Source organism: Donghicola sp., assembly GCF_025210255.1.
In the GTDB taxonomy this organism is placed as follows: domain Bacteria; phylum Pseudomonadota; class Alphaproteobacteria; order Rhodobacterales; family Rhodobacteraceae; genus Donghicola; species Donghicola eburneus.
Window position 1 is genome coordinate 165,271 of sequence record NZ_JAOARZ010000042.1, and the last position, 57,173, is coordinate 222,443.

The window sequence follows — 57,173 nt, forward strand, 5'->3', positions numbered from 1 at the left end:
TCCAACTCTGCCCGCTCCATCGCTTCGACGATTTCCTCGCGGTTGCCGACGCGCAAGGACACCTGCACATCCGGCATCTCCCGCTGCAAGAGCGCCACGATTCGAGGGGCGAAATACTTCCCCGTACTTACAACCCCCAGAACAACGCGCCCCGACAGACCCTGACCCAGCGCACCAATTTGTCGCACTGCCCGATCGAGCGATGTTTCGATCTCTGCCGCAGCCCGCAACAAAGCACGTCCTTGGGCAGTTGGCGTGTTGCGTTCTGCACCTGCACGGGACAGCAGCGGCGAGCCCACAATCGCCTCTAGGGTTTTCAATTGGTTATGCACCGCTGGACCGGTCAAATTCAGCCGTTCTGCAGCTGCGAGAATGGTGCTTTCTTCGACCACGGCGGTCAGGGCGCGAAGTTGCTTGAGGGTGATCTGGTCCAGACGCGGCATTCAATTTTCCTGACACTTCATACAGAAATTTGAAATTTTATTATCATTCAACCTGAGGATTATCAATCTCAGCTTCGGTTCAGGGAGGGGAGGCCCTAAACGTGATGCAAGAGATACGAATTCCCAGAGGGGGCGTTCCCGCCCCGCTTTGGCAGGTCATGAATGCTTTGTGCGATGTGGCGGTCGGTTTGTCGGACGCTGTGGGGCGCGGACCGCTGGCGGGACAACTGGCAGCGAACATCGGCCACAACACCGATGGCGATCAGCAAAAGGCGCTGGATGTGCTGGCCGACGACGCATTCGCCCATGCCATGCAAGGCACCGGCGTCCGCTGGTATGCCTCGGAAGAGCGCGAGACGGTCAACGAGATCGACGTAAATGGTGCCTTGGCGCTAGCGATTGATCCGCTTGACGGCTCGTCAAACATCAACTGCAATGTGTCGATCGGGACCATCTTTTCGATCCAGCCGGCGCTGGACGACGGTACCGAAACGTTCCTGCGGGACGGCAGTCATCTGCTGGCTTCGGGGTACTTTATCTACGGGCCTCATACCGCTTTGGTTGTGACATTTGGCGATGGTGTGCGTCAGTACATTCTGGATCGGGTTGAGGGCGCCTTTGTCGAGACCGAGACCACGATGATCCCGCCAGAGGCCAGCGAGTTCGCGATCAACGCGTCGAACTATCGCCACTGGGCCAAGCCGGTGCGGGCCTACATCGACGATTGTCTGGCTGGGTCCGAAGGGCCGCGGGGCAAGAATTTCAACATGCGTTGGGTGGCGTCCTTGGTGGCCGAAACCCACCGGATCATGTGCCGTGGGGGGATTTTTCTGTACCCCGGCGACGAGCGCAAAGGCTACGAGAATGGCCGCCTGCGTCTGGTCTATGAATGCGCGCCGATCGCCTTCTTGGTCGAACAAGCGGGCGGCAAGGCGACCACCGGCACCGCTCGTGTCCTGAGCCAGATCCCGACCAGCCTGCATGCCCGAACGCCTATGGTTTTTGGCACCGCAGACAAGGTCGACCGCGTCAGCACCTATCACGATCTGCCCGAGACCGAAGTCTCTGCCCTGTTCGGCAACCGCGGCCTGTTCCGCGCCTGACACTGACTGGAAAATACTATGTCCAAAAAGCATCCGATTATTTCGGTGACCGGCTCCTCTGGTGCTGGAACCACCACTGTCAAAAGTACCTTTGACCAGATTTTCCGGCGCGAGGGGGTCAGCACCGTCTCGATCGAGGGCGACGCATTCCACCGCTATGACCGCGCCGCGATGAAGGCCGAGTTGGAGCGCCGGACGGCCGAAGGAGATCAGGGGTTCAGCCACTTTTCCTATGACGCGAACGAACTGGCGAAACTGGAAAGCGTGTTCCGCAGCTATGGCGAAACCGGCACCGGTGAGACCCGCCATTACGTCCACGACGACGATGAGGCGGCACGGTATGGCAGCGCGCCTGGCACGTTCACAGACTGGGCCCCGTTCGAGGATGGCAGCGACCTGCTGTTTTACGAAGGGCTGCATGGCGCCGTGGTGAATGACGAGGTGAACCTTGCGGCTCTGGCGGATCTGAAGGTCGGCGTGGTGCCCGTGATTAACCTTGAGTGGATCCAGAAGATCCACCGCGACAGCTCCAAGCGCGGCTACACCACCGAGGCCGTGACCGACACCATCCTGCGCCGGATGCACGCCTATGTGCACTGCATCTGCCCGCAGTTCTCCGAGACTGACATCAACTTCCAGCGGGTGCCAGTGGTCGACACCTCGAACCCGTTCATCGCGCGCTGGATTCCCACGGCGGACGAGAGCCTTGTGGTGATCCGATTCAAGAACCCGCGCGGCATCGATTTCCCCTACCTGATGTCGATGATCCACGACAGCTGGATGACCCGTGCGAATTCGCTCGTGATCCCGGGGGGCAAGATGGATCTGGCGATGCAGCTGATCTTCACCCCGATGATCCTGCGCCTTGTCCAAGAATCCAAGCGGAGCTGAGGAGGCTGCCATGACTGTGCAAACACCTGTAAATGTGGACGAAACCACCATGGCCAACGCCATCCGCGCCCTGACCATGGACGCGGTGCAAGCAGCAAACTCGGGCCACCCCGGCGCGCCTATGGGCTTGGCCGATGTGGCGACGGTTCTGTTCAACCGCTTTGTCAAAGTGGACCCCGCCGATCACAAATGGCCCGACCGTGACCGCTTTGTCATGAGCGCGGGGCATGGCTCGATGCTGGTCTATGCGATCAACCATCTGCTGGGCTATGCGGACATGGACGCTGACCAGTTGCGGAACTTCCGCCAAATGGGCTCGCGCACCGCAGGTCATCCCGAATACGGCCACGCCATGGGGATCGAGACCACCACCGGCCCGCTGGGGCAGGGGATTTCGACCGGCGTCGGCATGGCCTTGGCCGAGCGTATGCATAATGCCCGTTTCGGCGACGAGCTGGTCGATCACTTCACCTATGTGCTGGCCGGTGATGGCTGCCTGATGGAGGGGATCAGCCACGAGGCCATCGATTTGGCTGGCCATCTGGGCTTGGGGCGTCTGGTCGTTTTCTGGGACGACAACCGCATCACCATCGACGGGCCGACCGACCTGTCCACCAGCATGGACCAACGCGCTCGGTTCGAGGCCGCAGGCTGGCACGTGCAGGCCGTGGACGGTCACAACCCCGAGGCCATCGCTCGCGTCATCGAGAACGCCCGCAAAGACCTGCGCCCGTCGCTGATCGCCTGCCGGACCACCATTGGCAAAGGCGCGCCCAACATGCAGGGCAGCCACAAGGTGCACGGCTCGCCATTGGGCGCTGACGAGATCGCCGCAACCCGCGATGCGTTGAACTGGCCCCATGAGCCCTTCGTGGTGCCGACCGAAGTCAAAACCGCGTGGGAAGCCATCGCCACCCGCGGCGCCAACGCCCGCGCCAACTGGACCACCCGCAAAGAGGCCAGTCCGAAGGCCGCGGACTTTGACCGTTCGCTGGCCGCTCCGGACGCGCAGGGTCTGAACGCCGCGATCACCGCCTACAAACGCCGCCTCTCCAAGGACCAGCCCAAGGTCGCTACGCGCAAAGCCTCGGAAATGGCGCTGGAGGTGGTGAATGCCACGCTGCCCAATTCTGTGGGTGGGTCCGCTGATCTGACCGGTTCGAACAACACCCGCACCAGCGCGATGAAGCCGGTGAGCCGCAACGACTACAGCGGCGACTACATCCACTATGGCATCCGCGAGCACGGCATGGCCGCCGCGATGAACGGGATCGCGCTGCACGGGGGCTTTTTTACCTATGGCGGGACGTTCCTGGCCTTTGCCGACTATTGCCGCCCGTCGATCCGCCTGTCTGCGCTGATGGGGGTTCCGGTCGCCTATGTGATGACCCACGACTCAATTGGTCTGGGAGAGGACGGCCCCACCCACCAGCCGGTGGAAACCATCGCATCCCTGCGGGCCATGCCGAACCTGACCGTGTTCCGCCCCGCCGACGCGGTGGAAACCGCCGAAGCGTGGGAGCTGTGCGCCACGTCCGAGGCCACGCCCACCCTGCTGTGCCTGTCGCGTCAGAACCTGCCGACCCTGCGCACCACGCACACCGATGCCAACCTGACCGCCCGCGGGGCCTATGTGCTGCGGGAGACAGCGGGGGCTCGGGATGTGACGCTGATCGCGACCGGTTCCGAGGTCGAGATCGCCCTGGAGGCCGCCGACCTGCTGGCCGCCGAAGGCATTCGTGCCGCCGTGGTCTCCGCCCCCAGCTTCGAGCTGTTCGCGGCCCAACCTGCCGCCTACCGCGTGCTGGTCCGTGGCACCGCCCCGCGCGTCGGGGTCGAAGCTGCGATCCGGCAGGGATGGGAGCTGTTCCTGGAGCGCAGCGACGGCTTTGTCGGGATGACCGGCTTTGGCGCCAGCGCGCCTGCGGACGAGCTGTACCGCCACTTTCACATCACTGCCGAGGCCATCGCAGCTTCGGCCAAGAAGCAAATCAACAAGGGATAACAGTGTCATGACAACCAAGGTTGCCATCAACGGCTTCGGCCGTATCGGGAGAAATGTGCTTCGCGCGATCGCAGAGTCGGGCCGCAATGACATCGAAGTGGTCGCGATCAACGATCTGGGCCCGGTGGAGATGAACGCCCATTTGCTGCAATTCGACAGCGTGCATGGCCGTTATCCCGGTGAAGTCAAAACCGCTGGAAACGCTATCGATATCGGCCGCGGCCCCATCGAAGTCACTGCGATCCGTGATCCCAAAGACCTGCCTTGGGGCGGGGTGGACGTGGCGTTGGAGTGCACCGGCATCTTTACCGACCGCGACAAGGCCGCCCTGCATCTGGAGAACGGCTCGAAGCGCGTGCTGGTCTCGGCCCCTGCGAACGGTGTGGACCGGACTGTCGTGTTCGGCGTGAACCACCGAGATCTGACCGGCAGCGATATCATTGTCTCGAACGCCTCGTGCACCACGAACTGTCTCTCCCCTGTGGCGAAAGTGCTGCACGAAGCGGTCGGGATCGAAAAGGGCTTCATGACCACCATCCACAGCTATACGGGCGACCAGCCCACGCTGGATACGATGCACAAGGACATGTACCGTGCCCGTGCGGCCGCCCTGTCTATGATCCCGACATCCACCGGCGCGGCCAAGGCAGTGGGTCTGGTTCTGCCCGAGCTGAACGGCAAGCTAGACGGTGTGGCGATCCGCGTGCCGACTCCGAATGTGTCGGTCGTCGACCTGACCTTTATGGCCAGCCGCGACACCACAGTAGACGAGGTGAACGCCGCCATCCGTGCCGCCGCTGACAGCGATCTGAAGGGGATACTCGGCTATACCGACACCGCCAACGTCTCGATGGATTTCAACCACGATCCGCATTCGTCGATCTTCCACATGGACCAGACCAAAGTCATGGACGGCCGCATGGTCCGCATCCTGAGCTGGTACGACAACGAATGGGGCTTCTCGAACCGGATGGCGGATACCGCCTGCGCCATGGGGAGGCTGATCTGATGCTTCCTTCGATCATGGATGTGGATGTGCGCGGTAAACGGGTGCTGGTCCGCGCTGACCTGAATGTGCCGGTGGACGAAGGCGTCGTGACCGATGCCACCCGCATCAACCGTTTTGCGGCGGGGATAAAGCCTCTGCTGGAGCGCGGCGCGCGGTTGGTGATCCTGACCCACTTTGGCCGTCCCAAGGTGAACGAGATGAACCCGGCCTATTCGGTGGACAAGCTGCGTCCCGCTTTGGCGCAGGCGCTGGGGACGTCGGTCGTGTTTTCGGATGTCTGCGGCGAAGACTCTGCCGTGATCCTGAGCAAGCGCCTGAAGGATGGTGAAGCCCTGCTCTGCGAGAACCTGCGCTACAACCCGGGCGAGACGGCGAATGACCCTGCGTTCGCTGCGGCGCTGGCGCAGCTGGGGGATGTCTATGTGAATGACGCCTTTAGCTGCGCGCACCGCAGCCATGCCTCGACCGAGGCGTTGGCCAGGATGTTGCCCGCTTATGCAGGTCCGCTGCTGATCGAAGAGATGGAGGCGCTGACATCCGCGTTGGAAACGCCGCAACAGCCTGCTGTGGCCATCGTCGGCGGCGCCAAAGTGTCCAGCAAGATCGCTGTGTTGAAGAACCTGGTGATGAAGCTGGATCACGTGATCATCGGCGGGGGCATGGCGAACACCTTCCTCTATGCGGATGGGGCGCCGATGGGGCGGTCCCTGCACGAGGCAGATCAGGTCGAGACCGTGCAGGAAATCCGCAAGCTGGCCGAGAAATCCGGCTGCCAAATCCACCTGCCCGAGGACGTGGTTATCGCGACCGAGTTCAAGGCGGGCGCCGAGAACCGTGTGGTCGGAGCGCACGAATGTACGGCCGGTGCGATGATCCTGGATGCGGGGCCGCGCGCCTTGTCGAACTTCCAACGGGTTCTGAGCGAATGCCGCACGATCCTGTGGAACGGGCCTTTGGGCGCGTTCGAAATCCCGCCCTTTGACCACGCCACGAACCAACTGGCCCGCACTGCTGCCGCTCTGACGCGGCAGGGCCGCGCGATCAGCGTGGCGGGCGGGGGCGATACAGTGGCCGCCCTGAACGGCGCCGCTGTGACCCAAGACTTTACCTATGTGTCCACCGCCGGTGGCGCATTTCTGGAATGGCTGGAGGGCAAGGCCCTTCCCGGTATCGCGGCCCTGCAAGGGGCAGCCAAGGCAGCCTGAGGGGGAGGAGACCAACATGGCATTGATTACCTTGAGACAACTACTGGATCACGCGGCCGAGCATGGCTACGGCGTTCCCGCCTTTAACATCAACAACATGGAGCAGGGTCTGGCGATCATGGAGGCCGCCAAGGCGACCGGTTCGCCGGTGATCCTTCAGGCCAGCCGCGGGGCGCGATCCTATGCCGGTGACATCATGCTGCGCCACATGGTCGTGGCCCTGTCCGAGATGTACCCCGACAACCACATCGTGCTGCATCAGGACCACGGCAACAACGACGCCACCTGTCTGTCTGCGATCCGTCACGGCTTTACCTCGGTGATGATGGACGGCTCACTGCACGAGGACATGAAGACCCCCGCAGACTTCGACTACAACGTCGAGATCACCGCACGCGTCACCAAAGCCGCCCATGCGGTCGGTGCCTCGGTCGAGGGGGAGCTAGGTGTTCTGGGCTCGCTGGAAACCGGCGAAGCGGGCGAAGAAGATGGCTCGGGCGCAGTTGGTAAACTGTCTCATGACCAGCTGCTGACCGATCCCGATCAGGCGGTCGAGTTCGTGATGGCCACCCGCTGCGACGCGCTGGCGATTGCGTGCGGGACTTCGCACGGGGCCTACAAGTTCAGCCGCAAGCCCGACGGTGACATCCTGTCGATGGAGACCATCCGCCGGATCAACGAAAAGCTGCCCAACACCCATCTGGTCATGCACGGGTCTAGCTCGGTGCCGCAGCAGCTTCAGGACCTGATCAACGCCAATGGCGGCGAGATGCCCCAGACTTATGGCGTGCCGGTCGAAGAGATCGAGCGCGGCATCAAGATGGGCGTGCGCAAGGTCAATATCGACACCGACTGCCGCATGGCGATGACCGGCCAGTTCCGCAAGATCGCGACGGACAAGCCCGCCGAATTCGACCCGCGCAAGTTCCTGATCCCCGCGATGAAAGAGCTCGAGGATCTGTGCCGCGACCGCTTCGAACGCTTTGGCACCGCCGGTCAGGCAGACCGCATCAAACCCATTTCCATGGATGACATGGCTCGTCGCTACGAGAGCGGCGCGCTTGATCCCCAAATCGCAGCTGCGCGTGCAGCGTGAACCCGTCACGGCAGGAGGAGGCCACGACATGAACGACATGAGCAATCCCACCGAAATCAAGGACAAGAAAAAGCGCTATGCCGCAGGGGTCCTGAAATACGCGCAGATGGGTTACTGGGACGGTGACTACCAGCCCAAAGACACCGATGTGCTGGCCCTGTTCCGCATCACCCCGCAGGAGGGTGTGGACCCTATCGAGGCCGCGGCCGCTGTGGCGGGGGAATCCTCTACCGCCACGTGGACCGTGGTCTGGACCGACCGTTTGACCGCTGCGGACCAGTACCGCGCCAAGGCCTACCGCGTTGACCCCGTGCCCGGTCAGCCCGGCCAGTACTTTGCCTACGTGGCCTATGACCTGATCCTGTTCGAAGAGGGATCAATCGCGAACCTGACCGCATCCATCATCGGCAACGTGTTCAGCTTTAAACCCCTGATGGCGGCGCGTCTGGAGGATATGCGCTTCCCCGTGGCTTACGTCAAAACCTTTAAAGGGCCGCCCACCGGTCTGGTTGTGGAACGCGAGCGTCTGGACAAGTTCGGCAAGCCCCTGCTGGGCGCGACCACCAAGCCAAAGCTGGGTCTGTCGGGCAAGAACTATGGCCGCGTGGTTTACGAAGGTCTGAAGGGTGGCCTCGACTTCATGAAGGATGACGAGAACATCAACTCGCAGCCCTTCATGCACTGGCGTGACCGTTTCCTCTACTGCATGGAGGCGGTGAACAAGGCGACCGCCGAAACCGGTGAAGTCAAAGGCCACTACCTGAACATCACTGCTGGCACGATGGGAGAGATGTATGCCCGCGCCGAGTTCGCCAAACAGCTGGGGTCGGTCATCGTCATGGTCGACCTGATTGTGGGTTGGACTGCGATCCAGTCGATCAGCGAATGGTGCCGTGCAAACGATATGATCCTGCACATGCACCGCGCAGGTCACGGCACCTATACCCGCCAGAAGAACCACGGCATCAGCTTCCGTGTGATCGCCAAGTGGCTGCGTTTGGCTGGCGTAGACCACCTGCACTGCGGCACCGCGGTGGGCAAGCTCGAGGGCGATCCCATGACCGTTCAGGGCTACTACAATGTTTGTCGCGAGACCCACAACGAGGTCGATCTGCAGCGCGGGATCTTCTTTGAGCAGGACTGGGGCGACATCAAGAAGGTGATGCCGGTGGCCTCGGGCGGTATTCACGCGGGCCAAATGCACCAGCTGATCGATCTGTTCGGCGACGATGTGGTGCTGCAGTTCGGCGGCGGCACCATTGGTCATCCGATGGGCATTCAGGCGGGCGCAACCGCGAACCGTGTGGCGCTGGAAGCCATGATCCTGGCCCGCAACGAAGGCCGCGAGATCGCGGTCGAAGGCCCCGAAATCCTGCGTGAAGCGGCCAAGTGGTGCAAACCGCTGGAAGCGGCGCTGGATACTTGGGGGAACATCACCTTCAACTACACCTCGACGGATACCTCGGACTTTGTGCCGACGGCTGTGCCCGCGATGTAAGCCATTCGGCCGCGCGCCGGATGCGTGCGCGGCCCCCGACATTCAGGAGATTTTACCATGCGTATCACACAGGGCTGCTTCAGCTTTCTTCCCGATCTGAATGATGAGCAGATCAACAAACAGGTCGAATACATTCTGGGCAAAGAGTGGGCGGTCAGTCTGGAATACACAGACGATCCGCACCCCCGGAATACTTATTGGGAGATGTGGGGCCACCCCATGTTCGATCTGCGCGACGCCAAGGGCGTGATGATGGAGCTGGACGAGTGCCGCAAGGCGAACCCCAACACCTACATCCGCATTCAGGCGTTCGACAACACCCGCGGCTTCGAGACCGTGATGATGAGCTTTATCGTCAATCGTCCCGAGGTCGAGCCGACATTCCATATGCAGCGCACCGACGTGGACGGACGGTCTCAGCGCTATGCGTGGGATGCGCGGCGCTGAATTGGCCGGCCTTCGGGCTGGTTTGAGAAGGCCGGGGGCGCTGCCCCCGGACCCCCGGAGTATTTTGGCAAAGAAGAAAGAAGCAGGGTGATGGTTGAGGGCACTGTACAGACTGTCGATCTGGCGGCGGAATATGAAGCCTCTGGCGTGCGGGAGGTTCTGGAGGAACTGGATCGTGAGCTCATCGGCTTGGCGCCGGTGAAGCAGCGCATTCGCGAGACGGCGGCTTTGTTGCTTGTCGATAAGGCGCGGCGCGAGATGGGGCTGTCGAACGAGACGCCGACCCTGCACATGTCGTTCACGGGCAATCCGGGGACGGGCAAGACCACTGTGGCGCGGATGATGGCGGGGCTGCTGCACCGCTTGGGCTATGTGCGCAAGGGGCATTTGGTGTCGGTGACGCGGGATGATCTGGTGGGCCAGTACATCGGCCACACGGCGCCTAAGACCAAAGAGGTTCTGAAGCGGGCCATGGGCGGAGTTCTGTTCATCGACGAGGCCTACTATCTGTATAAGCCTGATAACGAGCGGGATTACGGCCAAGAGGCGATCGAGATCCTGCTGCAGGTGATGGAGAACAATCGTGACGATCTGGTGGTGATCATGGCGGGGTATGCGGACCGGATGGACCGGTTTTTCACAGCCAACCCGGGTTTCCGTTCGCGCATCGCCCACCACATCGATTTCCCCGATTATTCGGACGATGAACTGCTGCGGATTTCCCAATCCATGCTGGAAGGGCAGAGCTATGTCTTTGACCCTGAGGCCGAGGCGGCGATGGCCGAGTATATTTCGATGCGCCGGATGCAGCCCCATTTCGCCAATGCGCGGTCGATCCGGAATGCTTTGGACCGTGCGCGGCTGCGGCAGGCGAACCGGCTGTTTTCAGAGAGTAAGGGTCCGCTGGATGCGGCGGCGTTATCGACCATCACTGCGGCGGATGTGCGGGCCAGCCGCGTGTTTCAGGGCGGTCTGGATGTGGACCGGATGCGGGAGGCTGCGGAATGAGTTTTGATCGGTCGGTGAAGATTGCTCCGTCCATCTTGTCGGCGGATTTTGCGAATTTCGGTCAGGAGATTCAGGCGATTGAAGCGCAGGGTGCGGATTGGGTTCATGTGGACGTGATGGACGGGCATTTCGTGCCAAACCTGACCTTTGGGCCGCCTGCGGTGAAGGCGTTCCGGCCTCATGTGAAAACCGTCATGGACGTGCATTTGATGATCGCGCCAGTGGACTCGTATATCGAGGCCTATGCCGATGCGGGGGCCGATGTTCTGACCGCCCATATTGAGGCGGGGCCGCATAGTCACCGGACGCTTCAGGCCATTCGCGGGGCGGGGATGAAGGCGGGGATTGCGCTAAACCCCGGCACGCCTGCCGAAGCGGTCGCGCATCTGCTGGATTTGACGGACTTGGTCTGTGTGATGACGGTGAACCCCGGCTTCGGTGGGCAGAAGTTCATCGACATGACGGCCAAGGTGCGCAAGCTGCGCGAGATGATCGGCGACCGCCCCATCCATATCGAGATTGACGGCGGGGTGGACCCGACCACGGCGCCTTTGGTCGCGGCGGCGGGGGCCGATGTGCTGGTTGCCGGAAGTGCGGTGTTTCGCGGCGGGTCGGTGGGCAACCCAGAGGTTTATGGCGCTAATATCGCGGCGATCCGCAACGCCTGTTCCTGAAGGAGACCAGCTATGCCCGTCACACCCCCCGTTTGCGATTTCGGTTGGAAAGCACCTGATTTTACATTGCCAAGCACAGATGGTCGTCAGGTCAGCTTTGGCGATGTGGCGGGGACCAAGGGCACTCTGGTCATGTTTATCTGCAACCATTGCCCCTATGTGCTGGCGGTTCTGGACCGTATCATCCGTGATGCCTCCGAGTTAATGGAAATGGGGATCGGCGTGGTCGCGATCAGCGCCAATGACGCCGAGGCTTATCCCAAGGACAGCTTTGACAACATGCGCCTGATGGCCGAGGCGCGGGGCTTTCCATTCCCCTATCTGTATGACGAAACCCAAGCGGTGGCGCGGGCCTATGATGCGGCCTGCACGCCGGATTTCTATGGCTTCGACGCGGACGGAGGACTGCAATATCGCGGGCGGCTTGATGCCTCGACCAAGGCTGCGGGGCCTGCGGACCTGCGCCGTGATCTGTTCGAGGCGATGAAGCAGGTGGCCGAAACGGGGCAGGGACCCAAAGACCAGATCCCTTCGATGGGGTGTTCGATCAAGTGGAAGACAGGATAATGGCGCGGATTGTTTTTGATCTGGACGGGACGCTGATCGACAGCGCACCCGACATTCACGGAATTGCCAACGCGGTGCTGGCGGGCGAAGGGGCAGATCCTATCACCTTGGCCCAAGCCCGCGAGTTCATCGGGAACGGAGCCGGTGTCTTTGTCGCGAAAATGCGCGCGGCGCGGGGCATCGCGGATAATGAGCAAGAGCGTTTGCTGGCTGACTTCACGGGCCGCTATCTGACAGCCACCGATCTGACGCATCCTTATCCGGCGGTTGAAGAGGTGCTGGGGCAGTTGAAGGCAGCGGGTCACAGTTTGGGTGTGTGCACGAACAAACCCTTTGCGGCCACACAAGCCGCGTTGCGCGCGACCGGACTGGATGGATACTTTGACGTCGTCATCGGCGGGGACAGCCTACCGGTGCACAAGCCGGACCCACGCCCCTTGGACAAGGCCTTTGCCGATCTGGGGCGTGGTCCAGAGATATACGTGGGCGATAGCGAGGTTGATGCCGAAACGGCGCAGCGCGCCTTGGTCCCATTTGTTCTGTTCACCGAGGGCTACCGGAAAACAGCCAGCGCGTTGATCCCCCATGCAGCCCAATTCAGCCATTTCGACGATCTCGGCGCGATCATTGATGCGCTGTTGGCCGAGGCTGCGATGTCATCCTAGCAGCAGGGACGCGGCAATCGCCCACATGGTGCAGCCGACGACGATTTCTAGCACGACCCACGCTTTGGGATTTTCAAACAGGCCAGACAACAGGCGCGCGCCGAACCCCAAGGCCACGAAAAAGGACAGCGAGCCAAGAATTGCACCGACGGCAAAGCTCCAGTGATCGGGCGCGTATTGGCTGCCGATTGATCCGAGCAGCAGCACTGTGTCCAAGTAGACGTGGGGGTTTGCCCATGTCAGGGTCAGACAGATCAGCAGGACCTTGATCAGCGGGACAGAGGGTTTGTTCGCGGGCAGCAATGCTTCGCCGCCTTGGAGTGCCGCGCGAAACCGGAGCGCGCCGTAGACCAGCAGAAATGCAGCACCGAACCAGCGCATCACAGGCCCCAGCCACGGGATCGAGGCGATTAGCGTGCCCATTCCCGCGATGCCCGCCGTGATCAGTATCGCATCCGACAGTGCGCAGACCGCGACCACAGCGGCGACGTGTTCGCGCCGCAACCCTTGGCGCAGGACAAAGGCATTTTGCGAGCCGATGGCGGCAATCAGACTAAGGGACACAAGGTATCCGTGGATCAGGGCGGTCATGTGCTCTCCTTTGGTTCGCCCATTGCTTATGGATTGCTGGGGTATTAGTCTAATTCAAATAATTTTATCTTGATTAGAGTTTCTAATGATAGATCCACTGCACCTTCAGGCGCTTGCGGCGGTCCATCGGCGCGGTTCCTTTGGTGGAGCGGCGGCGGAACTGCATCTGACCCAATCGGCGGTGTCCCAGCGGATCAAGGCGCTTGAGGACCAGATCGGCAGCGTTTTGCTCGTGCGCGGGACGCCTTGTGTTGCCACGCAGGCGGGGCAAACCTTGATCGGGCATTTCGATCGGCTGATGTTGATGGAGACAGCCGTGCGGCGGGATTTGGGGCAGGGGGCACAGGGGCCAAGCACCCTTCGGATTGCAGTCAACGCGGACAGTCTGGCCACTTGGTTCTTGCCCGCCTTGCAAGCGGTTGAAGGTTTCCTGTTCGACATCGTCATTGACGACGAGGATGTCTCGCAAGACTGGCTGAAGCGGGGTGAAGTTGCCGCCGTTGTGACGGCCCACTCCAAACCTTTGCAGGGCTGCGAGAGTGTGCCGCTTGGCCATCTGCGGTATGTCGCGACGGCCAGCCCCGACTACATGCGCCGCTGGATGCCCGATGGCGTCACGGCCCAAGCCTTGGCCAAAGCGCCGGCGCTGATGTTCTCGGACAAGGACAAGCTGCAGGAAAGGTGGGTGGCGCGAAACTTTGGCAATACGGTGCGCCCGCGTGGGCTGCCCTGTCACCGCATCGGCTCCAGCCAAGCCTTTGTCGATGCGTGTATTTTGGGCTTGGGGTGGGCGCTGAACCCTGAATATTTGGTCGCCGATCATTTGATGGCGGGCCGGCTGGTGCATCTGTATGTCGATGCGCCCCACGATGCCCCGCTCTTTTGGCAGTTCAACCGGCTGACCGCAGAGGCTTTGGCCCCGATGACAGCCGCTGTGCGTGCGGCTGCAGCTCAGGTGCTTTTGCCGCCCGAATGAACGGGACGTCACAGTTGCGAAACCCCGAACCGGGCTGCGTAATCGGGCCGAAGGGGAGTGTGGTATGGATTTCACAAAAATCGAGGCACGTATCAGGGCCAGCTTTGCGCAGCAGTCAATGATGCACACCATTGGCGCTGAGCTGGCCGAGATCGCAGAGGGCAGCGTCACAATCACGGCCCCTGTGTCCGAAGGGGTCCAGCAGCAACAGGGTTTTGCCCACGGCGGGATGCTGTTCAGCATTGCGGACAGCGCGGCGGGTTATGCCGCCTTGACCGTGTTGCCAGAGGATGCAGAGGTCATGTCGGTCGAGGTGAAGATCAACTTCCTTGCCCCCGGATCGGGCCAGCTCGAGGCCATTGGACGTGTGATCAAACCGGGCCGGAGGCTGGTGGTCGTGGCGGCGGATGTCTGGTCTGTGGACAACGGCAAACGCAGGCATGTGGCGATCTTGCAGGGCACGATGATCCCTGTCGGGGCGTAAGGCTTGCCAAAATGGGCGATCAGTCGTAGACGCACGCCCAACCGGTCGCAGCCTACCCGGTACATCAAAACAAGGGACACTGATGAAAACGATTGTAATCTGCTCGGGCGGACTGGATTCCGTATCCCTCGCCCACATGGTCGCCGATCAGCACGAGCTGACACGACTGGTGTCGTTCGACTATGGTCAACGCCACCGCAAAGAACTGGACTATGCTGCCCTTGCCGCGACACGGCTTGGGGTTCCCCATGACATCATCGACATGCGGACCATTGGCGCGGCGCTGACAGGTTCGGCCCTGACCGATGATATCGACGTGCCCGATGGCCACTACGCCGAAGAAACCATGAAGATCACCGTGGTCCCGAACCGCAACGCGATCATGCTGGCCATCGCCTTTGGCGTGGCGGCGGCGAATGGGGATCAGGCCGTGGCTACAGCGGTGCACGGCGGGGACCACTTTATCTACCCCGATTGCCGCCTTGCCTTTACCGAGGCGTTCAATACCATGCAAAAGGCCGCTCTGGACGGGTATGCGGACGTGTCGCTGTACACGCCGTTTGTGCACCGGACCAAGGCCGACATCGTGACCGAAGGCGCCAAGCACAACACCCCCTTTGCCGAGACATGGTCCTGCTACAAGGGCGGCGCGCACCACTGCGGGCGCTGCGGCACCTGCGTGGAGCGTCGCGAGGCCTTCCATCTGGCGGGCATTGCGGATCCCACGGTCTATGACGATCCCGATTTCTGGCAGGCCGCCATTTCAGCACACGAGGGCAAGTGATGTTCCGTATCAGCAAAGAATTCCACTTCTCGGCCTCGCACCAGCTGGCGCATCTGCCCGATGATCATCAGTGCGCGCGTCTGCACGGTCACAACTACATCGTGGTTGTCGAACTGTCGGCGGCAGAGCTGAACAGCGATGGCTTTGTGCGTGATTACCACGAGCTCAAGCCGCTCAAGACATACATCGATGATGTGTTCGACCACCGTCACTTGAACGATGTGATGAACGTGCCTTCGACCGCCGAGAATATGTCCAAGCATTTCTACGACTGGTGCAAGGCGCGCTGGCCCGAAGTGACCGCCGTCAAGGTCAGCGAGACGCCGAAGACTTGGGCTGAATATCGGCCATGACCCTGCGCATCGTCGAAATTTTCGGCCCAACGATCCAAGGCGAAGGCGCCTTGATCGGGGAGCCGACGGTATTCGTTCGCGCGGGCGGGTGTGACTACCGGTGCAGCTGGTGTGACAGTCTGCACGCGGTGGACAGCGCCTATCGTGACACGTGGAAACCGATGTCTGCCGAACAGGTGTTCGCGCAGGTCGAAGAGCTGTCGGGTGGCCAGCCTCTGACCATCAGCATCAGTGGCGGCAATCCCGCGATTCAGGACTTTGGCCAACTCATCGCGATGGGCAAGGCCAAGGGATATCGCTTTGCCTGTGAAACCCAAGGGTCGATTAGCCGCCCTTGGTTCGAGGATCTGGACACATTGGTTCTGTCACCCAAACCCGCCAGCAGCGGCGAGACTGTAGACTGGGACGCCTTTGACGCTTGTGTAGAGGCAGGGCAGGGCGCGGGCCAGACCGTGATGAAGATCGTCGTCTTCGACGATGTAGATTACGCTTGGGCCAAGGACGCGCACGCCAGACATCCCGATCTGCCGCTCTATCTGCAACCTGGTAATCCCGAAGTGGACCCCGACCTGCCTGTGGACCCGCAGGCGCTGGCCGACCGTTTGCTTTGGCTGACCGAGACAACCATGGCGGACCGCTGGTTCGCCCCCCGCATTCTGCCGCAACTGCATGTCCTGATCTGGGGCAACAAGCGCGGCGTCTGAACAGGACCGAACGACATGACCGACAGCATCTACAGCAATCTCAAGCAGCTTGGCGGCGCGACCGTCATGCCCCAGTCCCCCGAAGAGGCAGAGCTGGAGCGTGTGCAGAACCCCCAAGCCGACGTTCTGTACAACGTGCGTTTCACCGCGCCCGAATTCACCTCGCTGTGTCCGATGACGGGCCAGCCCGACTTCGCGCACCTGATGATCGACTACGTTCCCGGTGAGTGGCTGGTCGAAAGCAAATCATTGAAGCTGTTCCTTGGCTCGTTTCGCAATCACGGTGCGTTCCACGAGGATTGCACGATCAGCATCGCGCGCCGTCTGGCGGATTTCCTAGATCCGGAGTGGCTGCGGATCGGCGGCTACTGGTACCCGCGCGGCGGCATTCCGATCGATGTGCATTACCAAACCGGACCCATCCCCGATGGCGTCTGGATCCCTGACCAAGGCGTACCCCCCTACCGCGGCCGCGGCTAAGGGTATTGAGCCAGCCCCTGCCTAAAAAGGCGGGGGTTTTCTTTTGCTGCCGGAAAAAATCAAATTTTTATCGGCGGTTAGCGAACTGTTATCAATCAGGAAATCGTGATCGGCGGGAACCTGCTGTCCGAAGGGCGGGAACCAACGCCTCTGATACTCGTTAGTGGGGCTAGAACTAAAAAGTAACCGTGCAAACGGAGGGTCCAACCCAATGAGTAGCAAGATGCAGCAACACCAGCTGCTTTTCTTTCCCAAAGTCCATAAACGCGTGTTTCCGATCTCAGCATTGCTGATCGTTGGTTTCATTATTTTTGGCGCATTTTTCAATGAGCAGGCGAATGCACTGTTCGGTGGCATCCAGACATGGTTCGCAGACACCCTCGGGTGGGCGATGATCATCGAGGTGAACATCTTTGTCATCGCGACGATCTATTTGGCGTTCGGCAAGTTCGGGGATATCCGCCTCGGGCGGATGACCGAGAAACCGGCCTACGATCTGTTCAGCTGGACGGCCATGCTGTTTTCTGCTGGCATCGGGATTGGTCTGATTTATTGGGGTGTGGCCGAGCCGCTCTATCACTATTTCGCGCCACCGATGGGGGACCCCGAAACCGAGGCAGCAGCCAAGCAGGCCATGGTGATTTCTTTCCTGCACTGGGGATTCCACGGCTGGGCGATCTACGCGATTGTTGCGCTGGCGCTGGCCTATTTCCACTTCCGCAAGGGGCTGCCGCTGACCATCCGGTCCGCACTGTACCCGCTGCTGGGTGATAAGATTTACGGTCCTTGGGGTGACGCGGTCGATATTCTGGCGGTCTTTGGTACCATGTTCGGTATCGTGACGTCGCTGGGACTGGGCGCGATGCAGATCAACTCTGGTTTGGGTGAAGTCTTTGGCATCGGTCAGTCGGTGACTGTGCAGATCATCATCATTGCCCTGATTACTCTGGCCGCGACCATCTCGGTTGTGGCGGGTCTGGATGGCGGCATCAAACGTCTGTCGAACCTGAATGTTAGCTTCAGCCTGTTGTTCCTACTGTTCCTGCTGATCGTTGGCCCAACCGTTTTCATCTTTGACCTGTTCGTTCAGAGCTACGGGGACTATCTGGCGAACTTCATCTCGTGGGCGACATGGACCGAGGCGTATACCGCAGACGGCACCTGGCAGAACGGCTGGACTATCTTCTACTGGGCATGGTGGATTAGCTGGAGCCCCTTTGTCGGTGTGTTCGTTGCCCGTATTTCGCGTGGCCGTACCATCCGTGAGTTCCTGCTGGGGGTGATGCTGCTGCCGACTTCAATCATGTTCTTCTGGTTTTCGGCCTTTGGCGGCACGGCGTTGAACATCTCGCTTGGTGGCGACCCGGCGCTGGTGGACGCCACCCGTAACAGCTATGGCGACGCGATGTTCGCCCTGCTGCAGTACTTGCCGGGGACCGAGATCCTGTCGGGTCTGACCATCATCCTGATCGTGCTTTGGTTCGTGACGTCGTCGGACTCGGGTTCCTTTGTGATCGACATGCTGACTGCCGGTGGTGATCCGAACCCGCCCAAGGTTCAGCGCATCTTCTGGGCCGTAACCGAAGGCGCCGTCGCATCGGTTCTGCTGGTCGCAGGCGGTCTGAACGCCCTGCAAGCGGCAGCGGTCGTGGCCGGCTTCCCCTTTGCGGTGGTGTGTATGCTGATCCTGATCGGTCTGGTCAAAGCCCTGCGCTGGGACACGCTGATCATGTATCGCCACAACCAAGTTTACCGGAACGACGAAGAGGCAGATCACGCCATGCCGCCCGAGCTCCCTGGTGAACTCTACGGGGCAGAGCCGACCGTCGGCGATGCGGCCTCTCAGCCTGCGGAATAAGGCGCGCGAAACAAAGAACACCAAAGGCCCCGATCGTTTCCGGTCGGGGCCTTTTTCGTGTCTCACAATGATCCCATGCCCTGAACAGGTAGTCCAATGGCTGTCTCCAATTGGCCCCATGGATAGCTGAGCGCCGCGCTCTGCGTCAGGTATTCTGAGTCGTTGAACACAACTCGGGGTTTCAAGGCATGGCATCGCTTGGGCGGCAGGCACGGCAGGGACGGGGGATCATGGCGGCAGTATGTGCTGCCATGATGATGACTGTGTCGGGTGCCAAGGTGGCCCAAGCGCTGGAAATCCTGCCAGAGCTGCGCGTGGAGGCCGATGATCTGACCGCCGCTGAACGTGGCGATCCCGCGCGGCTGCAAGTGTCGTTGTCCGAGCGCCCACGGTCCGAAGTCACCTTGCTGGCCTACGGGGATGCCGAATGCCGCGTCACGCCGACCAAGCTGGTTTTCCGGCCGCGCAATTGGTCGCGACCACAGACTTTGACCGTCACCGCCATTCCCGATGCCGCGCCAGAGGGCCCCCACAGCTGCCAGCCCACAGTCCGGTTGGAGACCCGAGATCGGAAGTTCAAGGCCGCAGCGGCTGCGCTGCCAAAGGTGGCTGTCCACGATGATCTGGTTGACCGAGTTGCCGACCGTTTGGCTGCAATCCTGCGGAAGGATTTTTCAACGACGCTCGTGGTGCAGCAGTCCGCGCTGGACGGCATGCTGACCGAAGCGCTAAACCGTCTGAAGCGTGGCCGGTACGGGTTGCGCTGCGGTGAGACGTCGCCTTTCGATCTGGCAGGCCAGGTCGAGGTCAAAGAGACCAAGCGCGGAGTGAGCGGGACCTTTGGTGATGCGGTCTATCATTGCCGCACGTCCCAACGCCGGATCAGTTCTGGACGCTTTGCTTTGTCCACCTCTGATACTTTGGGGCGCCAGTCGATGCTCAGCTATCGGCACCAGCGAGAGCAGCAATCCAGCAGGACCCTGCGCGGGTTCTTTCTGGGTGGGTACGGCAGCGAGACAGCGGTTGAAAAACTTGGGACGGGCACGATCACTGGCGCTGGTGCACAAGGCGGCTTCTACGGCGCAGAGCGTTTCCGCAAGGTGCTGATGCTCAGCTACTACGCGGCTGCTGCCGCGGGGCGGCACAGTTATGATCTGGAGTTTGCCCAAACCGGCGGAGAGATTGGTACCCGTGGTGCCTACTCCTATGGCGCAGGTCTAGCAGGAATTGCCCTGTCTGGTCAGCGCGCAGCGGGCCCAACGATTTTGCACCCCAAAGCGGGCATGCACATGGCTTACGGGCAGGTTGGCGACACAGATGTTCAGGCCGATCGTGCTGGGCTCGATGTCTCTGGTACCGTTGACATCCCCAACTACAAAGGTCTGCGCAGCGCGCTTGAGCTTGGGGTCGAGTATGCGCGGCCAGCGCCCCATGGAAACGGGTGGGACCGATCGCTTTGGCTCGCTCCCAAGGCGCAGTGCCTGTCCGATGTGCTACAAGGCGATCTGGACTGCGGCAGTGGCCTGAGTGTGACCTACGAGGTGGCCCACAGCGTAAGCGGGACCTCCTATAGCGTCACTGTCGATGCCGAAGCAGACCGTAAAACGCGCCGTCGGTCGATTGCGTTGGCCCAAGTCCAAGGGCTTGGCGAAAACGCGGGCGAGGCGCGGGCGTTCTTGGCCTTGGACGATCAAGCGAAGCCTGTCTATGGCTACGAGCTCAGCCTCGATTTCTGAATAATCGCCACAAAATCGGCCCAATTTCCGTATTTATGAAATGGTTAACGTGTAATCTTAAGTGTCGTTTTGTGGAGTTGCCGGTGTCGAGCGCGTTTTCCAAGTCAACTGCGTCCGCAGTCCTGCGCAGCAGGGGCTAATTTATGCGGTCAGGGGCCTCTCAGTTTCTGGCGCAGCTCATTGGGCTGGGGCTGGCAGTCGCGATCTCGGTTGCGATCAGCCACGGACTTGGCGCGTCGGCAGAGGCGGACGCCTTTTTACTTGGCCGCCGACTGGTCACGGGGCTGCAAGAGGTCTTGGTTCAAGTTCTAACACTGGTGTTTCTGCCGATGGTCGCAATGCGCGCGGGCAAAGCGGCTTTGCTGCGTTTGGGCTTTAGGGTTGCGGCTGCTGGTCTGCTGATTGCTTTGGCGTTCGCCGCACTGTCTGGCCCGATCGTCGCCGCCATCGCACCAGAGATGCAGGGCGAGGCCGCAGCCATGGCCCGCCGCGTGATTGTTGTTTTGTCCGGCTCTCTGCCCCTCGCCTTGGTCGGCGTTTTGATGGGGGCGGCGTTAAACCTGAGCGGGCGTTTCGGCTGGCCCGCCTTGGCGAGGCTGGCGCCGCGGGCCATGGTCCTTGGGGTTTTTCTCGCCGGGCTTGGCGCGTCCCAAAGCGTCATGTGGGCAGCTGTAGGCTTTGTGGCCGGAAATGCCGTGGCGCTCTTGATGATGCTGCCCTTGGTTCGACCGGTAGAGGCCCCGAAATCGCAGGTCGCGCCCCATGTCGGCGCTGCTCTTTTGCTGGTGGCAGGCGCGCAGGGGTCACTGTGGCTGGAGACGGCGCTGGCGGCGCGCGCGGGTGTTGGTGGCATTACACTATTGGAGATGGGGCAACGCGTGGCGGCGCTGCTGGGAAATACACTGGCCCTCGCGCTTGTGATGCCTGCATTCGCCAAGTGGACCGCGCGGCCTGATGAGCGCACCGGTCGACACTTCTGGAAACTGGCGGCGGCAGGGACGGCGCTTCTGGTTTTGGCGCAGGGCCTGCTCATGATCCTAGCACCACGCATTGTGGCGAATGTGTTGGGCCAAGGCGCATTGGGGGCAGAGGGTCAAGAGGCCTTGTTGCCAGTGATCTGGATCCTTGCTCTTGCGCCCTTTGCGACGCTGCTCTCGCGACTTTTAGTGGTCTGGCGGATCACAGGCGCGGGTGGGCATCTGGGACAGGTTGGCTTGGCCGTTGTGGTGGATCTGTGCGTGCGTTCCATCCTTGGGCTGACGTTGTTGCCGGCGATTGGCGTGCAAGCGGTTGCGTTGGGAATGGTTCTAGGGCCACTGGCATCGGCCGCTGTTCTAGGCGCGTTGTCTCGGCGGGATCTTTGTGGCGAAGGCGTCGGGTTTCTGCCTGTCCTTGGTAGTATGATGGGACTGGCGGCGGGTGTCGTAGTGATGTGGGCCGCTCCGATGGTTTTCCCATGGTTTGCAGAGCAGTCTATCGTCTCGACCCTCGCATCGACAAGCCTGAGCGGCGTTTCTGCCTTAGGTGTCTTCATGATGTGGATCCGTTGGCGCGGTCTTGTTTGGGTGTTCAGGTTTTAAGGGGTGCAAAGGATGTGGATGCGCGGGATATCTGTGTGCTTGGCGGCGTGGCTTGCGGGGCCGGTTTGCGCAGACGGGCTGGACTTGAGCGAACCTGCGCCCTTGCAAGCACCTGCGCTTGGGCTGGCTTTTCCAGGCAATCAGCCGCAGTTTTATGATCTTCTGCGCGATGCTGGCATGTCTTGGGCGCGGATCAGCGCGTCTTGGCGGCGGATCGGGCGCGAGAATGGCAGCTTGTCTTTTGCCGATTTGGATCGGCGTGTGGCGGGACTTCAGGCTGTGGGCGTGCACCCCTTTATCACCTTTGAAAGTGACGCGGATTGGGCGACCGATCCGGCAACCCATAGGGTGAAAAACGCAACGCCGACTGACATGACAGCGTGGGCTGCGTTCATCACGGCTGTGGTCGAGCGCTACGACGGGGACGGCCACGCCGATATGCCCGGTCTGCGCGCACCTGTGCGGATGTGGCAGGCGGCGAATGAGTATGTCAGCGACACCAACGCCTCTGGCGGTTGGGCAGGCAGCAACGCGGACCTGTTGATCTATGTGAATGCGGCCCACGACGCGGTCAAAGCCGCCGACCCAGCGGCGCAGTTTGTGCTGGGGGGAACAGCGGCTTTTGTCATGGACGTCGCTTTGGTCAATCAGGGTTACGCGGACTGGACTGTTCGGCAATTCTGGCAGGACGGCTCCGAACTGGTTTATGCACCAGACAAGTCCAGAGGGCCTGAAGTCACTGCTTTGGTTGAAGACCGCCTGAAATTCATTCTGCAAAGCGCGCGTTACGATATCGCGGACATTCATCTGTATGGACCCGAAGATAGGGACGGGGGCCGGATCGCGGCGCTAACGGCTTGGTCCGGTGGCAAGCCCTTGCTGTCGTCTGAATGCGGGGGACCCAATCTTGACTATGGCGACAGTTATTCGCCCCAAGCCCACTTCATGGCGGTGATTGAACGTAACCTGAATGTCTTGGCCGAGGGCGGTTTGGCGTGTTTGTGGTTCGGTTTGGGCGAAGAAATGGTGACGACCACCGGCAATGCCCGCGTACCGCTTTATGACATGGACCGACAGCCAAAACCGGGCGTTTATGCCTATCGGCTGTTGTCTCGACTACTGCCAAAGGGTGCAAGTGTACGGCAGATCGCGGGTGGTTGGCAGATTGACGGACCAGAGGGTGAGCAGGTGCAGATTTTTCGCAAGGGTGGTGCTGCGGACAGTGAAATCACCCATTGCGTGCCAGAGGTGCGGCTGGATCGTGTCCTGAAGGCAACGAATGCTGTTAACTGTGCTAACAGTATTCTTGTTTTCAAGGGCGATCTGGGTAGAGATATTCTGAACGAATAAAGGGCAAAGCCCACTTACCAGCTGGAGAGCAGCCAATGCTGGACCACTACCGGGACCTACTCCGCTTATACAAGCGGGCTATTATTGTGAGCATGATTTGCGCGGCGATGCTGGCGTGGGGTGGCAGCACTTTGCTGCTGAAAACCTCGCCTGCGTACAAGTCGACGGTGACGCTGAACATGCAGCCGTCCGAAGAAGAACTGGCATTCAACCGTACCTTTATGGGGGTCAGTCAGTTTAATCCGGCGACCATCATCACTCAGACCCACATTGAGGTGCTGCTCAGTCGTCCTGTGGCCGAACGCACGCTGGACATTCTGCTGGCCGAAGCTGACGCGGATGCAGGCCTGCCGGAGCCGGGCCTTTTTGATAAGTTCAAAGGGTTCCTGTGGCGGACTTATGCACGCTTGAACTACGGCAAATTCGTCGAAGCGACCGAGCGGATGCAGATGATCAATCTGGTGCGCGAGTCCGTCGAAGTCGAGTTTGTCGAAGGGTCTTACATCCTGAACCTAACCGCGAAATCGGAGTTCCCAAATCTGGCCGCGCGTATCGCCAACGCCTATGCGCAGGCATATGTGGATCTGACGCGTCAGGAGTTTTCGAGCGGGGCGACCAAGCTGGCCGATCTGGTGCGGAACCTGAAGGAAGAGCGCGAAGAAGAACTGCGCGAACTTCTGATCGAGCGGGAGCGCGTGCGAGAGGAGTTGAACATCAACGACCTCTGGCAGGAAGCGGACGTGCTACTGCTAGCTCGTAGCGCCACGCAGCAGGATATCGACGAAGATGTCATCGAGTTGGAGCTTCGCAAGAGCGAGCTGGCTAATCTGAAAGAGCAACTGGATGGTGGGCGCGCCTCTCAACCGGTCGCTCGTTTGGAGGAAGAAATCCGCCAGCGCGAAGCACGTTTGAAACTGCGTCGTCAGGCCTTGGCCCGCACGGACCGCCAGCTGTCTGAGCAGGCTGAGAAAGAGCGCAGCCTGAAACAGCTAGAGGCGCGGTATCAGGCGGTCCAACTGGATCTGGATGAACTGCGGGACCGTCTGGTCAATCTGGAAATGAGCGAGGCCACGATCCTGTCTCAGGTCCAGTTGATCAATCCGGCGACGCCCGCGCTGTATCCATCGTTCCCCAAGGTGTTCGTGAACACCATTCTGGCGACCATCGTTGGAGCGCTGGCTATGATCATGCCGATCATTCTGATCGACGTGGTCGGCATGCGGGTGCGAACCTATTCGGACCTGCAGGCGATTTTGGGCGGGCATGCTTTGCCCTCGGCCCGAAAGGGGATGGAACGGCCGGGCATTGCCCGTTGGCGCAGGGGGCGGATGTCTGGCCTAAGCCGAGAGTTCCGCAACTTCTCTGAACAATTCGGGCGGCGGATGAGCACTGAAGATCTGTGGACCAAAGAGCACATCTTTGTCACCGGCTTCTTGCCGTACGAGGAGATCAAGCGCCTGCGCGATGTGGTCGCCATGGCGGTCGAGCATTCGAACCCGCGCCGCATGGGCGAAGCGCCTTATGTCATCACTGCGATTGCGCCTGTTGCTTCGGTTCAGGACTGGGACGAGTTGCCGGATGGGGCAATTGTGCTGGGTGTGCCGCCAGCGCAGGTCGATGCGCTGGAGATCCGCGAATTGCAGCGCGTGGGGCAGGATAATCCGCGCAAACCCTTTATGCTGATTTGGAACTGATCCCGTGATCGACCGGCAGACCCGACGCAAACAGGCCTGGCAGCACGCAAGTCTTGCAGTGCTGCTTGGTGTTCTGGTGTCTCTGGGTTTGGCAGTGTTTGGGGGCGGGTGGTTCGCGGCTTTACCAATCGCGGCCGCTGTTTTGTTTGCCGGTAGTCGCCTTCACCAGCGCGGGGCCGTGCCGGTGATCGTATACCATAGTATCTCAGAGCAACCGGACTGGCTGCCTTGGGGCAAGAATACCTCTGTACGGCCTGACGTGTTTGAGCGGCACATGAAGATTCTAGTGCGTCGGGGTTGGACCGTCTATTCGACCGAGGCCTTTCAATCGGCACGGGCCCGCGGTCTGACGTTGCCAGACAAGAGTGTCATGGTTCATTTCGACGATGGCTATCTGGACAACTGGGTCGCGGCGGTTCCAATTCTGCGCCGGTATGGCGTGCCTGCGACGATCTTTGTCTCTACTGATTTCATAGACCCCTCACAGGCGCCGAGGCCGACGGTAGAGGACGGGGCAACCGAATGGCGCGGCTATATGAACGCGGCAGAATTGCGTGCGCTCGAGGCTGATCCGTTGATCGAGCTTGCATGCCACGGGGCGGATCACGCTCGGGTGCCCGTCACTGACCATGAAGTGGACCGGCTGACGGCAGAGAACTGGCGGTATCACGCCCCGCTTTTTTGGCGCGACGCTGAAAATAAATCGCGCTGGTTCGCAGCGAAGCAACCGCCGGCAGAGCTCGGAACGAGCATTTACCAGAGCGACTCTGCGCTGACTTCGACGATGTGGGGCGCTGAAGGCACCGAGAGCCAAACGGACTGCGACGCCCGCGTTCGCGCGAACCTGATCCGCGCGCGCCATGCGCTGCGCGATCTGCTGGGACGAGAGATCGATTTTCTCTGCTGGCCTTATGATCGCGTTACGAACAAGGCCGCGTCGATCGCCCGTGAAGTCGGCTTCCAGACCCTGACCGGAGGGCGCGCCGAAAACCGCGAGGGCGAGGACCCATGGCTTTTGTCCCGCACTCACATCAATGACTTTGCGGCAGGGTCTGCCTCTGACTGGGTCGAAGATTTGGTGTTTCGAGCCAAATTGGGCGTCGCTGCGGGCCACTATTGGTGGATGCCTGTGACAGCATGGGCGCGCCGCCGCAGGGCCAAACATGTGCCCGCGCCGCAGGGGCCAGGCGCATGAATAGCCGGACAAAATCGCTCTGGAGCGATCTGGGGATCGGGGCGCTTGCCGGATGTTTTGCTGCGCTGATTGCTCTGGCCTTTGCGATCCTAGAGCATCCCGAACTGGCTTTGATTTTGCCAGTGGCCGCTGTGATTGGCCTTGGCTTTGCGTCAAACCCCTTTGTGGGAGTTTGCGCTTTGCTCTTTTTTGCGCAACTCGACGGTATTCAGGACAAGATTTTCCCCGGTGACGGGTTCAAGCTGATGACTCTGGGAACAATCATCGGCGTGATCGTCACGGCGTTTCGCCATCGCGGCATGGTCAAAGATGCCCTGATGCAGCCCATCGCAATCATGGGCATGCTACTGGGGTTGGCGATGATCGTCAGTGCCTTTGGGGCGGAATCCAAGGCTATGGCCGCGAACAGTCTACGGCGCTTGTTGGCGATGATCATCTTTATGTACCTGATCATCATTCTGGTGAACACACGTGCGCGCTTTGAGAAGGCGCTGATGATCCTTGCGCTGACATCCTTGATCTCGGGTGTGATCCTGATCCTTGATGTGAAGTTGGGGATGACGCTGATTTCGACTTCTGACGCAGCGACCACAGCCAGAACTTCCGAAGGGGTCGAGCGGTCCTCTGGCGCATCCCAGTACAATCCAACCACAGCGGCGACGATGATGCTGACGGGTGTGATTATCGCGCTGGTCATGTATATTGAGCAGGACAAGTACAAACGCTTCTATCTGGCAGCGGCGGGCATCGGGACCTTGGCGCTGATTTTCAGTTTCGCGCGATCCTCTTTCATTGTTTACACCATCACTGGATTGGCGCTGGCCTATCGCTATCGGCAGCACCATTTGATTGTGCCCGCGATGGTGATCGGCGGCATGGTTTTGCTGATCATGATGCCCTTCTTGCCCGCCAGCTATTTCGAGCGGATCGCTTCGATCTTTGGCGGGGGCGGGGATTGGACGCTCGGGCGGCGGATGACCTACAACGTGATCGGACTAAACCTGTTGACCGAAAATCCCCTGTTTGGCGTCGGGCCCGGTAACTTCAAAAAACACTTCGTAGATTCCGCCTATCGCTACTTGCCCGGCCGGACGATGTATGGGCGGCAGCTGCACAACATGCATCTGTCAATCATGGTTGAATACGGTTTGGTGGGGGCGACGTTCTTTTACGGGATGATGATCTCGGCGTTTCGCGGCGCACGCCAAGTGATGCGCAGCCCGGCCGACAGCAACATCGGATTTCTTGCGACCGCGTATTTCTATGGGCTTTTGGCCTATATGCTGGTCAGCGTGTTTGTCCCGAATGAGTACAACAAATACACGTGGATCATGCTGGGGCTTGGCGCGGCCTTGCCCCGCGTGAACCGCAAGGAGGTCCTATGAAGATCTGGGCCATCGTCAGTGATTTCCCCAAGGTGACCGAGACCTTTGCTCTCGCCAATGTGCAAGCGTTCCGACGGGCGGGGCATCAAGCCGACGTGTTTCATATCAAACCCTTTCGCAGCGGCGAGATTGTCCACCCAGAGGCCCAAGACATCGTCGATGCAGCCAAACATCTGGGCTACGTGACACCTCGGACTTTGGCCTTGGCGATGCTGGGGTGTCTGCGGAGCCCCGTGCAGACGATGCGCGTGATCCGGCGGATTTTTGGGGCGTTTCGCACGCAGCCAAAGCATTTGGGGATCTCCTTGATGCTGGTGCCGCAGGCGCTGGCGATGGGGCAGATGGCACGGCGCGCGGGCGTAGATCGGCTATATGCAGAGTTCGCGGGGTACCCTGCGACCGTGGCGTGGATTGCGTCGCGGACCAGCGGGATTCCTTTTGGCTTTTCCGCCCATGCTCACGACATCTTCATCACCCAAGGGCTGCTGGACGTGAAAGCGCGAAGGGCGACCTATGTTCGGACAATTTCGGAGTTCAATCGCCGGTTTCTGGTTCAGAAGGCGGGCGTGCCCCAAGACAAGGTGCATGTGATCCGCTGCGGGGTGTCGCCAGACCGCGCAGACTGTGACTTGCCAAGGCCGCCGAGCGGGGCGGAGCCCTTTCACATCCTGTTCGTTGGCGCGCTCTTGCCGCGCAAGGGTGTGGATGTGTTGCTGCGCGCGCTTGCTCATTTGCCGAAATCCCTGACTTGGACGCTCCAGATCATTGGTGGCGGTTCGCAGGACGCAGCATTGCGACAGCTGGCGCTAAGTTTGCCCGAGGGACGCGTGACCTTTGATGGGCCACAGCCGTCGGACAAGGTCCGGCAAGCGATGTCTGGTGCCCATCTGGTGGTCGTCCCGTCGGTCGAGGGTGCTGCGGGGCGGTCCGAAGGCATCCCCGTAGTTCTGATGGAGGCAATGGCGCAGGGCCGCCCCGTGATCGCCTCGCGCCTGTCGGGCATTCCCGAGTTGGTCGAGGATGGGCATACGGGGCGCTTGGTCCCGCCTGGGGACGTGCAGGCCTTGGCCACGCGGATCGAACATGTGCTGTCCAATTACGAGGCCACGTTGCGGATGGCCGCCGCAGGTCAGGCGCGTGTGCGCAGCCACTACAATATCGACCAAAACGCTGCCGAGTTGCTGGCGCTGATCAAAGGAGCCTGACCGCGTATGGAATTTGTGTTTTGGGCCGCTGTTGTGTTTCTGGCCTATGTCATTTTCGGCTATGGACTGGTTTTGCAGGTACTTGCGAAACTGGTGCCTGCGCGCCCTTTGCCTGCGATGTGCGAGGCGCAGCGCGTGGATATCTTGATCCCTGCCTATAACGAATCCGCCTGTATCACGGACAAGATCCGCAATACGCTGGCCCTGCGCAATCCGGATGGTCACGCGGTTCAGATCACCGTTGTGGATGACGGCTCGACTGACGGCACGGCTGATATTGTGCGGGCATTGGGTCTGCCCGAGGTGCGTTTGATCGAGACGCCGGGGCGGTTGGGCAAATTGGCTGCGATGAACCTCGTGGTGCCGCAGCTGACCGGAGAGATCGTCGTCTTTACTGATGCGAATGCGATGCTGGCGCCCAACAGTTTGATGGCGCTGGTCCGGCCGTTTGCCGATCCCGAGGTGGGCGGTGTGTGTGGCCAGATCAGCGTGGACGCGAAGAAAGCCGGTCAGATCGGAAAGGCCGAAGCACTATTCTGGCGCTATGACCAAGCCATGAAAGCCGCCGAGGCGCGCTTGGGCGGCGTGTGCTCTGCCCAAGGATCGATCTATGCCATGCGGCGGGCGTTGGTGCCTGACGTCCCCCCCGGCGCGGCGGATGATTTCTACATCTCGGTCGCCGCAGTTGAGGCGGGTTTCCGGCTGGAATTCGCGCCAGAGGCGCTGACCCAAGAAGTTGTCACCGAGAGGGCGGGCCAAGAGATGGGCCGCCGCGTGCGCTCGACCGAAATGGGTTGGAGGGCGCTGATGCGGTATCGTGCCCTGATGAACCCGTTTCGGACTGGTTGGTACGGCTGGCAATTGCTCTCGCACAAGGGGCTGCGACGCATGGCGCCCTTTGCTTTGATCGTGATCTTCATCTCGAACCTTTTCTTGATCCCCGAGGGATGGTTCTATGCTCTGAGTGGTCTGTTGCAGATCGCCGGTTATGCGCTGGTTGCATTGGCATGGGCAGTGCCCACGGTGCGCAAACTGCCTTTGGTCGGCACGGCGATGTTCTTTGTGATGGGCAATCTGGCGATGCTCTTGGGGCTGCTGCAGTATTGGCAGGGGCGAGAAAGCTCGCTTTGGACACCAGTAAGAGAGGGATAACGGGGTGACACCGATCTTTGTTCTGGGCTTGCAACGATCTGGCACAACGTGGATGGCGAACCAGCTGTCTGCGCTGCCGTCCGTCGCGGCAGTCGAAGCGTCGGATCATCGCGGTGTCCACGAAAGCATCTACTTCTCTCATTTCGCGCGGGCGTTCGGGCCGTGGTCGCGGCTGGAAAGCCGTGTGAAATTCGCGCAGGCCTTCGTGCTGTCGGATTATGGACAGCTGCTGGGGCTGACGCCAGAATTGTTGGCAGTCGATATCCATAATGCCAAGGGGTACGCCGATCTGTTCCGGATCGTCATGGACCGGCATGCACGGGCACAAGGTGCAACGGCTTGGGTCGAGAAATCACCCCATCACACGCTGATGTATGGCCGTTTGGCGCGGAATTTTCCGGATGCAAAGTTCGTGTTGGTGCATCGGCGGACCGAGGGCATGATCCTATCGCGCTTGTCAGGGTTTGGGCGTACGCCATCTACTGGCTTAAAGCGGGCCGCTGATATAGCGCGAGCTGCAGTCGTGAATACACTCTACGGCCGATACCTGAAGCGGCTGTCGCGCAAGAAAAACTGCTTTTTCCTGCGGTATGAGGAGTTGCATACCGACGACGGGGCACTGCGAACGGCGCTCTTGGGTTTTCTTGGGGTCAAAGGACAGGCCGAGGATATGGAAAGCCAGTATCAGGCCAACACCAGTTTTGACCGTGCGCCGCGCCGGCCCCTGAGCCGGATGGATCTGACGGTCATGGTCACGGCAGAAATACTGGCCCATGCCGTGCCGTTGTCGTTGCTCGTTTTGGCGCACCGCGTGCGCGGTGCAATGCGGGGGATCGATTGGCCCGATTGGTGCTGGAAACGCACGGGATATCACCCCGACCTGTATCAAGTCAGGGCGTCAGGCGATCAGTAGTCCTGATCGCTGTCTGCGCGGGTGAAGTACCAGTGCTTGTGCAAGCACGGCATTTTCGCATTCATCTGATTGTCCGCAGCATGAAGCTGTAGCAAGGTCATCGGCTTATTATGCACGAAGCCAAGCGATTTCAGCCCTTGCACCGGCCACGCACATTCAGGGAGCTGCAAGATCGCTTGTTCTGCGCCTTGGCGTTCCAGCATTCCTTTGGCTGCGCGCACCAGCAGGGCAAAGGACCGCTCGTCCCCGCTTTCGGTAAAGATGTCGACGATCAGACCGTTGGTGCGGTCGTCTTTTTCTTCCAGTCGGGTGACTACGTAGCCGCGCAGGGTTTCGCCTTGCCACAGGGCCAGCGTGTCATAGCTGTGCAGCGGAAACTCGTGGAAACGCCAATTCAGGTAGTCGGAATCGCGGGCCAGCGTCATGCGATAGCCATACCGTGCACGGTTCCACAGATCGTTAAACGCCGTGCCAAAGTGGAGCACGTTCGTGATCCGCTCATCTTCGCGTAGGGAAGGCGTGTTGCGGAAGGCCATGGCACTGGCCATCCGGTAGCCCGCATCGACGGCCCCTGCGACGGGCGAAGGCAGGCCCTTGCGGCGGGATAGCATTTTGCCCGGTCGGAGAGGGGCAAAGTAGTTCCGCAGCATCACTTCGCCGGTCATACCGAGCTTGCGATAAAGATTAGCGATCTCGTCGTTTGCGGGCATGCCGCCGTAGTAGGGACCTTGGTTAAAGAAGCTACGAACGATTGGCAGGCCAGCGCCGCGATGGCGGGGGTCCACACCAACAGCCACGGGCCACCACGATTGGGACTCTTTGCCTTCGATCCACAGAGTGTGGGGCAGGATCAGGCAGGCCCCGACCATTGAGCCATCTTTCTGTGTGCCGCGGCCAAAGGTACGGGCACCGGTCGGGTCTGGCTTCTTGAATAGCCAGTCCCAAGCGACTGCTTTGCGGGCGGCGCTTTCGGCGCAAAAGACATTGCGCATCAGGGTCACGAAGTCGTCGCGGCGGGTGTTGTCAAACTCGAACATTGCAGGGCGGGACATACGGGCGGCTCCTTCGGTTACTGGCAAGCTAAGGTGAACAGGGTTTCGTGCGCGCGAATGGATGCGCCCGAGTGGTAGCGTTGGGCCATGGCCTGCCCGCGTGTGCGATAGGTCTGGCTGCGTGCTGTGTCGGTGGTCATCGCAAGAATTTCGCTCGCGATGTCTTCGGGACGGTCGGATCGAACGAGGGCGCCGCTTTCGCCATTCTCCAGCAAATGCGGGGGGCCAAAGGGGCAGTCCACGCTCAGGACGGGAAGTCCAGCGGCCATCGCTTCGATAATCGCATTGCCAAGCCCTTCGACTCGCGAAGTACACAGGAACATGTCTGCATCGGCCAAGGCCTGCGGGATGTCGCGATTCAGGCCGGGCAGTTTGATCGCGTGCTCTAGGCCATACACCTTGATCTGTGTCTCGAGTTGCATGCGGCAGGGGCCTTCGCCGTGGATGGTCAGGCGCAGATCCGCGTTATGGGCGTAGGCGTGGGCAAAGGCATCAATCATCAGATCAAAGCGCTTTTCCTCGGCCAGACGACCAACACTCACCAAACGGGTTAGGCGGCGTTGCTTGGTGGGCAGATCGGCAATGCGATCCACCACAGGATTGGGTAGGCACGTAAACTGAGGCACGCGCTTGCCCAAAATCGAAAGATGTTCTTCGCCGATCTGGGGTAGGGGGGCCACCAGCGCCGATGCGGTCGGATACAGGGCACGCATAAGGCCGATCCGGATCTGGCGGGCTTTGGCTTGTCCCAGAAATCCGCTCAGTGGTGTGTGCTCTGAAATGATCGCCCGAGTGGACGCTCCGGACAGACGCAGCGCGGCCAGAACCATCAAGTTTCCTGCGTTGGTTGCGGTGTAGGTCAGGTCAAACCGCTCTTTGCGCAGGATCTTGGCAAGCCGCAGAACGGCACGGCTGGCACGGGCATTCCCAAGGTCGCGGCATTCGACGTCAGCTGGGATTTGGTCCAGAAGCGCGCCTTGGCTCGACTGGAGGATCAGAATGAGCTGAAACCGGGTGCGGTCCAAAGAGGTGAGAAGACGAAGGACGACCTGTTCGGCGCCGCCCATGCGGAAGTGGGGCAGAATGAATGCGATGCGCTGTACCATACCGACACCTCAGTCAAGCGATCGCGTGGATTGGCGCAGCCACATCGGCAGGGGCGCTGGCGGGACGCTTGGTGGGGCGGGCAGGGCCCACAACGGCAAGGTCGAGTACGTAGCGTTCGATGGTATAGCGGCCCGCATCAGTCTTGCACTCATAGGCAAAGCGCGCGCCGATCTCGTCCAGCGGGATCAGAGAAACGCGCGCCATGCGGCTGCGACCTTGACCAAGTTGGATACGGACTTGAAGATCGTGAGTGAAGGGCAGCGCGATAGGGCGTTCCAACACGATTGTCTCTGCATCGAGGGCTGCCACCATCTGCGAGATTCCAGTGCGCCGATCGTGAAGGCGCAAGCCCATCTGCTTGGCACGCAAAACGGCAAGCTGGTCCGCTTGCTGGCCGCGCAGACGCTTCAGACCCTCTTGAATAGCGCGACGCAGGACGTTGAAGCCGACTTTGCCGAACAACCCGATCTCGGCACCGTAATTCACGGGGGCGTCGATCAGCATGTTGTTGTAACGGGCGCGGATTCGCTTGGTTGTGCCATGAGTCATGTACGCTTGCGAATGTCCCACAAGGCCTGGCTTTACCGCGAACTTATGGTCGTAGTTCGGCACGCGCTGGCGCTCGATTTCGGCGATCGCTTCGCGAACGGGGCGCGGACCGACAAGGTTCATATCCCCACGCAGCACGTTAAAGAGCTGCGGAAGCTCGTCCAAACGCGAGGCGCGCAAAAAGCGCCCCAGTGGTGTTTCGATATTGCTGTCAGCAGGCAGAACTTTAGTGGCGGTGAGCGCGGCTGCTTTCTTGTCGTCCAGCGTGCGGAACTTGAGGATGTTGAAAGAGACCTGATCCTTACCGATCCGTGGGCCCGAATAGATGATCCGCGGGCCCTGCGTCAGAAGCAGCGCAACAGCAATCAAGGCCATCATTGGCATGAGGGCCAGAATGACAACCGAGACAACAGACGCGTTATAAATACGGTGAATTCGCGGGTGGCGGGGGGCAAAACCAGTGGAAATGCCGCGACGCAGACGTGGGGACTCGGGGACTCGTACGGCCTTTACCGGCCCGGACGCAGCACCAAAGGTGCGCCCGTGGGCAAGGAAACTCATTATCGCTCTCCAAAACTAACACGCGGTCTTCGCCGCTTTTTTGTAACTATGGTTAACGAATATGGCTTTCGTGGGGACGATTTGGGCCGGAAAAGGGAATTTCAGGGAATGCGCGTCGTACGTAGAAGAAAGCTTGAAATGCTGGGGGTTTGGCCATAACACGGCGCGCAGATCGTAACGATTGTGGCCGGAATAGGTCAGCGGTGTGGCCCCATAGCTCAACTGGATAGAGCAGCCGACTTCTAATCGGCAGGTTGAGGGTTCGAGTCCTTCTGGGGTCGCCATATCCGATTCTCATGAGAAAGAGCCAGAAAAACCAGATGAATGCGCAAACGAAACCAAAAGCGTGCGCAAGGCCTGTCAAGAGAAATATACGCGTGTTTTGTGGTTGTTAGCGGGCGGCAAGGGCGGTTGGTGCTTCGAAACAATCAAGCTTGAGCGTGAGCCAGATATCTGACGATGAACCCCGCTGATTGCGGCATCGTTACTTCCAGCCCATTCGTGCCGTTTGAGGCCACTGTATGCGCGGCACAGCGGCGTCATCTAAGCGGCCACTCATTCCCGCCGCAGCATTTCCAACGTTCCGAGGTCGGCAGTGCGGACGGAGCTGCCGTTCAACCTTTCCCGAGAAGGTGCTCTTTCAGTCCCGAAGGATAAAGCTCCGGGCCGTTTGAAAGATCTAAGCTATCCAGAGAGAACCATTCCGCAAAGCAGGTGGTCCCACTGTCTTCAGTGAATTGGATGCGCTCTTCCGCGACAAACGTGTTGGGCGGAAAAGACACGTCGAAGATCGCAACAATCTCATGCCCGAGACTGCCTTCATGAACGAAAATGTTCTCCATGAACGTAGGAGGTGAAGCAACTTTCACCGTGATTCCTAGTTCCTCTTGAAACTCTCGAACGACCGCAGTCTCTACCGTTTCGCCAAACTCGACTGTTCCACCGAGAGGTCGCACGCCCTTCACACGCCCGGCGTCATCAAGAACTTCAGCCGCGAGAAGCCGACCATCGCGCCAGTGCAGGCCTAACGCCTTGAGTCGTATTCTGGATGCAGGACGCCATGAGCTCATGCAGAATGCTTACAGCAAAGCGCGAGCAACCGCAAAAGGCTCTGAGCGACCATGCGGCAGCGCGGCAGGCTCCTCGCCCAGGTGAGCCGGGTCCGCGTGGCGTGGACGGCCCTAAACGGTCATTCACTAGGCTGGCTCGGCTGCATCGCAGCTTCCCCAAACCGGCCATCCGTGGCATCGTGCAGAAAGGTCTGACACGCCAAGGTCGGCAGTGCGGGACTTTCCTGCCGTTCGTTCTCGACAGTCCAATGTCCGCATTCACGGTTGCTAATGTTCGCGGTCGCACAAATTGTGGTCAGCTAGCGACGCTAACACGTAGCAGTCCCCGGAAACGCCCTCACCGTTGCAGCCCTTCGATATCCGGCTGAGTTCTTTTTCAAGCGTTCGGAGGCGTTTGATCTTCGCGCGAACCTCTTCAAGTTGAGAGGTTGCGATGTCCGTCGCAGCCTCGCACGACCGGTCTGGATGATCCTGCAAGTCGATGAGCGAAGAAATGGCTTCAATGGAAAACCCAAGATCACGCGCATGGCGAATAAAGCTAAGTCGCTCTAACCCGGCCTTGTCGTATCGCCTTTGATTGCCAGACGTGCGCTCTGCTTCGGGCAATAACCCCATTTCCTCGTAATACCGGATAGTCGGAACCTTGACCTTTGTGCGCTTTGAAAGCTCGCCGATAGAATACATGAAGAAACCCCTTGAACCTCTAGTCACTAGAGACATTACAGTATGAGCAACCAAAGATGAAAGAGGATTCCCATGGCTGGTTGCTGCGGACATGACGCCAAGTTTGACGGCGTTTCAGACGATTATAAAAGACGGCTTTGGATCGTTATAGCGCTCAACGCGACGATGTTTTTTGTCGAGATGACAGCAGGTCATCTTGCCAAGTCTCAAGCGCTACAAGCTGACGCTCTCGACTTTGCAGGCGATGCGCTGACCTATGGAATTTCGCTTGCGGTCATCGGGGCCTCGCTTCGCGCACGGACGAATGCGGCATTGTTCAAAGGCGTCAGCCTTCTCATGATGGGTCTTTGGGTGTTCGGATCAACGGTCTATCGGGTCTTCTATGTTGGCGTCCCAACCGCAGAGATCATGGGTATCGTCGGTTTTCTTGCACTGCTCACCAATCTGGCAAGCGTATTGCTGCTGGTCCGTTACAAGGACGGTGATGCCAATGTCCGATCGGTCTGGTTGTGTTCGCGCAATGACGCGATTGGGAACGTGGCCGTGATGTTTGCAGCCCTTGGTGTGTGGGGCACGTCAACCGGTTGGCCTGACCTGATCGTGGCAACCATCATGGCTGTATTGTTTCTGTCATCGGCCTTTCAAATTGTGCGCCAAGCTTTGGAAGAGCGACGGGGCATCACCTACCATGAGCATGTGGAAGTTTGATGCTGGCAGTCTTGATCGTCGTCGGCCTCGTGATGGCGGCAGGAACCCTAGCCGCGATACTTTGGTCCATTGCATACCCTGAGCGTCGTCTTTGGCCGCCGCAGCGCTACACCAAGGCGACCCCCGTTCTGGTCTGGATGCCGACGTTCACGCTGTTCGGTATTCTGTTCGTCCTTGGGATCATGAATTGGGGGAGCCTGCCAATCCCGACTTGGTTACGGTTCGGTGCTGGCATTCCTCTGATTCTGGTTGGCAACGTCATCGTGTGGTCAGAGGTTGCGCAGTTCGGGATAGCCCAGACAGGCGGCGCGAAAGGGTCGCTTCGAACGGGCGGCATGTATCGCTTTTCCCGCAATCCACAATATGTCGCCGATATTGCAATGATTGTCGGCTGGATCGTGCTTTGTGCGTCGACTGGAGCAGCGCTTATTGGTTTTGCCGGAATAGCCGTTCTAATCGCTGCGCCGTTCGCGGAAGAACCATGGCTCCAAGCGCAATATGGGTCCGCGTTTGAGGACTACAGGGCAACGGTCAGGCGGTTCTTGTAGACAAATGACCAATCAATAAAGCAGACCTTCGCCATGGTGCGGCATCTTGGTAGGTCTGGATTCAAACCCGCCATCAGCCGCCGCGCGGAATTTTATGGTATAATTCGCCGTCAGCATCGTGTTGTCGATGGGGAGGGCGTGGCGGATCGGAGGATCCGTCATGGACATACCAAACTTACCCGCCATTCGCGCACGTCGCCCTGCGTGGAACAAGGGCCGCATCGTCGGCCAGAAGAGACCGCTCAAGCCCAAACACGTTTGGGCGATCAGGGTCAGGCTTGAGCTTGCGGAAAACCATCGGGATCTGGCGCTGTTCAATCTAGCGATAGATAGCAAGTTGCGCGGCTGCGACCTGGTCAAGATGAAGGTCGTCGACATCATGACAGCGGGCCAGATCAAGGAACGGGCTTCGGTGCTGCAAAGCAAGACGAAGAAGCCGGTGCGGTTCGAGATATCGGAAGGCACCCGCAGCTCTCTCGAACGATGGATGCGAGAGCCTTTGATGATTGGCTCTGAGTACTTGTGGCCTGGCCGCTTTCACGAACGGCTGCATATCTCGACCCGCCAATACGCGAGGATCGTCCGCAACTGGGTGACGTCGATCGGACTGGAGGCCAGCGCTTATGGCACCCACTCGATGCGACGCACCAAAGTGACGCAGATCTACAAGAAGACCGGAAACCTGCGCGCCGTCCAACTCCTGCTCGGCCATACCAAGATGGATAGCACCGTGAGGTATCTTGGAGTCGAGCTCGAAGATGCGTTGACACTCGCCGAGGCTATAGAAATCTGACCAGTTGGGCCGTCGTGACTGACGGCCCGTAGCTGCCCTCGGCTACCACTTCCAAACGATGCAATGTGGTCCGCCATTGCGGCCATTCGTGCGTAACGCAGCGTCGCTGTCCCTCGAATCACAGCAGAGCCAGACGACGCCGATGGTCGCGTCCTAATCGTCTGACTGTTGTCTGAGATGCATCATCGGCGCGACCGTTCAGCCGGGAAGACCGTCGATCCTTTCGATGGAGGCCAGTCCTTCGTCCCAGTTCGCGCGACTGGAACAACAGATATGCGCGTTGGGTAGAATGTCGATTGGGGTGTCAAGCGAGCCCGCGGGTACCGCAAGTAAACCGACCTCTGGCTGGGAAATAGGCAGTGCGGACCCGCAGTCAGAGCAAAAGCTCTTCATGTGGCGTGTACCAGGGAGATGAAACGTCTTGATGTTTGCTTCGCCTGAGACCCAAGTGATTTTGGCAGTGGACGAAAACAAGTTTGCCGAATGGGCCGAGCCGCTGTCCTTGCGGCAGCGGGAACAGTGGCACAGGAAAAAGCTCTCGAACTCTCCTGATATGCGGAATTGAACGACGCCACAAAGGCATTGTCCCGTGGTCGGATTGCTGTCCATTCACACTCCTCGCGACCGGCAAGCCCTGCCTCCAGTCGAACGCATCCATTGTTCCCTTGTATTCGCATGTTGGATCCGGGTCAAAAGGGGCTAAAAGAAAGACAGCCTCGGCGTCGCAGAGCATCAGCGGATCGAAAATCATGCCTTTCGTCGTTCACCGGCCCTGAGCCGACATTCATAGAGCCACTATGACGCCAAAGTGCAGCCCTTCAAACCGGGTTTTCGCTGCAGCGCGAATTCGCTGCTGAAGATCGCGAATAGTAACGGCGAGCCCACAACCGACCGCAATACCGCCCAGCCTCCGGGCCGTGCGAAGCGGCGACAAGCCCGGCGTCTCCGATCACGGCACCGATGTTCCACCGTTTCTTTTTTCGGTTCGTATTTGTGCAATGACATTTCTGGATGAATACCACGCGCTAGAACTCGACCCAAGCGGTGCCGGCCTCCGCAGACGCGATGCAGGCCGAGACGAACCGGACGCCATCAAGGCCCTCGGCAATTCCGGGCAGGAGTTCTGGAACCCTTCCATGCTCTGCAGCAATCAGATCGGCAGCCTCGCTATAGAGCGTTGCGAAGCCTTCGAGATAACCTTCGGGATGACCCGCCGGAATTCTGGTAACCGCCATTGCGGCCTCTGTTGCTCCGGCGCCCCCCCGGGTGAGGGTCTGGCTTGGCTGACCGAAGCGGGTGAAAGTCATCCGGTTGGGATCTTCTTGGGTCCATTCGAGCCCGGCCTTGTCGCCGTAGATCCTGAGGCGTAAACCGTTCTCATTGCCTACTGCCACCTGACTGGCCCAGAGCGTGCCGCGGATACCGTCGCCATATCGCAGCAGGATATGGGCGTTGTCATCGACCGGTCTGCCCGACACAAAGGTAGAGAGGTCCGCGGCAAGTTGGCAGGGCGTCAGACCAGTCACGAAATTCGCGAGGTTGAAGGCATGGGTGCCAATATCGCCGATCGCCCCGCCCCTGCCGGACCTTTGCGGATCGGCGCGCCAGGCGGCCTGCTTGCCGTCGGAGGGCTCTGTCAGCCAGTCCTGCGCATATTCCACTTGTACGACGCGTAATGCCCCCAGATCCCCGTGCGCCACCATCTCGCGCGCCTGCCGGATCAGCGGATAGCCGGTGTAATTGTGGGTCAGGATGAAATGCTTGCCCGAGCGAAGCACCGCTGCGGCCATCGCCTGGGCGTCCTCTTCCGTACCGGCCAGTGGCTTATCGCAGATCACGTGGATCCCAGCGTCGAGAAATGCAATCGCAGGCGCGGCGTGCATGTGGTTTGGCGTAACGATGGCAACCGCGTCGATGCCATCGGCACGAGCCGCTTCAGCCTTGGCCATTTCCGCGAAATCGGAATAGCTGCGGGTCGGGTCAAGGCCGAGTTCGGCCGCCGAGGCTGCCGCCCGTTCAGGATCGGAACTGAGAGCACCGGCCACCAGGTCCCATCGGCCATCAAGGCGCGCGGCAAAACGGTGTACACCGCCAATAAACGCGCCCTGGCCGCCGCCCACCATACCCAGACGAAGCCGTTTCATGCCGACACCCCCAGCATTTTGCGAATCTTCGCGGGATCGGTTTCGCCGCCCGCGAAATCGTCAAAGGCCTTGCCCGTAGATTGGATGATGTGGCGGCGTATGAAGGGCGCGCCCTCGGCCGCACCCTGTTCGGGAGATTTCAGACAGCATTCCCATTCCAGCACCCCGTAACTGTCATAGCCGTATTGGCACAAACGCGAGAAGACGCCGGGAAAATCTACCTGCCCATCCCCCAAGGAGCGGAACCGCGCAGCGCGATCTGTCCAGTCGGCATAGCCGGAATAGACGCCTTGCCGGGCGGTCGGATTGAACTCGGCGTCCTTGACGTGAAAGGCACAGATTCGGTCGTGGTAGAGGTCGATGAAACCCAGGTAATCGAGCTGTTGCAGCAAGAAGTGCGAAGGATCGTAGTTGATCAGCGCGCGGTCGTGGTTGCCCGTGGCGGCGACGAAACGTTCATAGGTCGCGCCGTCGAACAGATCCTCGCCGGGATGAATCTCAAACCCGATATCAACTCCCTGTTCCTCGTAGACGTCGAGGATCGGGAGCCAGCGACGGGCAAGTTCAGTAAAGGCCTCGTCGATCAGCCCGGGCGGTCGCTGGGGCCAGGGGTAGAGGTAGGGAAAGGCCAGCGAGCCGGAAAAGCTGACAGTGGTTTCGAGGCCAAGGTTGCGGGCGGCTTTGGCGGCCTTCAGCATCTGGTCCACTGCCCATTCCTGCCGCGCGGCGGGGTTGCCGTGCAACGCTGTCGGCGCGAAAGCATCGAAGGCCAGATCATAGGCCGGGTGCACGGCAATAAGCTGGCCTTGCAGGTGGGTCGACAATTCGCTGATCGCTACACCCGCATCGGCACAGACGCCTTTCACCTCGTCGCAATAGGCTTTGCTGGTCGCGGCCAGATCCAGATCGAAGAGCCGGGTGTCGAATGTCGGTATCTGGACCGCGTCGTAGCCCAGGCCCGCCGCCCAGGCGGTGATGCCCTCCAGCGTGTCGAACGGTGCCGTGTCGCCTGAAAACTGGGCCAGGAAAATTCCTGCCCCCTTCATGGTGTTGGTCATCCTCTCTTCTCCTTCGTCTGCGCCGCTCAGAACGCAAATTCGCTGAGCATCGTCAGGTACCGGATCTCAACCGGACGGGCGAGCAACTCGCCCTGCCGGTCAAAGAGCGGCTTCAGATGCGGCTTGGTCAGGTGCTCGCCGAGATCCTGTCGCGTACGCCAGTTCTCATAGAATACGAACACGCAGGGATCGCTGGCATCGACGTGGAAGTCGTAGTTCAGACATCCTGCCTCGGCCCGGGTCGGGGCGACCTGCGCGGCCAGAATGGCCTGGAGCTCCGCGCGGGTCTCGGGTTTGGCGACGACAGTGCCTATGATCGTGCATCCGGGGGTCATGGCTTAGCTCCTTTTTTGGCTGAGGGCGACGGCGAGGATGATGATCCCGCCACGGGCGATAAGCTGCTGGCTGAATTCGAGCCCCATCAGGATCAACCCGTTGTTGATCAACCCGATCATCAGCGCGCCGACGATGGTGCCGATCACCGTGCCATAGCCGCCGAACAGGCTCGTGCCACCCAGAACCGCTGCGGCGATGACACTCAACTCGTCGCCTTCGCCCAACTGAAACCGCCCCGACTGCAGCCGTCCGGCATAGAGCATCCCAGCCAGCGCCGCCGCCATCGACGACATGATCAGTACCCGGAACTTGACCGAGCTTGTATCGATACCGGAATAGCGTGCCGCCGTCTCACCGCCGCCGGTCGCCAGCACGCGGCGCCCGAAGCTTGTGCGCTTCAGGACGAAATGGCCGATCACGCCGAGGACGACCATCCAGATGAGGAGAACCGGAATGAGGCCGATCGAGCCGCCACCGAAGAGCCAGGAATAGACCGGTTCAATGATCGGCACAGCCGAGGTGTCGCTGATCCACATTGCGACGCCTTTGGCGATGCCCATCATGGCCAGCGTCGTCAGGAAAGACGGTATGCCGATCCGGGTGGTCAGCATCCCGTTGAACACACCCACAGCAATGCCGGTGGCAAGGCCTGCCGCAATGCCGAAGAATATGCCGCCCACATCGATGGCCATCGCCGTAGTGACCGAGGCAAGCCCGGCGACGGCGCCGACCGAGAGATCGATCTCGCCGGCGCTGAGCACGAAGGTCATGGCAATGGCCATCACGGCGATCATTGCTGTCTGGCGCACGATATTGAGCAGGTTGTTGGGGTCCAGGAATCCCTTGTCTTTCAACGTCACCGCAAAGATCACGAAGATCACGGCGAAGCCGATATAGATGATGTTCTGGCGCCAATTGGCCAGACCAATGCGGGCCGCAATGGTCGGCCCGGAGCTCAGGTTTTCACTGGTGGACATGGACGTTTCCCTGATGCTTCAGGGCCTCCTGGATATGGAATTGAAGTTTTTGCTCCGCAGCCTGCAACTGGTGCATGGTATCATCCGCGGGCAGATCGGGATCGTCGAGGTCGTGGCGGGAATAGGTGCTGGCGACACGTCCTTCGCTCATCACCACGATGCTGTCGCAGGCCGTGAGCAGCTCGCTCAGCTCTGACGAGATCATCAGCACCGCCTTGCCCGATTTCGCAAGGGCGCGAACCAGCTGGATGATTTCCGACTTGGACCCGATGTCGATGCCCGCCGTCGGCTCGTCCAGTATCAGTATATCCGGATCCGCCGCCAGCCACTTGCCGATCACCACCTTCTGCTGGTTGCCGCCCGACAGGGTCGAGACCGCGTGATCGCGCGAGGCCGTCTTTATGCTGAGATGCTTGATCTGGTGATCCGCCGTTTCGCGCACCGCCTTGGCGTTCATGACCGAGCGGTTTGACAGATGATCCAACACGGCCATCGAGATATTCATCGCCACCGAATGCGCGCCAATAATGCCTTGCGTCGCGCGGGCTTCGGGGACCAGCGCGATGCGCGCGTCGATGGCATCTTTCGGTTTGTCAATCTGGACCGGAGTGCCCGCCACGCGGATCTCTCCCGAAGCGACCGGATCGATCCCGGCAATCACCCGCGCCAGCGATGATCGGCCGGAGCCGAGCAGCCCGGCCAGCCCCACCACCTCGCCACGATGTACCGTGAGACTTATGTCTTGAGGTTTGTGCACCCCCGACACACCGACGAGTTCGAGCAACGGCTCGCCGATCTGTGCGTACTCACGCGCGACATCGCTCAGCCCCTTGGACCGCTTGCCCACGATATGTTCGATCATGGTGTCGATCGGCAATGACTCGAGCGGCGCAGTGATCACGTGACGACCGTCACGCAGGATGGTGGCGCGGTCGGCAATGCGAGCGATCTCGTCCATGCGGTGGCTGACATAGATGATCGCCACGCCCTTGGCCTTCAGCTTGCGCAAAAAGGTAAAGAGTCGCTCGACGTCCGAAACCGACAGCGCGGTCGACGGCTCGTCCAGCACCAGAACGCGGGCGTCCTGGCTGATGGCCTTGACGATCTCGGTCAGCTGCTTCTGTCCCGCGCCCAGATCGCCGACCAGCGCCCTCGGATTGACGTCGACCTCGAGCATGTCGAACAGCTCCTTGGCCTTGCGTTCCGCCACGCGGTCGTCGATCAGCCCGCTCTCGGTTTTCGCCTCGCGGGTCAGATAGACGTTCTGCGCCACACTCAGCGTCGGGATCAGGCTCATCTCCTGAAAGATCATCGCGACCCCGGCATTGCGCGACGCCTCGGGCGACATCGCGGTGATCTTCGTGCCGCAGATCTCGATGGTGCCGCCGTCGGGGACATGCACGCCGTTCAGCACCTTCAGGATCGTCGACTTGCCGGCACCGTTGCCGCCCAGAAGCGCGTGGATCTCGCCCGCTTCAACCTGGAAATCCACGCCTTGCAGGGCCTTCACGCCACCAAAATGCTTGACGATGCCCCGCATGTCGACGGCATGGCGGGTGCCGGTCATGCCGGCACCGCGGTCCCTTTGTCCGCTTTCGTCTGGGATTGCACCTTGACCCATTGCTCTGTCTCCCCCGATGTGATCAATGCATCGGCCACCAATTCGGTCAGGTATCCGTCGGCAAAATTCGGCGACGGCTGTTCGCCGCTTGCGATGGCCTTGAAGAAATCGTAGCACTCGATGATCTTGGTTTCCGAATACCCGATGCCGAGCGCCGGGATCGGCCAGAGACCTTCGCCATAGGGATGCGCCGGACCGGTATAGACGGTACGGAAGCCGCGCGCGTCGGCCGGATCGTCGGCAAACATCACCTGCAACTCATCGCGGCGTTCATAGTTGAACAGGATAGAGCCCTTGGTGCCGTGGATTTCCAGAGTGATGAAGTTGTTGCGGCCGTGGCCGTTCCGTGTGGCCTCAAGCGAGCCGATGGCGCCGTTTTCGAACTTCAGCATCGAGACGACCTCGTCGTCCACGTCGACCTCGCCGCGCGGGGCATCCGCGTTCTTTTCGCTGGCGCCCAGCTTGTCGACGCCGCCTGCCTGCAGGGGCCGGGTCTTGACATAGGTCGGCGTCAGCGCGCTGACCGCCGCGATCGGGCCGACCAAATAATGCGCTAGATCGACAACATGGGTGCCGATATCGCCAATCGCGCCCGACCCGGCGATTTTCTTCTGAAACCGCCAGGACAACGGCCCATCGGGATCGGCGGACCAGTCCTGGAGATATGTGCCGCGGAAGTTCAGGATCTCACCGATCCGGCCCTCGTCGATGTATTTCTTGGCCAGCGCCACGGCAGGCGTGCGGCGGTAGTTGAAGGCAACCATGTGGATCACGCCGGCCGCCTCGACCGCGTCCAGCATAGCTTTGGCCTCTTCTCCGCCGCGGGCCAGCGGCTTTTCGCAGATGATGTGTTTTCCGGCCTTGGCCGCAGCGATGGCGATCTCGGCATGGACGTTGTTAGGAGTGCAGATGTCGATCACGTCGATATCGTCCCGTGCGATTACTGCGCGCCAGTCCGACGAGGCCTCGTCGAAGCCAAAGCGCTGGCGGGCGGCTTCCGCCTGATCGTCGGTCACGTCCACCACGACCTTGCGGTGCGGAATGGCGGGTGCAGGCCAGAAGAACATCGGCATCGAGGCATAGGCCATGGCGTGGGCCTTGCCCATAAAACCGCCGCCGATCATGGCAATGTTGAGTGTCTTGGTCATCGGATTTCTCCAGAATGCGGGACTCCGGGGCGGTCGCGCGAGAGGCGCCGCCAAGCCGCGGGTTTCGAAGGGTCGGATGGTGCGGGCCGGCAACCACGGGTCACAGGCCCGGCAGGTGTCAGTTCATGCTCTTCTGGATGTTGCGGGTGGCATCCGCGCGATACACGGTCTGCCAGGCCTCCAGCAGGTTGCCCTTTTCGACCGGCAGTGCCGGCAAGGCGACAAAGGCAGGCGCCTCCTTGTCCAGCAGGGCATAGCCGGCCAGCGTTGCCTCGGCGACGCCTTGATCGAAGGGGCGCTGCGCGCCCAGACCTTTGACGAAACCGCCCTGCGCCATGTTGATCGCAACATTTTCCCCGAGGTCGATCGTGGTGATGATCAGGTCATCGCGTCCCGCGACCCTTGCGGCGGAGATCACGCCCTCGGCGGGCACATCCCAGACCGCCCAGATCCCGTCGAGATCGCGGTACGAGGTCAGCATGGCGCTGGCGACCTTCTCGGCATCGCCGGTGAAATCCGGGCCGCCGATGCCCTGTTCGGCGACAATCTCGATATCCGGATAGTCCGAGGCGATGGTCGCCCTGAAGGCGTCATATCGCTGCCGGGTGACGAAGAAATCCGCCGCATGGTAGACGAGGCCGATCTTGCCTTCCTCGTCCAGGGCCTTGGCCATCAGATGTGCGGCGGCCACGCCATTGCCGTAATTGTCGGCAGACACGACCGATACGTAGTCCTCGCCGGCTGTCATGCCCGGCGGGGTATTTTCCATGAACACGATCTTAACACCCGCTTCTGCGGCTGCCTTGTAAGCGGCGGCCGTTGCTGCCGGGTCCGTCGGCACGGACACGATGATGTCGGGCCGTTGCGCCATCACGGTTTCGATGTCGGCCACCTGCTTTTCGGGCTTGAAGCCTGCGTCAGTGACAGCGATCACCTCGATGCCCAGTTCGGCAAAGCGGTTCTGAAGGCCATCGACTTGCGCCCGGCTCCAGTCATTTCCGCCGTAATGCATGATGATGGCGGCCGTGGCGTTCATCGCCTTGATCTGGTCGAGCTCGGCGGCCGAAAGCACGAGGTCCGCAGCCGGGCTGGGGTCTTCGCCATTGGGGCCTTTCGACAGGACTGTGGTTTGCAGCGCGGCAAGGGCTGCGTCGGGATCGGCAAAGGCCGGAGTTGTCAGCGTGGCGGTCGCCAGGAGCGCCGCAAGGGCCGTGCCTTTCAGGGTTGTCATCAGTTTCATCGGGTTTCTCCTCCAGGATGATCTTATTGCGTCGTTTGTTTGCTTAGATTTGTCGGGTCAGGCCGGTTCGAAGCTTTTCTCGAGATAGGCCATGCTCAGCTCAGCTCCGGCGCGCGGGTCGTCCCAGGCATCAAGCTCTACGGCCACCCAGCCGTCGAATTTGGTGTCACGCAGTGCCGCGATGATCGGCGCGCTGTCCAGATCGCCCTGGTCCAGAGGCGTGAAGGCGAATGGCTCTTTCTGCCAGCCTTTAAGGTGGACATAGGAAATCCGGTCGCGGTGTTCGCGGATCATCGCCGCCGGATCACCGCCGCCTGCCGCCAGATGCGCAGTATCGGGGCAAAAGTGGATCGAGGTTTCCGAAAAGATCTTACGCACCTGTTCCGGGCTTTCGCCGATGGTCGTCAGATGCGGGTGGTAGTGGCCCTTCAGGCCGCGTTCGGCGGCGATGCCCGCCACTTGCTCAAGCGCGGCGGAAAGCCGTCCGTAATCGCCCTCGCGGATGCCGTCGAAGCGCTTTGCCCCGCCGCCGACAACAAGATGCGGCGCACCAAGCTCGGCGGTGCGGTCGGCGGCGCGGCGGATGCGGTCCATCTCTTCCGGCAGGATTTCGTCGTAGATGAAGTTGCCGCCGGAATAGGCCGCGACAAGGCTCAGCCCAGTGTCGTCCAGAAGTGTGCGGAAATCCCTGGCGGAATAATCCAGCAGATTACCGTCGAACACTTCGACCCCCCGATATCCGGCGGCGGCGATGTCGCGAAATGCCACGGCCATGTCCGCGAAGGTCCGGTAGGTCAGTTCGCTGATCGACGTGACGCCGACCGCATTGCCGCCCAGCGGCCCCCAGCAGTTCGCCTGATAGGCCAGTTTCCACCCTTTCATGGGGTCCTCCTCCCTCGCCCCGTCGGGGCTGACTTGCGTGTGCGACCGGCCTCTCCGGTCTGCTGGGGCAAGGGTTTAATCTGAAAATCACACATTGGTCAATATTTAATAACCATATGATCGTTATCTTTTGCTGATTTTCTGCAAAAGTAATGAGTTGCCCCACGAAAGATCGGCTGTTATTTGTAGTGTACGACAGGGAGCCCGGCACGGATGCGCGCGCAAAACCGCCAGATCAGACCACGATTCGCAGAATTGCCACGCGTGAAATCCGCCAGCCTCACCCGCGCCCCAGGCACATCCAAGAGGGGCCAATGAACGATAAGGCAAAACCGAACGGCGCCGCCCGACGCGCCAGGGGGCGACCGCGCAACAGCGACGGCGCGGCGCCCAGCCTGTCGAAGATCCTCAATCTCGTCCGCTGCGGCGAGGCTACCACCCGGCAGGAGATCGAGCGCGCCAGCGAGCTTGGCCGCGCCATTGTGACTGACCGATTGACGACGCTGGCCGCGCTCGACCTTGTGGACGAAAGCGAACTTGGCGTCGCGACCGGCGGGCGGGCGCCGCGACTGGTCCGCTTCAATGCGGATGCCGGTCTGATATTGGTCGCAACGCTCGACCAGACGGCACTTGGTGTGGCACTTACCGACCTCTCAGGGAAATTGCTGACCGAGCATCACGAGGCCCTCGACTTGAACGCGCCCGCCGAAGACACCCTGAGCCGCCTGGAAACGCTGTTCGAGTGGATCCTGGAAAAGAGCGCGCGGTCGCAAAAGGTCTGGGGCATAGGGATATCTGTGCCTGCGCCGGTGCAGACGCCTTCCGGAGGGCTACTGTCCACCTCGCCGCATGTCCTGCCCGCTTGGGACGACACCGCCTATGTCGAACGTCTGGTCCAAACCTACAAGGCGCCGGTTTGGCTGCGCAGCAGCGTCGAGACAATGGCCATGGGCGAGTTGCATGATGGCGAGGTGCCGCCGAACGCGTCAATGCTTTTCATCAAGGTCGGCAAACGGATCGGCGCTGGGCTTGTCGTGGACGGAAGGCTGTATCGGGGCGCACAGGGCGCTGCCGGGTTAATCGGTCAGTTGCCGGTTGCCTCCAACGGGCGCACAGGCCCGCTGGAATTGCTCGCCGGGAGTGATACGATTGCACGAGAAGGCCAGGCCGCTGCGAAAAGCGGCGAGAGTACCTATCTGGCGGATATTCTGGCCCGGGGTGGCGAGATCACGTCGATCGATGTCGGTCAGGCGGCGCAGGCCGGTGACCCCACCGCGATGGAGATCATGTCGCGCAGCGGGCGTCTGATCGGCCATGTGGCCGCCACGCTGGCCAATATGCTGAATCCCAGCCATATCGTGCTGAGCGGCTCGATCGCCCAAACCAACGACATCCTGCTCGCCGCGGTTCGCGAGGTTGTATATGGCGAGTCGCATCCGCTTGTGACCCGTGACCTGCACATTGGCGCGTCCCGGCTTGGCAGTTCCGCGGGACTTGTCGGCGGGGCGGCGGTCGTCGTGGATGCCCTGTTCGAACCGGAGTTCCTGAGCAGCTGGATCACACGCGGCGCGCCAACCCACGCGCCCGAATTCGAAAAGGTGTTGGAGGTCACAAGGGCCGCATTGTCACGCCCCGATTTCACGGACACGGACATACCGGCACCTCCCGAACCGGCGATCAGCAGCAAGACCGATCTCAAGACCAAGGATAGCGACGCATGACAGGAGCCGCCAAAAAAACCATTTCTGGACTCGGCCCTCATGGCGAACGCGCCACAGCACCCAGCCGGATCGCGCTTCTGGACGACGACATCACCGCCGCCAGAAACCGGGGATTTTCCGTTGCGGTGATCATCCATACGCTCGACAGCGACTGGTCGCGTCAATCAATGGCCGGCATCGTCGAAACCCTGGACCAATGCGGTGCCACGATCAGCGAAGTCGTGGATTGCAGGTTCGACACAGCCACCCAGATCGCGGCTCTGAACCGCCTGAGTGGCGAGCCGGTTGACGCCGTCGTGTCCATCCCGGTCGCCAATGCCGCGGTGGCCGACGCGCACCGTAGCGTCGCCAGGGCGGGCAAACGCCTCATCCTGCTCGACAACGTACCCACCGGACTGCTGCCGGGACGGGACTATACCTCGCTGGTCTCGGCGGATAATTTCGGCCTTGGGCTGATTGGCGCCGAACTTTTGTCGCCGCATGTACCCGGAAATCGACACGTCGGCATCCTGACTTACGGCGTCGATTTCTTTGCCACCAATGAGCGCGAGATCGCATTTGCTCGCTGGATCAAGGCAAATCGACCAGATCTCACGGTGCACACAAGACGCTTTGCATCGCTGAAGACCACTGGGCAGACCACTGAGGCCCTTGTCGACGAGCTTCACGATCTGGCCGGCCTATTCGTAGTTTGGGATGTTCCGGCGAAGGAAGCCATCCGGGTCTTGGATCAAAGAGGCGCCGACGTACCTGTCACGACGGTCGATTTGGGGGGCGAGGTCGCCATCAACATGGCTGGCGGCGGCAGAACTGTCGGGATCGCCGCGCAGCAGCCTTATGCCCAGGGTGTAGCCGTCGCTCAGACAACCATTCTGTCTTTACTCGGCTTACCTGTTCCTGGCTGGACCGCACTTCCTGGCGTGCCGGTGACAACGTCCAACCTCGTAGAAAGTTATCAAATGGTCTGGAATACAGAGGCGCCTAACGAGGTTCTGAAACTGAAGCACGGATCGTCTTAGGTGTGGAGCTCTGGAACCATTTCGTGCGCGGACGCGGCCTGCGCAGGTATTTCGCATGATTGACACGCCTTGACGCTTAGGCTTTAGGAATCTTCCCGCGTCATATTATCGTGCCGTGCGTGTTCCACGACCGGCACCTTCACGATTGTACGGACATAGGCTTTGAAACGTAACATTGCACCAATAACAGAATGACCGCTTTTGAAAGTCGAGCGTGGTGCGTTCGCAATTGCAGGGCATGGACGCTTTCCCGAAAAAATTTCCCGGAACAGGACGACCCGAAGATCTCGGTAACAAAGGTCCGCTTTCCGCGGCTTCCACAGATTCCCGCTGCAATGCAGCGAATTCACACTCCCCGCCCAATCTACCGAGTCCAATTTGAAATGTGAGCCCCGCCAAAGACGATCTAGAAAGTGCGGAAAGCGGGCTTTCGCTGCGCCCTGGACGAGCGCCAGCTCTGCGCAGCGAAGCCGACAAGGAGTGGGCAGCATTGATAACTCGATTATCGCGGCTGCACTGGTAGTTCATCTCAGGCGTCACGACTTTGCCAAGTGAGCAAAGAGCGGCAACCACGGAACACACCCAGCTCAAATAAAGCTAGCAGGTTTTGGTGAAGCAAACCACAAATCAGTCTACGCCAATTGAAGCGGATAGACCATCTATGACATAGGTGGGGACACTGTCAAACACTCTTGGATTGAGCTGCATGATGTACTCACTCTCAATATGAAACGCTTCGTCCACAAATTTCTTTAGGACGTTTCCTTGGTTATTGTCTCCGAGTTGAACTCCGGCGTTGCCGCGCTCAGATATTACCCTGAAGATTTGAAGTTTCTCATATCCCACCGTTAGATTTGCATACCTCTTCTTGAGGTCATCGACATCCAAAATCGCCGCCAATATTTGAATGTAATCAAATTCGGGATAAAAAGCTCTGACTCCTTGTGTCGCCCGGGATATCTCTTCATCCGTAAGCGTGCGAACTGAACCTCCGTCCATAATATCTGGCTGAGCGCGGCCATGTATTAGGCTCGATAGCAAGTTATACTCTAACCCCTTGTTGGCCAAGACTTCATAGTATCGGCGCAAATATATACACCTTACAATCGGATCCTCAGATTGAGAAGCGTTTTCAAGGCATATCTCAGAGAAGCTTTTGATGTCATTCGGTGAGATTATTTTTTCTGTAACATTCCCTGCGCTAGATGATAGGTATGATGCTGTTGGGATTTTGTTTTCCGCCGTTTTCCATTTGTCAGATGAAATCTTGACTATTTCAATCGCGGGTTCCAAGTCGTGTGTCAGCATTAGCGAGGTAATATCTCGAATTCCATTTTTCCCGCGAAAAAGCTGCTGAAAAATCGCAAACTTCTTTGTCTTATCGAAGCTAGATACTGGATCATCGAAAATGGCCAGATCTGGTTTTTCTCGTCTAACTACGTGCATGAAGAGGACCAGTGCAAAGGCATTCCTCTCGCCGTAGCTCAGGTGCTCCGATGCCGTTTCAATGTGATCAGAAAAATCATCATGTACAAGTTTCATCTTGTACTCACCGTCAGTCGGAATTATTCGAACGGAGTATTTATATCCAGCTGCAAGTAGAAATTCATTTATGCTCTGCTGATTGGATTCTATTGTTTTTGCGATGGTAGCCTTGTGAATATTTATCTTTCCGTTTAGCTGCCCAATTTTCAGAGTTAGATCATCGATCTGGGAGTTGACCGGGGCCACGATGCTACGTGTCTTTTCGGTATCAAGTTCGGAGAGAAGCCCAAGATCTATCTTTAGCTTAGCTATCTCCACATCAAGCTTCTCTATATCCTTCAGCTTATCAAAGGATATAGCTCTTAAATTTTCAAGTTTGAAAAGTAGAGTCCCAACGGTTTCGCTCAAATTCGCAATAAATGTCGACTGCTCTGGCGACATCTCAATCTTTGATTTAGTGATTTTATCTAGCGCATCTCGAGTTTCTTCTGAAAAATACGCGCCCAGCCGATCGATAGCTTCACGCAGAGTATTTAGGTGCTCCACTGACTTTGAATTGTACTTCTTGGAAACCTCTCGAACGACCTCCTTCCTCCCTTCCTCCTTCAGGCTAGAGGAACAATACGGGCAATTGTCTGAGGAATCTAGAAAAGCATTCCCACCCGCCTGCCATGTTATCCACTTTGGAGTGTTCTCTCCTTGAATGAAGTCTTTGAATCCAATTAGGGGGGTGGGAATATTTTCAACGAAATTTCCAGATCCGACAGCCTTAAAGCCTCTGCTCGACTTGGAGAGAGCTCCACCCTTTGTGGTTGAGAAGGCTTCACGCAAAGCTCGCATGTCAGTAATAGCTTGGTCAATATCGTCACTATCTCTGAATGAAGCCTTTATCCCATATAGAATCTCCTCGATCTCCGCTCTTTCAGCCTGGAACCCTTCTGTGTTGACAAACACATCAAAGCTATTCTTTAAGACTTCATCCCGCTGAAAAGTGAACTGAGAAATATAATTTTCGTCGAAGATGAGGACGTTGGACACTTCATCCATTCCGGTTACGGTAGGCTTTTTGTCGGCTCGTCCTTTGTTTTTGAATTGTGTGAGTTTTTCAAGTTTATCACCACCACTTGACGCATATAATATTGCCCTTGCAATGGTGCTTTTTCCCAAGCCGTTGGGCCCATACTTTATGTTGAGTCGGTTCTTTGAAATTGATATGTCGGCAGAGTCAATGGAATTGCAATGCGAGATTGATATGTGAAGATCAGCCATTATTTTTGCCCATTTGAAGAATTCGTGTAACGCGCTAAGCGCTGCAGCTAAAGGTTTAAGCTGCACTTTATGGAAGTCGTTTAGCGTGTCCACAGGATTCGAAGCTGCGTTCCTAGATAGGCTGTTCGCATCCAAACTTGCCTTCTGGTATGGCCTCAGAACAGTCATCCGGTACATCTGGCGTGAAGCTCGGTTAATGTGATCGAACCGACTACCAGCTGAGCTTGGCTCGAATGTCCGCAGAGGGCCGACAATGAAACTTCCAGAATGTCAGCATTTGCTTCTGGCGCTGCACCGCCGCAAGTCCGCTCTCAGCCCTTGCACGACATTCGTGCCCCGCGCTCTTACGGGTGATGCGGGCCGAGAAGCAAATGCCTCCTAGTCAGATCGCATGGCTCGACATCCATATGGACCTCAAGGGCGCTCCCGAGATGCGTGTTGTCAACGTAATCCGCGGCAACTTCGGACAGGAAGCAGGCTTTCGCAGTGCTCAGAGCCTCTAAAATCCGGCGCCGGAAGCTGATGAGATCAATGTCGTTGCGGGTGTGAGGCGCCAGAGCGGCATGAATCATGTCGAATTTCGGGTCCTGCGGCGGACCAGTTAGTGATGCTCCATATTGTGTGAGAAGCTGCTTGTAGAGCATTCCGTCACTCCTGATGACAGGATCTCCTCGATGCTAAGCTCCCCGCCTATGCGGGGTGGTCCAAGAGCGCCAAAGGCGTATCGAAGATCAGCGGATGAGAAGCTTTCTTACCTGCGGAAGGAGAGTTCTAAGATTGACGATCATAAAAAGATCTTGCAGCATCAGCCTTATAGATAAATACATAATTGGAATAAATAATTGCAAAAAATTCTGTTTTTACCTTTCCTGTTCCTTCCATGTTTACCAAGTATTTCCATGGCGGAGGTCAATAAGCTTGCTACCGGATATTTGCGGTATGGGAGCACGTATTATTTCGGTCATCTTTTCAGCAATAATTCCGAGCAGGATGCATGGATTACCGAAGTTGATGTGAATTTCACTTATAGAGTGGACTTCAATGGTGAAGGGGAATCGATCCAGTTTCCCTACTCAGAAGAAATTTCAAAAAGTAGGTTAATCCCTGCTGGAAAGCAGAGCGTCCCACTTGTTAAATCCAGTGATTATTCAATTAGGTATCACGCTCCTGAACGCGCCACAGGTGATGAAACGGATATTGAGATTACCTACACGGTAAACTTCGTCAAAAAGTTGCCGGACGGATCTTGGGAGGATGAGGATACGATTATAGAGGACATTCAGCCATTCGTGATCACCCGCTGTGGTGATGGCACCATAGACAGGTACAACGACGTTTACACCTCAAAGAGCATCTACGAGCAGTGTGATCCGAACGACGTCAACGAAGTTGGCTGGGGGAAACGTGGCTGTAGTTTAAGTTGCAAGATCCTCGATTAAGCCTCTCGCCTAGGCTATACCGCATTGCAAAAAAAACGGTGCCGCTTGTATTGGGTTGTCCCGCTCGTGCGGGGAGACCTAAGACGCCAGAGGCGCATCGCATATCAGCGGGACATCCCCGCCTCTGAGGGGGAATTTGTGGCGCGGTGTAATGACCGTCGTCATGAAGTTTGGCACATCCCCACAAAGGCGGGGGCATTGGGAAATTCAGGCGACACACGTCTCCTACTCTCGGTCCATCCCCGCGGCGCAGGGCACAGAGACAGTCCATAAGCCGACCGAAATCAGCTCCCGCTCATCCCCGTAGTCACGGGGCGCAGCTCGACCCAGCTTCCGGACTTCGGCGTTCAGATGCCATCCCGAGCAATTTGCGCCAGACGTCGCTGAGTGGTGAGGCGCTGTTCGATCGAAGTCGGCTCTGGATAGAGGTTTCGCGTGTTTTCCTTTCTGAGAGATCCGTCGTGTCTGTGCAAGGCCGCAAGGACCAAATGACTCTCCAGCCGCGCTCGGACTTGTGCGGCATGGAAACCCTTTCCTGCGCATTGCCGACCTTGGCACGTCAAAGATGCTGCTGGACGCCTCGAAAGTCCGCTCTGATGAAGCTTCACTGCAGCGCGGTCTGGCCAGTCAAAACGCGGCTGTGGAGCAGATTTTTTATTTCAGCAACGCTCAGAAGCTGAACGCTCTCTGCCTTGCCTCCGAGAGCTGGGAAACACACAGCACTGCTTTCGAGCGTGGGAATAGGTTGCCAAAGTCTTGGCCACTTGGCTTGAATGGCTCTGCGCCTTCAGCCCTCAGTTGCGCCAGTATTGTATTTCTCGGCAGCCCTGTTTCTTCCATCAACATGGAAGGCGTAACGAACTTCTGTCGAAACGCTGCGATATCCTCCGCGCTTAAAAATCTCCGCGGTGCTCTGCGACTGGGAACCTGCACCAATCGCGACGGCGAATGGCCCGCTTCTAAGAATTGAAGGAACTTTCCACCGTCACGAAGGCCGATCTGGCGTCCAAAGACTGCTGCAGGAACCAAGCCTTCAAGAGTTGGATTCGTGTGCGTATGTCTCGTCTTAAGAGCATCGACTTCTGCCTTCAAAACATGAAACCCGCTGAAGCCTGTTTCGGCCTTGGGTTTCGCTAGCGTCATACTCGACTTACGGATTTGCCTCAGAAGCTCGTCAAAACTCAAACCTGCGCGGGCCCTTGCTTTGATGAGGCGTTCCCAATCTGATCCGAGGCCCTCAACCCTGATTGCCAAGCCATCCAACTCTTCAATGAGTGCCATCCAGTCAGACACTAACCAGGGCGCTTTGACCGTAGAAATCTTGGTGCGCGGGGTAATCGCACCATCCGTTGCCAAGGCTTCGAATTCATGGCGTGTCGCGCCCATCGCCTTACACATTTCAGCATTACCCACGCGCTGGGGAATTTCTGCGATCAGATCACGAAAAGGTTCAGCGGGAAACGTCTGCCCCATGTCGATCTCATTGAGGGCGCCGGCTTCAACAAGCAACTGGCCCATGAGCTTCGGGCCGATGCCCGCGTCCTGCGCAGCTGCGTTGATCGCGTAGAGCCGCCGTTCACTGAGGCTTTCTCCCAATACATCCTCGCCCGATGCGATGGGCCAAGTATCAAGGATGACCTCGCGCATTATCGCTCGGAAGTCGGTGAATAGCTCATCTTCGAGATGGGCGCGGGCCATGTCACGATAGAGCTGACCGAAGGCCTTGTTGGGCGTACTGGTGCCCGCCGGCGCAAGTGCGGCCAGCCGTTCCAACGCGTCACGTATCGCGGAAGGGCCTCGGCTGACGACATCAAAGCCAGCGGCGTGCGCAGCGCATTCCGGTTCACAAGGGTCTGAGTTCCTCCACAGGTTCTGCCGAACGAGTTCGGTCCCAAGAAGCCGAATGAATGTTGTTGCGGCATAGAGAGGTTGGTCAGACAGCCAAGTATCATCGGTGCCGCTGGCCAATCTAGCATCAAGCCACCGATCATAGGGGGAAGGGGCAACTGGTGCGCCCGCCATGGCCCCACTGCCAATCTGGTCTTTGAGGAGAGCAAGATGCGCCCCAATATTCATCCGCGACGGCAGACTTGCATCATGCCAAAAGTCGACGAGGGGACGTTGGTGCCTCACGCAGATCGTGGCATCGCGCAGTTGCCAATCGCCGCGCATGACCATCGTACGAGATGGCGCTCCCGGTTCGTTGTCGAGATCTTCCTTCAGACACGAAGGGCAGCCGCGCATGGTCGGATTGCGCAGTGCTCGGGATACGAAGATTTCCCCCCGAAACCGCATCCGAACGTCACCGATCGCCTGACCCGTCCATGAAACAAGCTCGCTGATTTGCGCCTCTGTCAGCGAAGAGAGATCGGCGAAGATTTTGAGATCGTCCGCGTTCAGATTGATGAGCCCGCGATAGGACACACCCATGTCCGAGCAGAACTTGAGAACAGAGGTGCCATTCACCGCCGCCATTCTCGAAAGAAAGGAGGGGAGGGTTTCTCGATCCTGAGGGTGTACCCGAAGGGCCAGAGGGGTGCCCATGCTGAAAGTCTCCGACGTTGCCTGCTCGCGTTCTGCTTGTGACCCCCATTGTCTGCATCGTTATGAAAAGATCAAAAGGTAAACGCAATTTTTGTTGCGGCAGATAACCGGACCGCGTGAAGCCGATCGGTGGCCCCAACAACGGCGAATCATCGTCTGCACCAGAT

The 57,173-nt window shown here is 59.4% G+C and carries 54 protein-coding genes and 1 tRNA gene (1 of these 55 running past the window's edge); 35 read left to right on the top strand and 20 right to left on the bottom strand.

The genetic code is table 11. From position 1 onward, the window contains the following. Positions 1-443 carry the 5' portion of a LysR family transcriptional regulator gene (locus tag N4A58_RS19230; protein ID WP_293712767.1) on the bottom strand. 490 nt of this gene lie to the left of the window's left edge, so 443 of the gene's 933 nt are visible here — the first part of the coding sequence; the start codon lies at positions 441-443; its stop codon lies off the left edge, out of view. Positions 444-547: 104 nt separating this feature from the next. Here N4A58_RS19230 and N4A58_RS19235 point away from each other — a divergent pair, with 104 nt between their 5' ends. The 12 genes from N4A58_RS19235 (at position 548) to gph (ending at position 12,611) form a co-directional block, all read left to right on the top strand. Continuing rightward, positions 548-1,546, top strand: coding sequence for a class 1 fructose-bisphosphatase (locus N4A58_RS19235; protein WP_072707752.1), 999 nt, complete (start codon positions 548-550; stop codon positions 1,544-1,546). 18 nt (positions 1,547-1,564) lie between these two features. Continuing rightward, positions 1,565-2,437 carry a phosphoribulokinase gene (locus N4A58_RS19240; RefSeq protein WP_293712770.1) on the top strand — a complete coding sequence of 291 codons (873 nt, stop codon included), beginning with the start codon at positions 1,565-1,567 and terminating at the stop codon, positions 2,435-2,437. Between the two features lie 10 nt (positions 2,438-2,447). Next, positions 2,448-4,442, top strand: a complete 1,995-nt coding sequence (gene tkt, locus N4A58_RS19245; RefSeq protein ID WP_293712772.1) for a transketolase — start codon at positions 2,448-2,450, stop codon at positions 4,440-4,442. Positions 4,443-4,449: 7 nt separating this feature from the next. Continuing rightward, positions 4,450-5,451, top strand: a complete 1,002-nt coding sequence (gene gap, locus N4A58_RS19250) for a type I glyceraldehyde-3-phosphate dehydrogenase (RefSeq protein ID WP_293712774.1) — start codon at positions 4,450-4,452, stop codon at positions 5,449-5,451. Further along, on the top strand, positions 5,448-6,656 hold the full coding sequence (pgk, locus tag N4A58_RS19255) for a phosphoglycerate kinase (protein WP_293712881.1): 1,209 nt from the start codon (positions 5,448-5,450) through the stop codon (positions 6,654-6,656). The genes gap and pgk overlap by 4 nt, the downstream gene beginning before the upstream one ends. Before the next feature lie 16 nt (positions 6,657-6,672). Beyond that, positions 6,673-7,752, top strand: coding sequence for a class II fructose-bisphosphate aldolase (fba, locus tag N4A58_RS19260; protein ID WP_293712776.1), 1,080 nt, complete (start codon positions 6,673-6,675; stop codon positions 7,750-7,752). A 28-nt stretch (positions 7,753-7,780) separates the two neighbouring features. After that, positions 7,781-9,250 carry a form I ribulose bisphosphate carboxylase large subunit gene (locus N4A58_RS19265; RefSeq protein ID WP_293712778.1) on the top strand — a complete coding sequence of 490 codons (1,470 nt, stop codon included), beginning with the start codon at positions 7,781-7,783 and terminating at the stop codon, positions 9,248-9,250. Between the two features lie 57 nt (positions 9,251-9,307). Then, positions 9,308-9,697 carry a ribulose bisphosphate carboxylase small subunit gene (locus N4A58_RS19270; protein ID WP_293712780.1) on the top strand — a complete coding sequence of 130 codons (390 nt, stop codon included), beginning with the start codon at positions 9,308-9,310 and terminating at the stop codon, positions 9,695-9,697. Between the two features lie 90 nt (positions 9,698-9,787). After that, positions 9,788-10,705 carry a CbbX protein gene (gene cbbX / locus N4A58_RS19275; RefSeq protein ID WP_293712782.1) on the top strand — a complete coding sequence of 306 codons (918 nt, stop codon included), beginning with the start codon at positions 9,788-9,790 and terminating at the stop codon, positions 10,703-10,705. Continuing rightward, positions 10,702-11,379, top strand: a complete 678-nt coding sequence (gene rpe / locus N4A58_RS19280) for a ribulose-phosphate 3-epimerase (RefSeq protein ID WP_293712784.1) — start codon at positions 10,702-10,704, stop codon at positions 11,377-11,379. Before cbbX ends, rpe begins: the two co-directional genes overlap by 4 nt. Positions 11,380-11,391: 12 nt before the next feature. Continuing rightward, entirely contained in the window at positions 11,392-11,946 is a 555-nt protein-coding gene (locus N4A58_RS19285; protein ID WP_293712786.1) for a thioredoxin family protein, read from the top strand. Next, positions 11,946-12,611: a phosphoglycolate phosphatase gene (gene gph / locus N4A58_RS19290; RefSeq protein ID WP_293712788.1), complete on the top strand. Its 666-nt coding sequence runs from the start codon at positions 11,946-11,948 to the stop codon at positions 12,609-12,611. Before N4A58_RS19285 ends, gph begins: the two co-directional genes overlap by 1 nt. On the opposite strand, the gene N4A58_RS19295 is transcribed toward gph, so the two are convergent. After that, positions 12,603-13,202 carry a LysE/ArgO family amino acid transporter gene (locus N4A58_RS19295; protein WP_293712790.1) on the bottom strand — a complete coding sequence of 200 codons (600 nt, stop codon included), beginning with the start codon at positions 13,200-13,202 and terminating at the stop codon, positions 12,603-12,605. The two genes, gph and N4A58_RS19295, sit on opposite strands and share 9 nt — an antisense overlap. An 85-nt stretch (positions 13,203-13,287) precedes the next feature. Here N4A58_RS19295 and N4A58_RS19300 point away from each other — a divergent pair, with 85 nt between their 5' ends. From N4A58_RS19300 to N4A58_RS19375, 16 genes are all read left to right on the top strand, one after another. Next, positions 13,288-14,178: a LysR family transcriptional regulator ArgP gene (locus tag N4A58_RS19300; RefSeq protein WP_293712792.1), complete on the top strand. Its 891-nt coding sequence runs from the start codon at positions 13,288-13,290 to the stop codon at positions 14,176-14,178. A gap of 64 nt (positions 14,179-14,242) precedes the next feature. Continuing rightward, positions 14,243-14,662 (top strand): PaaI family thioesterase, encoded by a 420-nt coding sequence (locus tag N4A58_RS19305; protein WP_293712794.1) that lies wholly within the window; start codon positions 14,243-14,245, stop codon positions 14,660-14,662. Positions 14,663-14,744: 82 nt separating this feature from the next. Next, positions 14,745-15,446: a 7-cyano-7-deazaguanine synthase QueC gene (gene queC / locus N4A58_RS19310; protein WP_293712796.1), complete on the top strand. Its 702-nt coding sequence runs from the start codon at positions 14,745-14,747 to the stop codon at positions 15,444-15,446. Further along, positions 15,446-15,799: a 6-carboxytetrahydropterin synthase QueD gene (gene queD / locus N4A58_RS19315; protein WP_293712798.1), complete on the top strand. Its 354-nt coding sequence runs from the start codon at positions 15,446-15,448 to the stop codon at positions 15,797-15,799. The genes queC and queD overlap by 1 nt, the downstream gene beginning before the upstream one ends. Next, positions 15,796-16,503, top strand: a complete 708-nt coding sequence (gene queE / locus N4A58_RS19320; protein WP_293712800.1) for a 7-carboxy-7-deazaguanine synthase QueE — start codon at positions 15,796-15,798, stop codon at positions 16,501-16,503. The genes queD and queE overlap by 4 nt, the downstream gene beginning before the upstream one ends. A gap of 15 nt (positions 16,504-16,518) precedes the next feature. Then, positions 16,519-16,983, top strand: a complete 465-nt coding sequence (gene queF, locus N4A58_RS19325; RefSeq protein WP_293712801.1) for a preQ(1) synthase — start codon at positions 16,519-16,521, stop codon at positions 16,981-16,983. 211 nt (positions 16,984-17,194) lie between these two features. After that, positions 17,195-18,841, top strand: a complete 1,647-nt coding sequence (locus N4A58_RS19330; protein ID WP_293712803.1) for a BCCT family transporter — start codon at positions 17,195-17,197, stop codon at positions 18,839-18,841. Positions 18,842-19,071: 230 nt separating this feature from the next. Beyond that, positions 19,072-20,577: a hypothetical protein gene (locus N4A58_RS19335; protein WP_293712805.1), complete on the top strand. Its 1,506-nt coding sequence runs from the start codon at positions 19,072-19,074 to the stop codon at positions 20,575-20,577. 143 nt (positions 20,578-20,720) lie between these two features. After that, entirely contained in the window at positions 20,721-22,157 is a 1,437-nt protein-coding gene (locus N4A58_RS19340; protein ID WP_293712807.1) for a lipid II flippase MurJ, read from the top strand. Positions 22,158-22,175: 18 nt separating this feature from the next. Beyond that, entirely contained in the window at positions 22,176-23,507 is a 1,332-nt protein-coding gene (locus tag N4A58_RS19345) for a hypothetical protein (protein WP_293712809.1), read from the top strand. An 86-nt stretch (positions 23,508-23,593) separates the two neighbouring features. After that, positions 23,594-25,201, top strand: a complete 1,608-nt coding sequence (locus N4A58_RS19350) for a hypothetical protein (RefSeq protein WP_293712811.1) — start codon at positions 23,594-23,596, stop codon at positions 25,199-25,201. Positions 25,202-25,475: 274 nt separating this feature from the next. After that, complete coding sequence (locus N4A58_RS19355) at positions 25,476-26,396, top strand: polysaccharide deacetylase family protein (protein WP_293712813.1); 921 nt, start codon at positions 25,476-25,478, stop codon at positions 26,394-26,396. Further along, positions 26,393-27,781, top strand: a complete 1,389-nt coding sequence (locus tag N4A58_RS19360; protein ID WP_293712815.1) for an O-antigen ligase — start codon at positions 26,393-26,395, stop codon at positions 27,779-27,781. Before N4A58_RS19355 ends, N4A58_RS19360 begins: the two co-directional genes overlap by 4 nt. Beyond that, positions 27,778-28,986: a glycosyltransferase family 4 protein gene (locus tag N4A58_RS19365; protein WP_293712817.1), complete on the top strand. Its 1,209-nt coding sequence runs from the start codon at positions 27,778-27,780 to the stop codon at positions 28,984-28,986. Before N4A58_RS19360 ends, N4A58_RS19365 begins: the two co-directional genes overlap by 4 nt. 6 nt (positions 28,987-28,992) lie before the next feature. Next, complete coding sequence (locus N4A58_RS19370) at positions 28,993-30,138, top strand: glycosyltransferase family 2 protein (RefSeq protein ID WP_293712819.1); 1,146 nt, start codon at positions 28,993-28,995, stop codon at positions 30,136-30,138. Positions 30,139-30,142: 4 nt separating this feature from the next. After that, the gene (locus N4A58_RS19375; protein WP_293712821.1) at positions 30,143-31,051 is read left to right on the top strand and encodes a sulfotransferase; all 909 of its coding nucleotides are present in this window, start codon (positions 30,143-30,145) and stop codon (positions 31,049-31,051) included. On the opposite strand, the gene N4A58_RS19380 is transcribed toward N4A58_RS19375, so the two are convergent. From N4A58_RS19380 to N4A58_RS19390, 3 genes are read right to left on the bottom strand one after another with little or no spacing between them, the layout of a single operon-like run. Next, positions 31,045-32,103 carry a hypothetical protein gene (locus tag N4A58_RS19380; RefSeq protein ID WP_293712823.1) on the bottom strand — a complete coding sequence of 353 codons (1,059 nt, stop codon included), beginning with the start codon at positions 32,101-32,103 and terminating at the stop codon, positions 31,045-31,047. The two genes, N4A58_RS19375 and N4A58_RS19380, sit on opposite strands and share 7 nt — an antisense overlap. A 17-nt stretch (positions 32,104-32,120) precedes the next feature. Next, positions 32,121-33,209 (bottom strand): glycosyltransferase, encoded by a 1,089-nt coding sequence (locus N4A58_RS19385; RefSeq protein ID WP_293712825.1) that lies wholly within the window; start codon positions 33,207-33,209, stop codon positions 32,121-32,123. Positions 33,210-33,222: 13 nt separating this feature from the next. Continuing rightward, a complete protein-coding gene (locus N4A58_RS19390; RefSeq protein WP_293712827.1) occupies positions 33,223-34,320 on the bottom strand; it encodes a sugar transferase in 1,098 nt (365 codons plus the stop codon). A gap of 207 nt (positions 34,321-34,527) precedes the next feature. Between N4A58_RS19390 and N4A58_RS19395 the strand changes: the two genes are divergently transcribed. Further along, positions 34,528-34,604, top strand: a tRNA-Arg gene (locus tag N4A58_RS19395). Between the two features lie 330 nt (positions 34,605-34,934). On the opposite strand, the gene N4A58_RS19400 is transcribed toward N4A58_RS19395, so the two are convergent. Together N4A58_RS19400 and N4A58_RS19405 are read right to left on the bottom strand one after the other, a co-directional pair. After that, positions 34,935-35,390, bottom strand: coding sequence for an NUDIX domain-containing protein (locus N4A58_RS19400; RefSeq protein WP_293712829.1), 456 nt, complete (start codon positions 35,388-35,390; stop codon positions 34,935-34,937). 267 nt (positions 35,391-35,657) lie between these two features. Beyond that, positions 35,658-36,074 carry a helix-turn-helix domain-containing protein gene (locus N4A58_RS19405; protein ID WP_293712831.1) on the bottom strand — a complete coding sequence of 139 codons (417 nt, stop codon included), beginning with the start codon at positions 36,072-36,074 and terminating at the stop codon, positions 35,658-35,660. Positions 36,075-36,146: 72 nt separating this feature from the next. On the opposite strand from N4A58_RS19405, the gene N4A58_RS19410 reads away from it, so the two are divergent. From N4A58_RS19410 to N4A58_RS19420, 3 genes are all read left to right on the top strand, one after another. Further along, positions 36,147-36,782: a cation transporter gene (locus N4A58_RS19410; RefSeq protein WP_293712833.1), complete on the top strand. Its 636-nt coding sequence runs from the start codon at positions 36,147-36,149 to the stop codon at positions 36,780-36,782. Then, positions 36,782-37,330, top strand: coding sequence for an isoprenylcysteine carboxylmethyltransferase family protein (locus N4A58_RS19415; RefSeq protein ID WP_293712835.1), 549 nt, complete (start codon positions 36,782-36,784; stop codon positions 37,328-37,330). The genes N4A58_RS19410 and N4A58_RS19415 overlap by 1 nt, the downstream gene beginning before the upstream one ends. A gap of 160 nt (positions 37,331-37,490) precedes the next feature. Next, on the top strand, positions 37,491-38,123 hold the full coding sequence (locus N4A58_RS19420) for a tyrosine-type recombinase/integrase (RefSeq protein WP_293712837.1): 633 nt from the start codon (positions 37,491-37,493) through the stop codon (positions 38,121-38,123). A 198-nt stretch (positions 38,124-38,321) separates the two neighbouring features. On the opposite strand, the gene N4A58_RS20960 is transcribed toward N4A58_RS19420, so the two are convergent. The 10 genes from N4A58_RS20960 to N4A58_RS19465 all read right to left on the bottom strand — a co-directional run bounded on the left by N4A58_RS20960 (position 38,322) and on the right by N4A58_RS19465 (position 47,529). Further along, complete coding sequence (locus N4A58_RS20960) at positions 38,322-38,597, bottom strand: GFA family protein (RefSeq protein WP_228028583.1); 276 nt, start codon at positions 38,595-38,597, stop codon at positions 38,322-38,324. Further along, a complete protein-coding gene (locus N4A58_RS19425; RefSeq protein WP_293712839.1) occupies positions 38,497-38,874 on the bottom strand; it encodes a hypothetical protein in 378 nt (125 codons plus the stop codon). Before N4A58_RS19425 ends, N4A58_RS20960 begins: the two co-directional genes overlap by 101 nt. A gap of 274 nt (positions 38,875-39,148) precedes the next feature. Next, a complete protein-coding gene (locus N4A58_RS19430; RefSeq protein WP_293712841.1) occupies positions 39,149-40,267 on the bottom strand; it encodes a Gfo/Idh/MocA family oxidoreductase in 1,119 nt (372 codons plus the stop codon). Beyond that, on the bottom strand, positions 40,264-41,325 hold the full coding sequence (locus tag N4A58_RS19435) for a sugar phosphate isomerase/epimerase (RefSeq protein ID WP_293712843.1): 1,062 nt from the start codon (positions 41,323-41,325) through the stop codon (positions 40,264-40,266). The genes N4A58_RS19430 and N4A58_RS19435 overlap by 4 nt, the downstream gene beginning before the upstream one ends. Before the next feature lie 26 nt (positions 41,326-41,351). Next, entirely contained in the window at positions 41,352-41,660 is a 309-nt protein-coding gene (locus N4A58_RS19440) for a putative quinol monooxygenase (protein WP_293712845.1), read from the bottom strand. A 3-nt stretch (positions 41,661-41,663) separates the two neighbouring features. After that, complete coding sequence (locus N4A58_RS19445) at positions 41,664-42,638, bottom strand: ABC transporter permease (RefSeq protein ID WP_293712847.1); 975 nt, start codon at positions 42,636-42,638, stop codon at positions 41,664-41,666. Continuing rightward, the gene (locus N4A58_RS19450; protein WP_293712849.1) at positions 42,625-44,205 is read right to left on the bottom strand and encodes a sugar ABC transporter ATP-binding protein; all 1,581 of its coding nucleotides are present in this window, start codon (positions 44,203-44,205) and stop codon (positions 42,625-42,627) included. Before N4A58_RS19450 ends, N4A58_RS19445 begins: the two co-directional genes overlap by 14 nt. Continuing rightward, on the bottom strand, positions 44,202-45,407 hold the full coding sequence (locus N4A58_RS19455; RefSeq protein WP_293712851.1) for a Gfo/Idh/MocA family oxidoreductase: 1,206 nt from the start codon (positions 45,405-45,407) through the stop codon (positions 44,202-44,204). The genes N4A58_RS19450 and N4A58_RS19455 overlap by 4 nt, the downstream gene beginning before the upstream one ends. A 118-nt stretch (positions 45,408-45,525) precedes the next feature. Beyond that, entirely contained in the window at positions 45,526-46,647 is a 1,122-nt protein-coding gene (locus N4A58_RS19460) for a substrate-binding domain-containing protein (protein WP_293712853.1), read from the bottom strand. Between the two features lie 57 nt (positions 46,648-46,704). Further along, the gene (locus N4A58_RS19465; RefSeq protein ID WP_293712855.1) at positions 46,705-47,529 is read right to left on the bottom strand and encodes a sugar phosphate isomerase/epimerase; all 825 of its coding nucleotides are present in this window, start codon (positions 47,527-47,529) and stop codon (positions 46,705-46,707) included. A gap of 314 nt (positions 47,530-47,843) precedes the next feature. Between N4A58_RS19465 and N4A58_RS19470 the strand changes: the two genes are divergently transcribed. Continuing rightward, positions 47,844-49,250, top strand: a complete 1,407-nt coding sequence (locus tag N4A58_RS19470; protein WP_293712857.1) for an ROK family protein — start codon at positions 47,844-47,846, stop codon at positions 49,248-49,250. Continuing rightward, positions 49,247-50,269 (top strand): substrate-binding domain-containing protein, encoded by a 1,023-nt coding sequence (locus N4A58_RS19475; protein WP_293712859.1) that lies wholly within the window; start codon positions 49,247-49,249, stop codon positions 50,267-50,269. Before N4A58_RS19470 ends, N4A58_RS19475 begins: the two co-directional genes overlap by 4 nt. Before the next feature lie 627 nt (positions 50,270-50,896). Here the strand turns inward: N4A58_RS19475 and N4A58_RS19480 are convergent. Then, on the bottom strand, positions 50,897-53,191 hold the full coding sequence (locus tag N4A58_RS19480; RefSeq protein ID WP_293712861.1) for an AAA family ATPase: 2,295 nt from the start codon (positions 53,189-53,191) through the stop codon (positions 50,897-50,899). A 176-nt stretch (positions 53,192-53,367) separates the two neighbouring features. Beyond that, positions 53,368-53,667, bottom strand: coding sequence for a hypothetical protein (locus N4A58_RS19485; protein WP_293712863.1), 300 nt, complete (start codon positions 53,665-53,667; stop codon positions 53,368-53,370). Positions 53,668-53,865: 198 nt separating this feature from the next. Between N4A58_RS19485 and N4A58_RS19490 the strand changes: the two genes are divergently transcribed. Continuing rightward, entirely contained in the window at positions 53,866-54,462 is a 597-nt protein-coding gene (locus N4A58_RS19490; RefSeq protein WP_293712865.1) for a hypothetical protein, read from the top strand. Between the two features lie 669 nt (positions 54,463-55,131). Here N4A58_RS19490 and N4A58_RS19495 read toward each other — a convergent pair. Continuing rightward, entirely contained in the window at positions 55,132-57,006 is a 1,875-nt protein-coding gene (locus N4A58_RS19495; protein ID WP_293712867.1) for a TniQ family protein, read from the bottom strand. Between the last annotated feature and the right edge of the window lie 167 nt (positions 57,007-57,173).

Coding starts and splice junctions, on each gene's coding strand:
- N4A58_RS19235 (WP_072707752.1), top strand. CDS start 548: ATGCAAGAGATACGAATTCCCAGAGGGGGCGTTCCCGCCCCGCTTTGG.
- N4A58_RS19240 (WP_293712770.1), top strand. CDS start 1,565: ATGTCCAAAAAGCATCCGATTATTTCGGTGACCGGCTCCTCTGGTGCT.
- tkt (WP_293712772.1), top strand. CDS start 2,448: ATGACTGTGCAAACACCTGTAAATGTGGACGAAACCACCATGGCCAAC.
- gap (WP_293712774.1), top strand. CDS start 4,450: ATGACAACCAAGGTTGCCATCAACGGCTTCGGCCGTATCGGGAGAAAT.
- fba (WP_293712776.1), top strand. CDS start 6,673: ATGGCATTGATTACCTTGAGACAACTACTGGATCACGCGGCCGAGCAT.
- N4A58_RS19265 (WP_293712778.1), top strand. CDS start 7,781: ATGAACGACATGAGCAATCCCACCGAAATCAAGGACAAGAAAAAGCGC.
- N4A58_RS19270 (WP_293712780.1), top strand. CDS start 9,308: ATGCGTATCACACAGGGCTGCTTCAGCTTTCTTCCCGATCTGAATGAT.
- cbbX (WP_293712782.1), top strand. CDS start 9,788: ATGGTTGAGGGCACTGTACAGACTGTCGATCTGGCGGCGGAATATGAA.
- rpe (WP_293712784.1), top strand. CDS start 10,702: ATGAGTTTTGATCGGTCGGTGAAGATTGCTCCGTCCATCTTGTCGGCG.
- N4A58_RS19285 (WP_293712786.1), top strand. CDS start 11,392: ATGCCCGTCACACCCCCCGTTTGCGATTTCGGTTGGAAAGCACCTGAT.
- gph (WP_293712788.1), top strand. CDS start 11,946: ATGGCGCGGATTGTTTTTGATCTGGACGGGACGCTGATCGACAGCGCA.
- N4A58_RS19295 (WP_293712790.1), bottom strand. CDS start 13,202: ATGACCGCCCTGATCCACGGATACCTTGTGTCCCTTAGTCTGATTGCC.
- N4A58_RS19300 (WP_293712792.1), top strand. CDS start 13,288: ATGATAGATCCACTGCACCTTCAGGCGCTTGCGGCGGTCCATCGGCGC.
- N4A58_RS19305 (WP_293712794.1), top strand. CDS start 14,243: ATGGATTTCACAAAAATCGAGGCACGTATCAGGGCCAGCTTTGCGCAG.
- queC (WP_293712796.1), top strand. CDS start 14,745: ATGAAAACGATTGTAATCTGCTCGGGCGGACTGGATTCCGTATCCCTC.
- queD (WP_293712798.1), top strand. CDS start 15,446: ATGTTCCGTATCAGCAAAGAATTCCACTTCTCGGCCTCGCACCAGCTG.
- queE (WP_293712800.1), top strand. CDS start 15,796: ATGACCCTGCGCATCGTCGAAATTTTCGGCCCAACGATCCAAGGCGAA.
- queF (WP_293712801.1), top strand. CDS start 16,519: ATGACCGACAGCATCTACAGCAATCTCAAGCAGCTTGGCGGCGCGACC.
- N4A58_RS19330 (WP_293712803.1), top strand. CDS start 17,195: ATGAGTAGCAAGATGCAGCAACACCAGCTGCTTTTCTTTCCCAAAGTC.
- N4A58_RS19335 (WP_293712805.1), top strand. CDS start 19,072: ATGGCGGCAGTATGTGCTGCCATGATGATGACTGTGTCGGGTGCCAAG.
- N4A58_RS19340 (WP_293712807.1), top strand. CDS start 20,721: ATGCGGTCAGGGGCCTCTCAGTTTCTGGCGCAGCTCATTGGGCTGGGG.
- N4A58_RS19345 (WP_293712809.1), top strand. CDS start 22,176: ATGCGCGGGATATCTGTGTGCTTGGCGGCGTGGCTTGCGGGGCCGGTT.
- N4A58_RS19355 (WP_293712813.1), top strand. CDS start 25,476: ATGAAGATTCTAGTGCGTCGGGGTTGGACCGTCTATTCGACCGAGGCC.
- N4A58_RS19360 (WP_293712815.1), top strand. CDS start 26,393: ATGAATAGCCGGACAAAATCGCTCTGGAGCGATCTGGGGATCGGGGCG.
- N4A58_RS19365 (WP_293712817.1), top strand. CDS start 27,778: ATGAAGATCTGGGCCATCGTCAGTGATTTCCCCAAGGTGACCGAGACC.
- N4A58_RS19370 (WP_293712819.1), top strand. CDS start 28,993: ATGGAATTTGTGTTTTGGGCCGCTGTTGTGTTTCTGGCCTATGTCATT.
- N4A58_RS19380 (WP_293712823.1), bottom strand. CDS start 32,103: ATGTCCCGCCCTGCAATGTTCGAGTTTGACAACACCCGCCGCGACGAC.
- N4A58_RS19385 (WP_293712825.1), bottom strand. CDS start 33,209: ATGGTACAGCGCATCGCATTCATTCTGCCCCACTTCCGCATGGGCGGC.
- N4A58_RS19390 (WP_293712827.1), bottom strand. CDS start 34,320: ATGAGTTTCCTTGCCCACGGGCGCACCTTTGGTGCTGCGTCCGGGCCG.
- N4A58_RS19400 (WP_293712829.1), bottom strand. CDS start 35,390: ATGAGCTCATGGCGTCCTGCATCCAGAATACGACTCAAGGCGTTAGGC.
- N4A58_RS19405 (WP_293712831.1), bottom strand. CDS start 36,074: ATGTATTCTATCGGCGAGCTTTCAAAGCGCACAAAGGTCAAGGTTCCG.
- N4A58_RS19410 (WP_293712833.1), top strand. CDS start 36,147: ATGGCTGGTTGCTGCGGACATGACGCCAAGTTTGACGGCGTTTCAGAC.
- N4A58_RS19415 (WP_293712835.1), top strand. CDS start 36,782: ATGCTGGCAGTCTTGATCGTCGTCGGCCTCGTGATGGCGGCAGGAACC.
- N4A58_RS19420 (WP_293712837.1), top strand. CDS start 37,491: ATGGACATACCAAACTTACCCGCCATTCGCGCACGTCGCCCTGCGTGG.
- N4A58_RS19425 (WP_293712839.1), bottom strand. CDS start 38,874: ATGATTTTCGATCCGCTGATGCTCTGCGACGCCGAGGCTGTCTTTCTT.
- N4A58_RS19430 (WP_293712841.1), bottom strand. CDS start 40,267: ATGAAACGGCTTCGTCTGGGTATGGTGGGCGGCGGCCAGGGCGCGTTT.
- N4A58_RS19435 (WP_293712843.1), bottom strand. CDS start 41,325: ATGACCAACACCATGAAGGGGGCAGGAATTTTCCTGGCCCAGTTTTCA.
- N4A58_RS19440 (WP_293712845.1), bottom strand. CDS start 41,660: ATGACCCCCGGATGCACGATCATAGGCACTGTCGTCGCCAAACCCGAG.
- N4A58_RS19445 (WP_293712847.1), bottom strand. CDS start 42,638: ATGTCCACCAGTGAAAACCTGAGCTCCGGGCCGACCATTGCGGCCCGC.
- N4A58_RS19450 (WP_293712849.1), bottom strand. CDS start 44,205: ATGACCGGCACCCGCCATGCCGTCGACATGCGGGGCATCGTCAAGCAT.
- N4A58_RS19455 (WP_293712851.1), bottom strand. CDS start 45,407: ATGACCAAGACACTCAACATTGCCATGATCGGCGGCGGTTTTATGGGC.
- N4A58_RS19460 (WP_293712853.1), bottom strand. CDS start 46,647: ATGAAACTGATGACAACCCTGAAAGGCACGGCCCTTGCGGCGCTCCTG.
- N4A58_RS19465 (WP_293712855.1), bottom strand. CDS start 47,529: ATGAAAGGGTGGAAACTGGCCTATCAGGCGAACTGCTGGGGGCCGCTG.
- N4A58_RS19470 (WP_293712857.1), top strand. CDS start 47,844: ATGAACGATAAGGCAAAACCGAACGGCGCCGCCCGACGCGCCAGGGGG.
- N4A58_RS19475 (WP_293712859.1), top strand. CDS start 49,247: ATGACAGGAGCCGCCAAAAAAACCATTTCTGGACTCGGCCCTCATGGC.
- N4A58_RS19480 (WP_293712861.1), bottom strand. CDS start 53,191: ATGACTGTTCTGAGGCCATACCAGAAGGCAAGTTTGGATGCGAACAGC.
- N4A58_RS19485 (WP_293712863.1), bottom strand. CDS start 53,667: ATGCTCTACAAGCAGCTTCTCACACAATATGGAGCATCACTAACTGGT.
- N4A58_RS19495 (WP_293712867.1), bottom strand. CDS start 57,006: ATGGGCACCCCTCTGGCCCTTCGGGTACACCCTCAGGATCGAGAAACC.